Raw genomic sequence first — 57,671 nt, forward strand, 5'->3', positions numbered from 1 at the left:
GTGCGCGTTCCCCTGCCGTGGCTTCGCGCGCGAGATCGTCCATGTGACGTACGCGCAAGGTCGAATGTCCGATCAGCGCCGCCACGTTCACGGCGGCAGGCGACCGGTCGAGCGCATCGAGATAGTCGGCGAAGCTGTCGTAGGCGAAGCGCTCGGGCACGCCGAGAAGATCGAGCGGCTGGGGAACGGCGTCGGCGCGCAAGGGCGCGAGGCTGATGCCGCAATTGCCGGCGATCACCGTGGTCACGCCCTGCACGATCTTGGGCATGACGTCCGGATGCGTAAGCACGAAGGCATCATCGTGCGTGTGGCTGTCGATGAAGCCCGGCGCGACGATCTTTCCCGTGGCGTCGATGGACCGGTCCGCGCTCGCCGCCGACAGATCGCCGATTGCATCGATGCGCTCGCCGTTCACGCCGACATCGGCGCTGAAGCGCGCGCTGCCGGTGCCGTCGATGACTTCGCCGTTTCGAATGATCAATTGAAAATGCATGAGCCCTGCCCGCTTGGTGATGACTTTTTGTTTCGGTCACAATGCTCGTCGTCCAAAATAGCGGCGTCCAATGCCGGTTTCTCACGGATTCATGCGAAACAGTTATGAAAGTCGAAAACTCGGAACTCGAAGCATTTGTCGCGGTGGCGGAGCTTGGCAGCTTTCAGAAAGCCGCCGACAAGCTGCACCTCACGCAACCCGGCTTGTCCCGGCGTATTCAGAAGCTGGAGCAGGCGCTTGGCGTGGAGTTGTTTCACCGGACCACGCGGAGTGTTGCGCTGACGGGCGTCGGCCGCCAGTTCCTGCCGATGGCGCGCCAGCAAATCTCGCAGTTGGGCACGATGCTGTCGTCGATCCGGGAGATCGCCGAGAAGCGCTTCGGCAAGGTGCGGCTGGCGAGCATCCCGACGGTCGTCAGTCGCGTGCTGCCGGATGTGTTGCGGCAATATGCCCGGAAGTATCCGCACATCGGCGTGCAGATCTTCGACGGCAATCACGACTTCGTGCTTGGCCAGGTGCGGGCGGGGCTCGCGGAATTCGGCATCAGTCTCGATCCCGGCGACGACGAAGACCTCACCTTCGAGCCCTTGCTCGCGGACCGATACGTGCTGGCGGTGCATCGCGAACACGAATGGGCGTCGCGCGAGAGCGTGTCGCTGCGCGACCTGCCGAACCTGCGCGAGGCGCGCTTCGTCATTGGCGGACGTGACAGCGGGAACCGGCTCTTGCTAGAACTGCTGCTCGGACACGAGTCGATCAGCCTGCGCTGGTTCTACGAAGTCGAGCACATCTCATGCGTCGTCGCGCTCGTCGATGCAGGGCTCGGCTGCGCGATCGTGCCGTCGCTTGCGGTGTCGGCGCACTTCGCGCCGAACATTCGCGCGATCACGATCGCCAGTCCGGAAGTGCAGCGTGCCATCGGCATCGTGAAGCACCGGCATGTGTCGATGTCGTCCATCGCCGCCGATCTCTGCGGACTGCTGCAGAGGTCGCTTGGCTAGCTTGCGGGACTCACTCCGCCTCAGGCACTGATCGATGCTGCTGGAAGTTTCACGCAGAGCGGACCACATCATCAGGTTTTCCAATGGTCGTCGCGGGCCGTATTGGAGCGCCCGGCGACTTACTACACTGGGCCCATCGGAACCCGTCCGTCGGACGACCGGGGCTTCCCACCCCCTCCCTCTATCCCGATCGGTTCCGATTCAACCGACCGCGTCAACCGATGACGTGCAGGTGATCCTTGAACCTCGATGCGGGAGTCCGCCGTGAAAGACGCATGCGCTCAATTGAGCCCAGGCAGGTCCAGACTCAGCAGCAGGCGCCGCTACCCCACGTTGCCGTGCTGGCCACGGGGGGAACGATCGCCGGAACCGCGGCGACCGAAACGCAGACGACGGGCTACAAACCCGGCGAGCTCACTGCGGATGCGCTTCTCAATGGCGGTGTTTCTCGCCGCAGGCCAGTCGCTCGGCGCCAGTTCGCTCGGCGCCAGTTCGCTCGACCCCGTCGCCCAGCAAGTCGCGATGGTCGCCGCGAGCCGCGCGAACGCCGCGGATTACGGCATCGCGGTGCATGCAACGCTTGCGGCGAAACTGGGCGCATCGGCGGAAATCGTCGAGGCTCTGCGGAACGGAAGCATGATCGACGACCCCAGGCTGGAAGCAGTACGCCGCTTTGCCGCCGCCGTCGCGACGAATCGGACGCAGGTATCCGACAGTGACGTCAATGCCTTGAAAGCGGCAGGCTTCGATCGCTGCGCGATGGTCGCCATCGCGTTGGCCGCGGCAGCAAAGACACTCGTCAATACCGTGGCTCATCTGTCGCGGCCAGAAATCGACGCTGCTTTCCGGGCCGGCCAGGTTTGGTCATCTGACTCGCGGAACGACATCCCACATGCCGTTCCACGATTGCGCATTGCGAGCGGCATGATGCATGAACAGCGCCTGCTTCGAACGGGTCAAAGAGCACGCCCCTCCCCAAGGAACCTGCCCATGATCACTCCCGCCGTCTGCGTGAATACCTCGGCAAGTTCCAGATCCATCGAAGTCGGCAACCTCGGCTCTCTGGAATACATGGCCAGCGCCCCAATCAGCCCTCCCTCCGGTGTCTGCACCGGAAACGACCAGCATCCTCGATACCCGAACTTCTCCGCCAGCCAGATCCACGACTGCCAACTCGGTTCATCGAACACGTCTGCCGTGATAACCGGCTTCCCCGTTGCAACCGCCAGCCCGCAGGCAAGCGACTCCGGCGAAATCTCGAACCCGTCGACACACCGCGCATACTCGTCCGACATGCCCACGACATGTCGCAACACGCTTCCCTCCGCGACAAAAAAAGCGCATCGGCCTCGTTCGGGCGACTGATTCGACAGCGTGCGCACCAGGATGCCCAACGAGGTATCGAGTGAAGCCCCGTTCATGGCTGCCTGAAACGCGTCCTTCTGCGCCGAGAGCCAGGCCCGGCTGCGCGCGATCACGGCCTCCGCGCGAGCATGATCGCTGATGTCCATGAACGTGATGGCCACCCCGGTAATCGCGTTGGTCTCCGACACATACGGATAGATCTTGCGCACAAAGGTATGGTCGTGGCTGTCGCGAATGATCGCTTCGCGCGGTTCACTCGCGCACAGCACGGCATGAATATCCGTGTAGAAGGCAGCGTCCGGAAACTTCGTCACGAGGTCCGCGATATTGCGGCCTGTGTCGCCCGGCATCAGCGGGAACACATCCCGCATCGAAGGCGTGAACCAGCGAAGCCTCAAATCCGGATCCAGGAACATCGTCATCACGGCGCCCGAAGACAACACGCGGCTCTGCATCGCAAGCTGTTCGATGTTCTTCTGCAAAGCGACGTTTGCCACGTTGAGATCGCCGTTGCTGCGATTGAGCTGTTCGTTCGATGCCTTGAGCTCTTCATTGAGCGCCTGCAATTCCTCGCGCGATGCTTCCAGCTCGTCGCGCGAAACCCGGGCCTTGTCTTTCCAGTCGACCGACTCGGCAACATCGAGATCACCCCGCATGAGCGGCGTACCCTCCGCCTCGGATGCATCGGCCGCATCCTGCTCCCTGACGAACGACACCAGCACACGGTCGCACGCGGCACCGGCCGACGTTTGCAACGGAGTGAGCCGTACGCGCATCGGCATGTTTTCCGCGCCGTCGAGTTTCAGGCCTTCCAGCGTGATGGGTTGCTGGTCAGCCAGTATCTGTCGGATGGAGTGCCGCAGGCGCGACTCCCACTGCTTGGGCACGAGATCCGTGATCCTGAGCGAGGGTTCGCCCGCAGCAAGCCGCAGCACGTCCTTTGTGTCGCCGTACACCCGCAGGATGCTGCCATCTTCGTCGATCAACACTGACGGAACATCGAACTGTTCGTAGGCGAGCCGCAGCGCGAGCTTGGCCAGTCTTTCCTCATCCGATGCCACTCTGCGCACAACACTGCGCGGCACCTCGTGCATCGGCCCGACCTTGCGATAAATGTTCCACTTCCGGGAAACGACTTCGAAGCCCTGCTTGTCAAGAGGATAAGCCTCGCTTCGGCCAAGAAGAAGATAACCGCCCATGCGCAGTGAGCCGTGAAGCGAGAACAGTACGTCGCAGACCGTTTCCCGCTCGAGGTAGATGAAGAGGTTGCGGCAAGTGACGAGGTCGAGCCCTGAAAGCGGTGGATCCGAGATCAGATCCTGCGGAGCGAACACCAGCTTTTCACGCAGGAACCGCTTCACGCGAAAAGTGGCGTCGACCTTGTAGAAGTAACGTCCCTGACGCGCCGGCGACAAGCCGGTCAGCGACCTCGCATTGAACTGACCGAGGCTTGCGCTTGCGACCACTTCGGGAGCGGCATCGGTGGCGAAGATCTGGAAGTCGAATGGCTCGGCCGCGTCGCGTGCAAGTTCATCAAGCAGCATCGCAATGGAAAACGCTTCTTCGCCGGTCGCGCATGCAGGCGTCCAGACCCTCAGGATGCGCTCCTTCCCCGCCTCCGCAATGAGACGCTGAAGCACATCGGCTTGCAGGACCGCCCAGGCATCCGGATCGCGAAAGAATCCGGTCACGTGAATCGAGATGCCGCGCGCCAGCGCTTCCAGTTCGACAGGATCATCCCTGAGCAGCGAAGCGTAATCCTCCAGTGACCAGACCTTGCGCATATCCATGCGCTGCTGGATGCGCCATAACAAAGGCGAAGGCTTGTATCCGCCCAGGTTGAAGCCCGCACGTTGCCGGACCAGCCCGACGATATGAGCGAGCGTCTGCGACGTGATGCTGGACCAGTCGGCAGGCGGCACGGGACGTTCGTAGGCCGGATCGGCGCAGGCCATCAATTGCCGGCCGATGGCCCCCGCATGCAGGACGTGATCGTGCACATGCCGTTGGATGACCGAGTTCGGCATGGCGTCATGCAGCGCCGTCAGCGGATCCTGAACGATGACGATGCCGCCGGCCTGCCGGACGAGCGTGGCGCCCGCGGTTCCATCCATGCCGGTGCCTGAGAGTATGACCGCGACCGGTGGCGGCTCCGTGCGCAACGCAAGGCTTTCGAGAAAGCAGTCGATCGTATCGATGCCGGGACGCCGTCCGCCTCCTTCGAGCGGTCTCGTTTCGAACACGTCGTGTTCGAGCGTCAGGATGTCATCCGGCGAGGGAATGTAGATGGTTCCGGCCTTGGGACGCGCCCCGCCGATAGCGCGCTGAACCGGCATGCGCGTCCATTTCGCGATCAGGCCGGGAAGCCCGCTGGGCAGACCGGCAGGCAGGTGCTGGAGCACGACGAGCGCATAAGGCAGGTTGCCGGGAAGCCCTTCGAAGAGCCGCTGCAACGCCGTAATGCCGCCGGCCGACGCACCGACAGCAACGATCCGCACATGGGTTTGTCTTTCGTCCGCGTTCAATGATTCGGCCATGGCTGTCTTGTACGAAGGCCTCCCGGTTGGAGAGAAGACATGTGCGTACCAGCACGACCGATGAGGATGCAGACCAACCGGTTCTGCGATCGGGACTCGATGCCAACCCGGTTGCATACAAGGTCCTTGACTCCACTTCGCGTGAAGGACGGTGCGCAGCTATCGACGCCTGCCCTTCATGGTAGGTTAAATCCGCAGCAGGCGCTCACTGCATCCTGCATGGACCGCAACGAACTGGGCATGCAGCACCCGTATGGTTCAGGCACCCTTGCCGCCCGAGCAATATTCGCCGCATCGATCGGCGGGACGGGCACGCGCCGGGAACGCAAGGCGTTCCTTGATCCAATGCCAGTGGTTCCTCATGCGCGACAAGGCGCTGGCTCGTTCTGTGCTCGACGATGCAAGCTCTGCGGTGTCGGGTTGCGAATCGAAACAGGAGTGCAAGGCCGCACTGTCAGTTAAGCGCCCTTTTCGTCCCGCTTCGATCACATTCGGGGCACTCTTTTTGATCCTGCATCATTGGCAAAGCACGTGATGAACCTACAAGCAAGTTGGCCGGAGCATGCATACGACTGTAGCGGCTGGCGAGCCAGCCGCCGCATCGGGCGGCCGTGGTGTTCGCATCGGGCTATACGCGCGATGTCATCTTCCACGAAGGACGCATCGACGAAGGCATTACCTTGCTGAACAAGCCGTACAGCCGTTCCTAACTCGCGGGCGCGATCCGGCAGGCGTTGGACGCGCGGTCGGGGGCGCTGGCTGCGTCGGAGGGCAGCGACGGCGCCGCGATGACAGTCATGTTTCTGAACTCCGCTCGCCAGGAACGTCGTCAGCGCATTCGCAGCGGTCATCGGCATCAGTCTCATGGCATGATTCTGGACATCATGCCTTCAGACACCCCTTCCTCCGACGCCGCCAAGGCCACCGGCACCGCTGCCTTCTCGAAGTTCATGGCGGTCCTGCAACTCGTGGCCGATGCCGCCGATCCCCCCACGATCGCCCAGCTCGCGGCAGAGAGCGGCTATCCGCGCCCGACCGTGTATCGCATCGTCGGCGCGCTGATCGCTGAAGGGCTCGTCGTGGAAGGCGAGCGCGGCGGCTACGCGCTCGGCCCGCGCCTGATGTCGCTCGCCAGCCGCAGTTGGGAACGCTCCGACCTGCGCATCGCGGCCACCGACGCCTTGCAGGCGCTGCGCGACGCCACCCAGGAAACGGTCCACCTCGCCGTGCGCAGCGGTTCGGAAATGGTGTACGTGGAGAAGCTGGAAAGTCCGCACGCCGTGCGCATGACGTCGCGCATCGGCACGCGTGTCACGCTCTATTCGAGTTCCGTCGGCAAGGCCTATCTCTCGATGCAAACACCCGCCGAACGCGACGCGCTGCTGCACGGCATCGTCCTGCAACGCTTCACGCCGCATACGGTCACCGATCGCAACACGCTCGACGCCGAACTCAACGCCACCCGCGCACGCGGCTATGCCGAAGACCGCGAGGAAAACGAGGCGCAGATCTTCTGCTACGGCAGCGCGATCGTCGGGACGAACGGCGCCACGCTCGGCTGCGTGAGCGTCAGCATTCCGCTGTTCAGGAAGAGCGCGACGCCGCTCGAAACCTATGTCGAACCGCTCAAGGAAGCGTGCCGCGCAATCGCGCAACGCATGAGTCCGGGCACGCGCTAACGCAGCACGGAATCGCTGGTGCGCTGCGTCGCCGCTGCGCGTTTCGCGATGAGCGTCGGCAGGCGCGGCAGCATCTGCGGCCAGTGCGTCGCCTCGTGCGCGAGCCGGGTCGCCATGCTGCGGAGACTGAAGCGGTCGGCAGCGAGCCGGAGAATCACCTTGCGCGCGATGGTCCAGACATCGACATCGGGCGCAATCTCCCGCGCCACGCGCTCGATCCGTTCCGCCGACCTCGCCAGCAGCACCGCCCGCGACGCAATGCGTCCGTGCGCCGCGCTGAACATGTGCTCGGCGGGCGCCTTGCCGATGGCGCCGAACAGATGCGCAACGCCCACATTGCGCCGCGCGTGAGGCGAGGCGAAACGCTCGGCCTCGCGCCGATAGGTGGACTCGACGCGCATTTCATGATGATTCGACTGCGCGTCCGGACGGCCCTGTTCGAGATGCGCGCGCGCCGCTGCCTTGTGATCGCCCTGGATCAGCGCATGCGACACGCCCACGAGAAAATCGCGTTCGTGCGCGGCGAACAACATCATCGGGTTGTCGGCTTCCAGCACGATCTGGCCGCGCGTGCCCTCTTCGATGCTGACCCGCGCGCCCGCTGCATCGAGCCCCGCGTGATACAGCCCGATTCCCAGCGCCATCTCGAAGAACGCTTCGATCAGCGTCGCGACGACATCGGCCGGATCGAGTCCATGCGCCGCCAGTGTTGGCGTATCGTGCAACGCCGCCGTCTCGATGGCACGCGTCGTAAGCACTGCATCGTTGCAGTAGTCCCACAGCACTTCAGGCACCGCGATACGCGGGTCCTCGCGCAGACGGAAACGCAGGTAGCTTTGATCGGCGGCGCGCTGGCGCAGGTCGATCATCGCGTCGATGCTCTCCCGTGCCCGCTGCACCCACTCCACCGGATGCATGTCGCGCGCCTTCGCCGAACGCCGTTCGGCGAAGCGCGCCGCCGCGAGCGCGAGGTCGAGATCGTCGGCCAGTTCGGCGCGTGCGTCCGCGCGCAGCAGCGTGACGCGCACCGGTGTCCCGCCGAGGCGCGCCGTATGCGTCTGCTCCGCGACGCCCGAGCGCAGCGGCGCGTCCTGCAAGTCCGTCATTTCGAAGGCCAGCGTGGCGGGAAACGCCTCGGCGCAAGCCTTGCGAAAACGCGCGGCATCGTAGGGCGTGAAGAGCGCGTCCATTTCGGCCAGCGCGACGCGCACAGCCGTTTCCGCCAGCGCGGGATGGCTGGCGAGCGCATCCGACGCGTTCTCCAGCACGCGCGACAGTTGCGACAGCGCGGGCACGCCCGCCGCGAGCGGCGCCGCCCGCGCGCCATGCGTGGCGAAGAAGCGCGCGACGCGCGTCATCGCGGCGCCGTCATCGACGTGATGACTTTCCCGGACGAAAGCTCGGCCAAGGCGCCACAAGGTGGCGAGTCGTCGGACAGGCAAGTTGAGGCTCGCTGAAAGTGAGTTGAAACTGCTGTAAGACTGCGCAGCCGCCACGGATGGCAACGGCCGCGTCAATGTGTAACACGATTCGCCAGGCCGTGCACGCGGATGGTTCAATGCCGCCCTTTGCATCACGCTGTGTGATTTGTTTCGTGATCCCTAGCAAACCGCGTCTGAACGAGCTCCCGGCAGCACGCGAAAATAACGCCGTCAAGGCCATCTTCGCGCGACAAATGCGCCTGCGTTTCCGTTTGTGGATTTTTGTCGATCATCATTTCGGATTAATCTCAGTGCGGTATCTTGTAAAAGCGTCGCGGCTGGAGATCTGCCGGCCGGGCGTCGACCGCTTCGTGCTGCCACGCGCGAAGACCAATAACGATAAAGCTGAGAGCCCCCATGCCACTCCATTCCGCAGTGCCGTTGGCGAAGGTCATGTACATCCTCGGGCAGATTGGCGCGATCATCTGTCATGAACGCGGTCCGAGCCCGCAGACGAGCGTGCTGACGCGCATGGCGTCGCGGCCCGCGGAAGGCCTGGCGGACGCGCTGGCGGAGATGAATGCGCTGGGCACGCCGCGCCGCGGGCATCGTCGCGCGCTGCTGCAATGGAAGCATGGGGAGATTCGACGTCTGCGCCGCATGCTGCCCGAAGCCCTGCCGGCAGCGGCCTCGGCGCACACCCAAATGCCTTTCTGGGCGGGCTATTGCCAGTACTGGGAAGAGATCCTCAAAGCGCACGCCGAATCCGACACTGAGCGCCCCGTGCTCCGGCTCGTCGATACCTCGCGCAAGCATCCGGACGCCTGATTCTCCGCCTGTCAGCCGCGCAAAAGCACGGCTGCACTGTCGTCGCCTTGCGCGGAGAAATACGTCCGGATCACCTCGATCATGCGGTCGAGTTCCGCCGGCTTCAGGAAGTAGCCGTTGAAGCCGGTGCGCTGGGCGCGCGACCAGTCGTCCGGATTGGCGCGCCCGGTATGCGCGATCAGCAGCATCGTGATGTCGATGGCGCGAATCGCTTCCGCCGCCTCCCAGCCGTCGCCGAGCGGCATCGACAGATCGAGCAGCACCACGCCTGGCCGCCACTTGCGCGCCAGCGAAACCGCATCGAGCCCTGTGTGCACCGCGCGCACGGAGAAGTCGGCGTCCTCGAGCGCAAGCGCGATTGCGCGCGTGGCGTCGGGATCGTCGTCGGCGATCAGCACGCGCGGCTCGTCGGGAGCCGTCGCGCGCATTGGCATCTGCCAGAGCGATTGATGCGGAACAGGAACGGGTCGTTGCATCTTGATGGCCTCGGAACGAGCGAATCAGAAAGCAACCCTCGTTCCCTGCCCGAAGCGACAAGCGTTGAAGCAGACGCCATGCGCCTCGCCAACGTTACACTCCGGGAATACCCGCTGGCCGGCTCGACGCGCCGATGCACGCACTTCGTGCAGCTTTTGCATCGACCTTGCGCGCGTTCGCCGGAACCGTGCGGACGTGCGTCCCAAAACGTGAGGAGAGTCGATGTTCGTCGTCTACTGGCTCGACGGCAATCCGGATGCCGAAGGCGCGGCGCGCTTCCGGCGTTTCGATCCCGCTTCGCTCGCTGAGGCGTTGCGCTTTGCCGAAGCGCTGAGAAAGCGCCAGGCCGATGGCGATGACCTGAGCTTCATCACGCTGTGCAGCGAGAATCCGCAGTCGGTGGGCAAGCCGGGCGCCGCTGACCCACCCGCGGACTACGCCTGGAAGAAGCGCAGGCGCTAGTTCTGCGCGGTCGCGGCGGCGTCCTCTTGCCAGCCGCCGCCGAGCGACTTGTACACGGCGATGAGATTCGTCGTCACGTTCACCGTCGATTGCGCCAGTTGCTCGCGTGTCTGGGCAAGCTGGCGCTCGGCATCGAGCACGGTCACGAACGCCGTCAGCCCCTTGCGATAGCTGTCCGTCGCGAGTTGCAGGCTGATGCGGTTGGCCTCGACGGTGCGCACCAGCGCCGCGCGCCGGTCCTGCTCGGTGCGATAGTTGACCAGCGCGTTATCGACGTCCTGCAACGCGCTCAGCACCGTCTGCCGGTATTGCAGCGCCGCCGCGCCCGCTTCGGCCTTGGCGACGCGCACGTTCGCCCGCAACTGGCCGCCCTCGAAAATCGGCAGCGAGATGCTCGGCCCCACCGACCAGAACAGGCTCGACCAGTGAGCGAGGTAACTGGCCTTCGAGGCGCGCATGCCGACCTGTCCGGTCAGCGAGATATCCGGATACAACTGCGCCACCGCGACGCCCACTTCCGCCGTGGCCGCGTGCAACTGCGCCTCGGCACGGCGAATGTCCGGACGCCGCCGCGCAAGCGTCGACGGCAAGCCGACCGGCACGGTGGGCGGCACAGGCGGCACGGCTGCGCTGCCGGTGGTATCGGCGAGTTCGGCGTCGAGCGTGCCGGGCGGACTGCCGCTCAGCACGGCAAGGCCGTTCATGGCCTGCGCGATCTGCGCATCGAGCGTCGGCAGTTGCGCCTGGAGCGTGCCGACCTGCGCACTCGCGCTCTGCACGTCCTGCTGGCTCGTCAGGCCGACCCGCGCCTGCTCGCGCGTGAGATCGAGAATCTGCTGTTCGGCGTCGATCTCGGCCAGCGTGATCCGCTTGATCGCCTGCGCGCCGCGCAATTGCGCGTAAGTGCGCGCCACTTCCGATTCGAGCGACACCAGCGCGTCGTTGCGGCTCTCGATCTGCGCCTGTGTCTGGGCATCGGCGGATTCCACCGAGCGCCGCACGCGCCCGAACAAGTCCAGTTCCCACGACGCATCGAAGCCATATTGATAAAGCGTGGTGGGCTGCGTCGCCGAGTCGAGTCCCTGGCGGATCTGCGCGCCATTGCTGCCGCCGATGTTGTTGATCTGATCGTAGACGCCCTGCGATTCGAGGAAGCCTTTCACGCCGAGCTGCTCGCGCTTGACGCTCGCGTTCGCGCCGATCTGCGGCAGACCGGCCGCGCCCGCCGCAATCGACTGTTCGCGCGCTTCCGTGATGCGCAGCACCGCGGCCTGCAAGTCGAGGTTCCCGGCGACGGCGCGCTCGATCAGCGAGTCGAGCATCGGATCGTGGAACTGCTTCCACCAGCGCGGATCGGGATCCGCCGAGGTCTGCGCCACCGAAGGCGCATCCGCATGCGGCGCGCGCGGATCGTTCGGCGCGTTCTGCACGCGCTGCATGTCGTTCCAGTCGGCGGGGGTATCGGCGGTCGGGGCCTTGAAATCCGGGCCCACTGCGCATGCGCCCAGCAAGAGCGCCGGCAAGAGAGCAAGAAGACGCGGCTTCATTTCAATGTCCTCCCGCCTGACCGGACGCCTTGACCGGTGAAAAGAACAACGACAACGGAATGAACATGAACGAGAAGATGGCGCACGCGAGGAATACGTCGAGATAGGCGAGGATGGTCGCCTGCGAAACAAGGGTCTTGTACATCTGTCCGGTGGCGGCGGTCATGGCCTGCGACATCGACTGTCCCGTGTCCATCAGCGTGCGGGCGATGCGATTGACGGAGTCCGTATAAGGTTGGTTCAACGGTGTCAGGTGTTCGACCATGTGCGCCATGTTGGCCTGCGTGCGCTCGCGGATCGCCGCTGTGGCGAGCGATATGCCGATGGACCCCGCCACGTTGCGGAACATCGTGAACAGCGCGGAGGCGTCGTTGTTGAGCGACTTGGGCAGGGAGAGATAGGCGAGCGTCGTCACGGGCACGAACAGGAAGCCGATCCCTATCGACTGCGCGCTGCGCATCTTGGTCAGCGTCACATAGTCGACGTTGGGCACGAGATGATGCGAATAGAGCAGCGCGCAGCCCATCAGGAAGAAGCCGAACGCGACGAGAAAGCGCGTCTGTATCACGTTCATCAGCTTGCTTACTACTGGAATCAGGAACACGATGCAGATCGCCCCGGGCGACAGCACGAGGCCCGCGAGCGTCGCGGTATAGCCGAGCTGCTGTTGGGCAAGCTGCGGTATCAGCACGGCGCTGCCGTACAGCACCGACGCAAAGCCGAAGATCGCCGCCGAGCCCAGCGCGAAGTTGCGGTCCTTCATCACGCGCAGGTCCACCACGGGTTTCTTCGCGTACAGCAGCCAGACCGTCGCGCCGATGATGCCCACCGCCGCAAGCACCGCGAACAGCACGATGAAGTTCGACGAGAACCAGTCGTCGTCCTCACCGCGATCGAGGAACACTTGCAGACAGCCTAGACCCAGCGCGATCAGGCTGATGCCTATTACGTCGATGCCCACTTTCTTCGGGTCCTGACGCTTCTCCCACGGCGGATCCTCGACGAACTGCATGACCGCGAAAGTGGTCAGCACGCCCACCGGCACGTTGATGAGGAACACCCAGCGCCACGTGAAGTTGTCTGTGATCCAGCCGCCGAGCGTCGGCCCGAGCACCGGCGCGACGACGATCGCCACCGCCGAGATCGAAAACGCGCGGCCGCGCTGTTCGGGCGGGAAGGTGTCGAGGATGATCGACTGCTGGCTCGGCTGCAGGCCGCCGCCGAAGAAGCCTTGCAAAATGCGGAAGACGATCAGCTCGCCGAGATTGGTCGCGACGCCGCACATGAACGAGCACACCGTGAACGCGCCGATGCAGATCAGGAAGTAGCGCTTGCGCCCGAGGATCTTCGAGAAATAGGCGGACAGCGGCAGCACGATGCCGTTCGCGACGAGATAGGACGTGAGCGTCCAGGTGGATTCGTCGTAGCTCGCGGACATCGTGCCCGAGATGTGCGGCAGCGCGACGTTGACGATGGTCGTGTCGAGCACTTCCATGAACGCCGCGAGCGTGACGACGACGGCAATCAGCCATGGATTCGACCGGGGTTTCCAGCCGCTGTGGTCGTGTTCTGCGGTGGTATCGCTCATGGCGTCAATGCTTGAGCATCACGGTCGGCACCACGGACAGCCCGAGCGGCAGCGGCGCGCCCGGCTTCAGGCCATCGTCGATGACGATCTTTACCGGCACGCGCTGCACGATCTTCACGAAGTTGCCGGTGGCGTTCTCGGCGGGGAACGCGGAAAAGCGCGAGCCGCTGCCGAGCTGCACACTGTCCACGTGGCCGTGCAGCTTCATGTCCGGATAGGCGTCCACTTCGATATCGACCTTGTCGCCGGGCTGCATGCGGTCGAGCTGCGATTCCTTGAAGTTGGCCGTCACCCAGAAGCGCGTCGTGACGAGCGTGAAGATCGACGTGCCTGCCTGGAGGAAGGTGCCGTACTGCACGTTGCGCTTGGTGATCCAGCCGTCCGACGGGGCGCGCAGTTCCGTGTACGAGAGGTTCAGCTGCGCGGATTCGACCTGCGCTTCCGCCTGACGCACCTGCTGGCGTCTTTCTTCGACAGCGGCAATCACGGTCGCGATCTGCTGCGGCACGAGCGCGGCGGTACGCACTTGCGCCCGCGCCTGCGCGACGTTCGCCTGCGCGCTCTTTTGTTGCGCGGTGGCTGTGTCGATGTTCTGCTGCGACGTCGCGCGGACATCCACCGTCTTCTGACGGTCGTATGCGGCGCTGGCCTGCGCGAGATTGGCGCGCGCCGTCTGTTCCTGCGCCTGCGCCTGGGCGAGTTGCGCCGGGTACTGCACGCGCGCGACTTCGAGCTGGGTTTCCTGGGCGTGCAGTTGCGCCTGGGCGAGGCCCAGCGATGCATTGGCCTGATCGAGTTGCGCCTGATAGTCGCGCGGATCGATCTTGATGAGCAGATCGCCTTTGTGGACGAACTGGTTGTCGTTGATGTTCATTTCCACGACATAGCCCGATACCTTTGGCGCGATGGTGACGGCGTCGCCATCGGTATAGGCGTCGTCGGTGCTTTGCTGGTTGCGCGTCATGAACCACCAGATGAATGCGCCTATCGCGATCACCACCACGGCGACGCCGAGAATGATCAACGGCTTCTTGCCGGACTTCTTGCGGCCGTTCTTTTCGTCGCCGCTTTTCTCGTCGCCGTTTTTCTCGTCGCCCTTGTCATTGCCGTCATTACTCTTGCCGTTCGACTTGGCTTTCAGGCGTGGCTTGGCTTCGCCTGTGTCGTCGGCATGCGGGCCGTTGCGTGCTGGGTTCTGGGTATCGTCTGAATCTGGCATTGCCGCTCACTCGGTGTCGAAACTCGGCGCTGAATCCCGGACGAATGCCGGGCGGAACCGCTGGGTGGACCTGCGCGTGCAATCACGTCGATGGCCAGCGGGCACAGGACTACCCGCGCCAGCCCTCCGTGGCGGTGTCGTTGAGCAAGCGCCGTTCCCTTGCCGCGCGAAAGCGCGTCGATCCGGCGCGGAGCGAACGTGCGTGCGGCTTGGCACGGAATTGTTCTGCCTGTCCGGACGCACATGGGCGCGCGGCTTTTTAAGCCTGTGAGTAAAACTTTCAGCGGCCTGGCGGCATGAGCGCTCATCTCGCTCTAAGTCTCGTGGCACAGGATGGCGCCTGTACTCGACCGGAGATGCACCATGTACAAGCACATTCTCGTAGCCGTCGGCACCAGCCTCAGCGATACCGCCCTCACGGCCGCGATCCACTGCGCACGCGAATCCAACGCGCGCCTGACCGCGATGCACGTCGTCGATCAGACGCCGTGGTGGGCCGTCGTGACCGCGGATTGCAGCACGGCGGAAACCCTGGCGGTCATCGACCAGCACGCCCGCGCCGTCGCGCGGCATTGCATGCGGCGGATCAACGAGGCGGGCATCGAGGGCAGCGCGTTCACGCTCACCTTGCCGCTCAACGCGAATCTGGGCGAGACAATCGCGAAGGCGTCGACGGAACTGGGCGCGGACCTGATCGTGCTCGGCGGCGAGGCGGACATCGGCTGGAGTCATGGCGACCAGCGGCTGCGCGATGTCGTCCGTGCGCACGTGAAATGCAACGTGCTGATCGCGTCACATCTGGCGACGCACGCGGAAAGCGTGATGTAGCGTTCGCGATGCAAGCGCGTCAGAGCGTGCCGCGCAGTTGCGTTGCGAGCTGCACGATGCCGATGCAGATACGCCGCTCGCGCTTCGCATCGAGCCGGCCGATGGGCACGCTCGTCGACACGGCGATGCGTTTGCCGGCCGGCGTCATCCCGACATAGGCGGCGAAGCACGCGAGCCCTTCGGCGACTTCCTCGCGTTCGACGGCCAGACCGCTCGTGCGGATGGCGGCGAGTTCGCGGAGCAAGGCAGTACGTCGCGTGATGGTGCGCGGCGTGACGGCTTCGAGCCGTTCGGGCAGGCGCTCGATGACGGCTTCATCGGACAGTCCCGCCAGCAGCGCCTTGCCGAGCGCGCAGCAATGCGCGGGCAGCCGCGAACCGGGATCCGACACGAGCCGCACCGGCCGATGCGCATCTTCGCGCGCCACATACACGACATGGATGCCGTCGAGCACGGCGAGCTGCACGACCTCGTTATGCTGGTGGATGAACGCACCCGCGCCTTCGCGGAACGCCGCCTGCAGCGTGTCATGGCGCACGTAGGCATTGCCGAGCTCGAACAGGCCGACGCCGATCACATAGCCATCGTCGCGCTTCTCGATCCATTGCATGCGCGCGAGCGTTTCCAGCATCAGGTAGAGCGTGCTGCGCGACAGCCCCGTCCGTTCCGCGAGCGTCGCGGCGCGCACCGGCTTCGCAGCGGCCGCGAGGGCTTCGAGAATGTCGCTCGCGCGCCGCAGCGCAGGGACATCGTAGGTTTTTTCCATGCTGCGGTGTGGCCGATTCAGGGCACACAGTTTCCAACAGGTTGGATAAACAATCAACCCAATGGACACTTCAGGGTGGTGCGGGCTACGATCGGCTTTCCTTTTTCAGCCTGTCAGGCAAAGCCATGCAAACCGTCACCGTGACCTCCTGTCTGCCCGAAGATTTCGCCGATGCCGTATTGATCGGCCGCGTCTGGCGTCCCGCACCCGTGAACGGGCCGAGCGTCGTGGCGGTGCGTCAGGGCGAAGTGTTCGACATCACGCGCGCCGCGCCGACTACCGCCGATCTCTTCGATCACCCCGAGATGATCGACATTGCCCGCCATGCGGAAGGCGAGCATCTCGGCAATGTGCAAGACCTGCTGCAAGCGACGCTCGATGCCACGCCCGACAGCGTGCGGCTACTCGCCCCGTGCGATGTGCAGGCGGTGAAGGCATGCGGCGTGACCTTCGCGGTGAGTTTGCTGGAGCGCGTCATCGAGGAACACGCGGGCGGCGACGCCAGCAAGGCGCAGGAAGTGCGTGACACCATCAATACGCTGATCGGCGCCGATCTGTCGAAGATCAAGCCGGGTTCGGAAAGCGCGGCCAAGTTGAAGGCCGAACTCGAACGTCGCGGCGCGTGGTCGCAATACATGGAAGTGGGCATCGGGCCTGATGCCGAAGTGTTCTCGAAGTCGCAGCCGATGTCGTCGGTCGGTTTCGCGGCGGAAGTCGGGCTGTATCCGACATCGCAATGGAACAATCCTGAGCCGGAGATCGTGTTGGCCGTGAATGCGCGTGGTGAGATCGTCGGCGCGGCGCTCGGCAACGATGTGAATCTGCGCGACATCGAAGGCCGCAGCGCGCTGCTGCTCGGCAAGGCGAAGGACAACAATGCGTCGTGCGCGATCGGTCCGTTCGTGCGCCTGTTCGACGGACGCTTCACGCTGGATTCAGTGCGCCAGACGAGCGTGTCGCTGCGCATCGAAGGCGCGGACGACGGCTTCGTGCTGGAAGGCGTGAGCCACATGAGCGAAATCAGCCGCGATCCGGCGGATCTGGTGAAGCAGACGCATGGCGCGCACCATCAGTATCCGGACGGCTTCATGCTGTTCCTCGGCACGATGTTCTCGCCGATCAAGGACCGCGACACGCAGGGCGGCGGCTTCACGCATCATCTCGGCGATGTCGTGACCATCTCGACGCCGAGTCTCGGTGCGCTGGTGAATACGGTCAGGCTTTCGACGGAAATCGAACCGTGGACGTTCGGCGTCAGGGCGCTGTATCAGAGTCTCGCCGCGCGGGGGTTGATGGGGGCAGCGGGGGTTGAGGAAGTCTGTTGTCTTGACGGGTGTAAAAGCTGAGCTGTCGAAACGATAGTAGTAGGTGCCTCGCCCCTGCTCGTTCCGGCTGCCATGCACGGTCAGCAGCGCACTGTCTTTTCGATAGGCAATCGGCTCGGTGATATCCAGTGGCCAGTCGGACACGGTGAAGGGCAGCATCACGACCTTTCCCGTGTTCGAATCGATTGCGGCAGCCATCACGCAACCCGCGCCGCAGCCCCATTCCGCAAGGATGTGGTGACCCGCGAAGTTGAGCTTGCCTCTGGCGGCTGTGCTGATCTGCGTTGCGTAGCGGCGGCTCTGACTAGAGTTCAGTTTGGGTTTGGGTTTGATCGGTCGAGATGACGGTTCGACCACCATTGGATAGTCCGCGAAAACCGGCGCGACAGGCTCGGCGCGGCAATTGCCCGCAACGAACAGGAAGAGAACGCAAGCCGCGAGATGCTTCCGCATGGTGACAGTCTTCCCGATGAATTCATCGAAGACATTACGCGGACGCCACCACGCGCGCTACGCGACTACTCTTAAACCCCTCACGACGCCCCCAGCCGAAACCCCTTCGGCTGTCCCTTGGTCACGAGTTGCACCGGCGTCTCCATATAGGGCGAAAGATCCCGCTGCCTGCGTTTTTCCAGCAGCGCTTTCACCGCGACATCCACGCCGAATACCGCCTGCCTCGCGCCGAACTGCTCCACGGTAGCGAGCAGGCGGCCGTCCTCGAGCATCGGCTGGACGGCCTCGATGTTGTTGTAGCCCGTCACGAGCACCCGGCCCTTCTTGCCCGCGATGCGCAGTGCATCGATCGCGCCCATCGCGATGTTGTCGTTGGCGCACATCAGGCCGCGCACCATCGGATGCCCCGACAGAATCTGCAGCGCGGCGACCTTGCCGCTTGCGGCGTTCCAGTCACCGCCGTCAATGGCGCTCACCCGCATGCCCGCCGCGTTCATCGCGTCCTTGAAACCCGCCGAGCGCTGCTGCGAATTGCGGTCGTTCGAAGGGCCTTCGATGATCCCCACTTCATCGCCCGGCTTCAGCTTCGACGCGAGATACGTGCCGACGAGCTTCGCCCCGCGCCGGCTGTCCGGCCCGACGAACGGAATCACGACTTTCGCGTCGTCCTGCGCGCGTTCGTCGAAGGGATTGTCGATCGCGATCACGATGATGCCCTCCACGATGGCCTTCGCCGTCACCGGCAGCAACGCCCGGGAATCCGCCGGCGCGATGACGATGGCATTCGCCTTCGCATCGATCAGCGACTCGACGATGCGGATCTGTCCGGCGACGTCGTTGTCCGTGTCCGTGCCGCGCGTTTCCAGATTGAGTTGCGATGCGAAGTGACGCTGGTAGTTCTTTGCGCCTTCGATCATCGACATGACGAACGGGTCTTCCAGCGACTTCATCACCAGCGCGATGGTCGCCGTGTCGGTCGCGGCGAGCGCATCGCGTCCGCGCGCCAGACCGCATGCGCTGAGAGCGCAGGCGGCGAGCAGGCGGCGGCGGACAAGGCTCGTCATGAAATGAAAGAGTGAGGCCGATGGATCGCCTCATTGTAGACGCAGCCGTCCGCGCTCTGGCCAAGTCCCGCAGCGACGCGGGCCTTTCGACTCAGCGCGCCGCCGCCTCCACGAGCGCGGGCAGGCCGCTGACAGGTTGCATCAGGCCGGCATCGAGCCCATGGCGCGCGCGCAGATAGTCGGTTGCGTTCCAGGAAAGCCACGAGCCGCCCTGCGCGTCCTCCCAGGCCAGCACCTTGAGCGGCAGGTCGAGCGCGGCGGTGGGAACGGCCTGCATCAGCGGCGTGCCAGCCTGCGGATTGCCGAACACGAGCAACTGGCTGGGCGGCATCGCGAGGCCGGCGCGCGCGGCGTCGCCGCTGAAGTCGATGCGCGCGAACAGCATCAGCCCGCGTGCGCGGATCAGTGCTTCGAGCTTGTCGGCAGTGGCGAGTGCGCCGTGCGCGCTCGCCATCGTCTCGACGCCGTTTCCGGCGCTTGCATCGGGCATCGACATGAGGCCTCCGAGGTTCAAGGCGCCGCGCGGTTCTTCCAGGCCAGCGAGACAAAGGCCCTGCACAGCGCTTCCATGCCGAGCGCGTCTTCGTCGTCGAAGCGGTTGGGCACGGGACTATCCACATCCCATACGCCGATCAGCGTGCCATCGGCGGCGATCAAGGGCACGACGATCTCGGAACGCGACGCCGCATCGCAAGCAATGTGGCCGGGAAAGGCATGCACATCCGGCACGACCTGGGTCCGGCGCTGCTGCGCCGCCGTGCCGCACACGCCGCGTCCGAGCGCAATGCGCACACAAGCCGGCTTGCCCTGAAACGGACCGACGACGAGTTCCGTGCCGTCGAAGAGATAGAAGCCGGCCCAGTTCAGATCCGGCAGCGAGTGATAGAGCAGCGCCGAGAAATTCGCTGCATTGGCGATGAAGTCCGGTTCGTCGCTGACGAGTGCGCGGGCTTGCTGAAGCAGGTCGTCGTATTGGGCCGCCTTGCTGGCGTGACTGGTCGGGGAGATCGAAAACATGATGGCGACGAAGTTGGGCCGCAGCGCGGGCGCGTCCGCGACATCGAAAAAGTGTCGCCGACGATAGCACAACGGTCAGCGTCTCGCTGTCGATGCCGGAAAGCCCTTTGCAAGCAAGCTCCGCGTGCCTTGGCACCGCGCGAGACTCGCGACGCCACTGAAAGGAACGCTTAAAACCCCCTCCGGGATTTCCCTCCTTTACTTCGCTTCGCCGGCGGCATTAAATCAACCAACTTGATTTAATTAATGGCCACGCCAAGATGGCCCTCTGACGGAGACATCGAGTGAAATCCCCGAGCGGCAAAGGAAGCAACTCCGCGAACGTGCGCCGGTACAACGAGCGCCTGCTGCTGCAGGCGCTCAGGCGTACCGAACCCGCGTCGAAGGCCGACCTCGCGCGTCACGCGAACCTGACCAGCACGGCTGTCGGCAGCATCGTCGATTCGCTCCAGCAATCGGGTCTGATCGAATATTCGGGACGCCGTCTCGAAGGCCAGCGCGGCCAGCCGGCGTCGCTGCTGCGGCTCGATCCGCGCGGCGCATTCGGGATCGGCGTGCGGCTGGACCGCACGGGCATCGAGACGGTGCTCGTCAATTTCGCCGGCGACGTGCTCGCCCGCAGCGCGCTCGATTCCGTCCTGCCGCATCCCTCCACGGTGCTGAAGATCGTGCAGCGCGACGTCGGCAAGATGCTCTCGCTGCTGAGCGAGGCCGAGCGCGAGCGTCTGACGGGCATCGGCGTCGCGCAGCCGTTCAATCTCGGCAGCTGGCTGCGCGAACTCACGCTGCCCGCCGACACCTTCCGCGCCTGGGACGAAATCGACTTCGCCGACGAACTCGGCCGCGCGCTCTCCCTGCCCGTCTTCAGCGAGAACGACGGCAACGCCGCCGCCACCGCCGAACTGTTCTACGGCCACGGCCGCCGCTGCGACGATTTCGTCTATCTGTTCCTCGGCTCGGCGATCGGCGGCGGCATCGCGATTCATGGCGACTGCCTGCGCGGCGCCTCGGGCAATGCGGGCGACATCGGCGTGATTCCGGTGCCGCCGAGCCGCCTGCCGTCCGCGCCGCAGCCGGCCGGCCAGTGGGACATCCTGCTGTCGCGCGCATCGCTGAATGCGCTGGTGCGGCATCTCAGCTACTGCGGCGCGGCCGCCGACAACCGCGTCGATCTTCAATCGTGCATCGAGCGTGCTCTGCCCGCCGTCGACGAATGGATCGACGACTGCATCGAGGCGCTCGCGCCCGCATTGCGCGCCACGCTCTGCGTACTCGATGTGCCGATGGTCGTGATCGATTCCGACATCGACGGCGGCCTGCTCGACAAGCTCGTCGCGCGCCTGGCCGCGACGCTCGCCGCCAACGCGCCCGAAGCGCGCGGCACCCCGACGCTCGTGCGCGGCACCTTCGGCCCGGATGCGGGTGCGATCGGTGCGGCCACGCTGCCGCTGTTCTTCAACTTCTCACCGCGCGCGGCGATCCGCCACGCGGGCATCAAACCGCAAGAGGTGAACCATGCCGCATGACGTATCCAGCCGGCCGCCGCTTCTCGAAATGCGCGGCATCAGCAAGACTTTCCCCGGCGTCCGCGCGCTCAACGACGTGCGGCTCTCGGTCTATCCCGGCGAAGTGCATTCGCTGATGGGCGAAAACGGCGCGGGCAAGTCCACGCTGATGAAGATTCTGTCCGGCGCCTATCAGGCCGATGCGGGCGGCCAGATCCTGATCGACGGCGCACCCGTCACGATCGACGGTCCGCTCGCCGCGCGCTCGCTCGGCGTCGCGGTGATCTATCAGGAACTGAGCCTCGCGCCGAATCTCTCGGTCGCCGAGAACATCTACGCGGGGCGCGAGCTGCGGCGCGGCCGTCTGGTGGATCGCGCGGGCATGGAGCGCGGCTGCGCCGACGTGCTCACGCGGCTCGGCGCCAACTTCAGGCCGCATACGCTGGTGGGCGATCTGTCGATTGCGGAACGTCAGCTGGTCGAGATCGCGCGCGCCGTGCATGCGCAGGCGCGCATTCTCGTGATGGACGAGCCGACCACGCCGCTGTCCTCGCGCGAAACCGACCGCCTGTTCGCGCTCGTGCGCCAGTTGCGCGAGGAAGGCATCGCGATCATCTATATCAGTCACCGGATGGCGGAGATCTATGAACTCTCCGACCGCGTGTCCGTGCTGCGCGACGGCTCCTATGTCGGCACGCTGATGCGCGAGGAACTGTCCGCCGAAAGCCTCGTGAAGATGATGGTGGGACGCGACATCTCGGGCTTCTACAAGAAGGAACACGCGGCCTACGATCCCGGCAACGTGGTGCTCTCCGTGCGCGATCTCGCCGATGGCAAGCGCGTGCGCGGTTGCAGTCTCGACCTGCACGCGGGTGAGGTACTGGGCATCGCGGGGCTGGTCGGCGCGGGGCGCACCGAGTTCGCGCGTCTGATCTTCGGCGCGGAGCCGGCCGTGCGCGGCGACGTGACGATGCACGGCAAGCCGCTGAAGCTGCGCACGCCGCGCGATGCGATCGACGCCGGTCTCGTCTATCTCACCGAGGACCGCAAGCATCAGGGCCTGTTCCTCGACATGAGCGTGCGCGACAACATCAACATCACGATCGCCGGGCGCGACGCAAAGATGGGCGTGATGGACCTGCCGCGCGGCAACTCGCGCGCGAAGGACGCCATCGCCGCGCTCACGATCCGCGTGCCGAACATGCGGGTGAACGTCGGCGCGCTGTCGGGCGGCAACCAGCAGAAGGTGCTGCTGTCGCGCCTGCTGGAGACGAAACCCGACGTCCTGATCCTCGACGAGCCGACGCGCGGCGTGGACATCGGCGCCAAGTCGGAGATCTACCGGATCATCAACGATCTGGCGCGCTCGGGCGTCGGGATCATCGTGATTTCGAGTGAACTGCCGGAAGTGATCGGCGTTGCGGATCGCGTGCTCGTGATGCGCGAAGGCGAGATTGCGGGCGAACTCGGCGGCCATTCCGGCAAGCCGATTTCACAGGAAAGCATCATCGAACTGGCGACCGGCTCGAAGGCCGCGCTCGGCCAGGCGGCTTGAGCCTATCTGGACTGGAGAGAGACATGGCTAACACGACGAAACCCCACGACACCGCGCCGGCTTCCAAGGCGGACAACCCGGCAGAACGGCAGACGCGCATCGAGCACAAGGAACGCATGCAGGTGCTGATGCGCACGGCGGGCATGCTGCCGGTGCTGATCCTGCTGTGCATCGGCTTCGGCATTGTGACGGACGGCTTCTTCAGCCTCCAGAACCTGTCGATCGTCACGCAGCAGGCGTCGATCAACATCGTGCTCGCAGCCGGCATGACCTTCGTGATCCTGACGGGCGGCATCGACTTGTCCGTGGGCTCGGTGCTTTCGGCGGCCGCCGTCACCGCGTTGCTTGCCTCGAACCTGCCGGGCCTGGGCTGGCTCGGCATTCCGGCGGCGCTTGCGGTCGGACTGGGCTTCGGCGTCGTCAACGGGCTGCTGATCGCGCTGCTCAAGCTGCCGCCGTTCATCGTGACGCTCGGCTCGCTGACCGCCGTGCGCGGCATCGCGCGGCTCATCGGACACGATACGACCATCTTCAATCCGCAACTGTCGTTCGCGTTCATCGGCAACGACTCGCTGTTCGGCGTGCCCTGGCTCGTCATCATCGCGATTGCCGTGGTCATCATCTCGTGGTTCATCCTGCGGCGCACCGTGCTCGGCCTGCGCATCTATTCGGTCGGCGGCAATCCGGAAGCGGCGCGGCTCTCGGGCATCAAGGTGTGGGGCATCGAGCTGTTCGTCTACGCGATCTCCGGCTTGCTCGCGGGTCTCGGCGCGGTGATGTCGGCGGCGCGTTTGTACGCGGCGAACGGCCTGCAACTCGGCCAGTCCTATGAACTCGATGCGATCGCCGCCGTGATTCTCGGCGGCACGAGCTTCGTGGGCGGCGTCGGGTCGATTGTCGGCACGCTGGTGGGCGCGCTCATCATCGCGGTGCTGTCCAACGGTCTCGTGCTGCTCGGCGTGTCGGACATTTGGCAGTACATCATCAAGGGCCTGGTGATCATCGGCGCCGTCGCGCTCGACCGTTACCGCCAGCGCGGCTCGGCCCGCACCTGATCAACTCTCTTATCCTCCATCCGGGCGCTCGCAGGGTCCGCTTGCGCCCGACTCAAACACGAACGGACCAACCTGGAGACAACACCATGCGCAAGCACACCCCGCTGTTCGCCGGCGTCGCACTCGCCCTGGGAATCGGCCTGTCGATCTCGGCCCATGCCGCCGACAAGCAACTGAAATCGATCGGCGTCACGGTCGGTTCGCTCGGCAACCCGTACTTCGTGACGATTTCGAAAGGCGCGGAAGCGAAAGCCAAGGCCATCAATCCGGCCGCGAAGATAACAGCCGTGTCGGCGGATTACGACATGAACAAGCAGTTCACGCAGATCGACAATTTCATCTCGGCGCATGTGGACATGATCCTCATCAATGCCGTGGATCCGAAGGCGATCGAGCCAGCCGTGAAGAAGGCCAAGGCGGCGGGTATCGTCGTGGTCGCGGTGGACGTCGCGGCGGCCGGCGCCGATGCCACCGTGCAGACCAACAACGTGCAGGCCGGAGAACTCGCGTGCGACTTCCTCGCGAAGAAGCTGAACGGCAAGGGCAACGTGGTGATCGAGAACGGGCCGCAGGTATCGGCGGTGATCGACCGGGTGAACGGCTGCAAGAGCGTGTTTGCGAAGAACCCGGGCATCAAGGTCCTGTCCGACGATCAGGACGCGAAGGGCTCGCGCGAAGGCGGCATGAACGCGATGCAGGGTTATCTGACGCGCTTCCCGAAACTCGACGGCGTGTTCGCGATCAACGATCCGCAAGCCATCGGCACGGATCTGGCGGCCAAGCAATTGCATCGCAACAACATTGTGATTACGTCGGTGGACGGCGCGCCCGACATCGAATCCGCGCTCAAATCCGACACCATGATCCAGGCGTCCGCGAGCCAGGACCCGTGGTCGATGGCGCAGCAGGCGGTGAGCGTCGGCTACGACCTGATGAACGGCAAGAAGCCCAGCAGCACGATGATCCTGATGCCCTCCACGCTCATCACGCGTGAGAACGTCGGTAACTACAAGGGCTGGTCGTCGCCGCGCTGAGCGCGGTGGTTACCTGAGCGGCAGCACGCGGAGGGCGCTCGGCCGGCTGGGCGAAGTCGAGCGATCCACCGCGACCAGCCGCTTGCGCGCCACGTCCACGGCGACGCCGCGCGGCGCGTCCAGATCGTCGGCGATGACGGTGGGGCGGCCGCGCTTCGAGAAGCTGCAGACGGCGTGCGCGCCGCATTTCGTGTAGAGCGTGCCGTCGGGCGCCGCGGCCAGCAGGTCGGGCGCTTCGACGGTCGCGAAGACATCGCTGGCCGCAAGCGGCGCGTCGGCGGTGCGCGCCGCCGGCAAATCCACCCGGTAGATGCGGTTCGCGGCCTGATCGCTGATATAGAGCGTGTCGCCGGCCAGCGCGAGTCCGACCGGCTTCTTCAGGCCCGTGACGATATCCTGCTCGATCACCTGCCGTGGCGCCGCGCCGCGCGTGATGATGCTGACGCCGCCCGTCGCGGGCGCGTCGCCTTCCTTCGAGAACCAGCTCGACAGGAACGTGCCGCCATCGAGCACCAGCAGACCCAGGCGACGTCGCGCGGCATTCGTGTCGGACGCGAGGTTGACCTGACCGCTCGGTGCGACATCGAATACGGCGCTTGACGAACCAAAGCCGAAGCGCTCAACCAGCAGATGCCCGTTCGGCGCAAACGCGATCTGGCTCAGGCTCACGCGCTGACCGTCCGCCGCCGGCAGGCGCGCGTAGGGCGAAAACGCGGGCGCTTCCGCTTCGCCGATATGCTGCGTCATCTGGATGCCGTTACTGTCGTCATCGGTGACGAACACGGCGCCGTCCGAATCGCGCACGGCTACGCTGTTTGGCGTGCCCGTCAGCGGCACCTTCTGCGCCGTCGTCGTCACCGGGGCGACCGAGCCGCAGGCTGCCAGAAGCATCGTTGCGGCAAACGCCGTCATCAGTTGCCGGTTCATCGCGATGCCTCCCATCGAGTGGATGTCCATCCTTTCCTCCAGCTCAGATGATAGTGGCCCGCTTCAACATGCGCCCACTTGGCAAGCCTTCGACCCGCCTTTCAATTGTTTTGCGGATGATGCGGATCCGTGTCGTCCGTATGATGGCTGCCGGGAATGCCGCCTCCTCCGCCCCCAAGCCCTGCACCACCGCCACCGCCGCCGCCGCCTCCTCCTCCGCCGCCGCCCTTGCCTCCCTGACCCTCGCCCTGCTTGCCCTTGGCTCCGGACGGCCGCGCCGGACCCTGTGCTGGAATGCGGACCGTCATAGGCACCGCATCCAGATCGAGCGCGTCGCGGATGAAATCGCGCAGCGAGATCACGAGTTCAGCCGTATGAATCGGCCGCCCCTGCACCATCTCGGTCGCGGCATGAGCGGCCAGACGCACCTGTTCTTCCGTGCCGAGCAAGATGATGTCGGCCAGCGCGGCCTCCACCGAGTCGCGTATGCGCCGCGACCTTTCCGTTTTGCCCGGATCGTGAGCATCGCGTGCCGCACCGGAATCATCCAGCGCGGCAAGGGCGTCATCGACGGCGGGCGGCACGGCCATCGAAGCGCGCCTGAGATCCTTGAGATGGGTCGGATCGACGGCAAGATTGCCGGTGAACGATCCTCCCAGCGTCTTGTACGCGGCGATCAGCGTACGCAGCCGTTCGTTGATCTGCCGGTTGGCGCGCTCGCGCCGCTGCTGGACCGTCTGCATCAGCAGCAAGCGGACACCGACGCCGATCAGCGTGACGACGGCCAGCGTGAAGAGCGTCGAAAGAAGGGTTTGCCAGGAACTGAAGTTCAGGTCGCGCATGGGGGGACGTCAGGAAAGATGGGGATGAATGACGCGCTTTCACAACTGCACCTGATGCAGTTGAACAGACAGGCATTGCTGTCGCTGATGGCCGCTGCGGGACCGTACTGAAACGCCTACGCCCTGAGTTTCATTCGCCGCCGGGCTGCATCAGCGGCAGGCGGACGGTGAAGGTCGAGCCGAGGCCGGCGCCGTCGCTCGCGCCATCCAGCATGCCGCCGTGCAGATCGACGATCTGTCTGGCAAGCCATAGACCCAGTCCCAGCCCGCCGACGCGCCCGCTGGTGCGCGGCGCAATCTGTTCGAAGCGGTCGAAGATGCGCGGCAGGGCTTCCGGCTCGATGCCGCGCCCGGTATCGCGCACCTGGATGCTGACGTGATCGTCCAGCACCTTCATCGACACGGTGACGCTGCCGGCATCGGTGAACTTGATCGCGTTGGTCAGCAGGTTCGACACGACCTGTCCGAGGCGGTTTTCATCGGCCAGCACGACGCAGGAACCCAGTTCCGCGATATCGAGTTGCAGGCCCTTGTGCTCGGCGAGCTTGCGCATGTCCTCGACCACGATGGCGACCAGCGGACCGATATCGATGGGTTTCAGGTTTGCCGAGAGCTTGCCGGTCACGACGGCGCCGCTGTCGAGCAGGTCATCGACCATTCTCGACAACTGCCGACCGTTGCGGCGAATGGCATCGCCGGCCTTGGCGACGTGATTCGGATCCGCGACGAGTTGCAGCAACTCGGCCCACGACACGATGGCATTCAGCGGCGAGCGCAATTCGTGGCTCACCGCCGCGATGAAGCGGTCCATGGTGGCCGCCAGCGCCTCGCTCCGCTCGCGCCCCGAGCGCTCTTCGCCCGCGACGGCATGCGCCTCGATCTCCCGCTCCTTGCGCCCCGTGATGTCGAGCGTGAAGCCCACCACCGAGCGCACGGTCACGTCATCATCGAAACGCGCCATGCCGCGGACCAGCACCCAGCGACGGCCCGTCTGCCTTTCCACAAGACGCTCGAACTCGAAAGGCTGTCCGGACTGAAGCAGGCGCCAGTGGGCCGCGAACTGCTCGGTGGTGTCGCCGAGGAAAGACGCATGCATGAGTTCGTCGGCGTGAACCTGACCCAGGTCGCGGCGGCATCGTTCACTGCACTTCACCGTGCCCGCCATCAGATCGAGTTCCCAGGCGCCAACGCCCGCGAACGCCAGCGCTTCCTCGAAATGGCCGAGGTGATCCGCGAGCTGCTTCTGCGTCTCCTGCACGAGGATTTTGCGCAGACGCGCATTCGACCGCATCTGCGCCTTCTCGCGCCGTTCGCCCTCGCCGGCCAGCGTGCGGGCGGTCACGTCCTCGAAGCGCAGGACGACATGGGACGGAAGGTCCTGCGTGGCCGGCACCCGCTGCGCGAAGATCTGCCAATGACGCGCAGCCGGCGCGGTGCTCCCGGTGGTTTCATCGGTGGATCGGCCGCCATCGAGACGGAACACCGGCGAGGACCGGCGTTGCCCGGCCCGCAGACTGGCCGCGATATTGACGATCAGATGCTCGCAATTGCGGCGCTGCTCGGCCAGCAGGCCGTCCGGCGCCGCGCCTTCAGGGAACGCGAACAGCGTCCGCCATGCAGCGTTCGCGCTGACGACCGCGCCGTCGGAATCGAGGATCAGGTAAGGGTCGAGCAGCCGTTCGAAGATGCGCAGATCACCCGCCGCCGCCCAGACGTCCGAACCGTCCTTTCGCGTAGCCTGATCCATCAGGGGCTTCGCCTGTCGCGAGCGCTGCGTTCGAAGCGGTGCATCGTCAGCCACCTTCGGAAAGTCTGGCGACGGTCGCCAGGAAGTCGTCCATGCGCGCGGGCTTGCGCAAAACCGCGTTCCATAGCGCCGTGCCGGCAGACGCATCGACATGAGCCGACGTGTGCAGCACGATCGGAATATGCGTCCATTCAGGGTTTTGACGCAGCGCGCGGCTCAGTTCCTCGCCGTTCATGCCAGGCATCATCAGGTCGGTGATGACCAGGTTGGGCGGCCGGCGCTGCATCGCGAGCAATGCTTCCTGCGCGCCGTTCGCGCGTTCGACCTCGTAACCGACATGCTCCAGCGCGAAACTCCACGCTTCGAGCAAGTCCGGTTCATCATCAACGAGAAGGATACGCGTCATTTGGCGCTCATAGCGACGATGGGTGCCACCCTGGCCTTCGGCGTCCGGACCGTTTTTCCATGGTTCGGCTCGGCGTCATTCCGTTGCTCCGCGCTGGACCTGGACGTAACGCGCGACCGCTCCAATCAGGTCAGCCGGCGCGCACGGCTTGCGCAACAAGGCGGCGAACCGGTGAACCTCGTCCGGCGGGATCGCGTGCGGCACCGCGCTGCACAGGATGATGGGCATCGCCGGGCCGTCTTTCTGAAGGGCCCTCGCAAGCTCCAGGCCCGACATGACGGGCATCATGAAATCGGTCACGACGAGCGCCGGACGGACACGCGCGATCAGGCTCAGCGCCTCTTTTCCGTTGGGCGCGGCGTGAACCGTATATCCCTCGTCTTGCAGGAGAAACGTGAGGGAATCGGTAATCAGGGATTCGTCATCGACGACGACCAGAGTAGACATGCAGACCGGCGACGGCTATCGGCCGCGCGCTTTGATGTTCCCCCCCGCTGCGACGACGACGTCGCTCAGCGGCAGCGTTCCGATCACGTGTACGCCCTTGCCCGAAGTGGAGATGCCGACTTCGGCCACGGTGGTGTCGAAGAGACTGTCGCGCACCTTGAGCACGGCGATGGCCCGCTTCATGACGCCGTCGACCAGTTCATGCTGCATGCCGATCACGTTGTCCAGCTGGCTCAGGATTTCCGGCGACGGATTCTCGATCCACGGGCCCGACAGTTCCTTCACTTCCCAGGTACAGACCGTGGTGACGCCCAGACCGCGCAGTTCGTTGGTGAGCGCCGCGAAGAACTCGACCATGCGATGCGGGTCCACGGTGGCGCGCTCGAAGCCGGCCAGCCCGTCGATGAAAACACGTTTGGCGCCGCTCGCCCGCACGACGTCGAGCAGGTCGTAGGCGAGTTTATCGAGCAGGTTCTCGGTCATCGGCCGCCAGATGACCTTGAGCGCGCCCGATGAACAGCGTTGCTCCCAGTCCAGGCCGAGTGCGTGCGCTTTGGTCTCCAGGCGTTTTGGCGTTTCGTAGAAGCCGAAATGCACCGCCGGTTCCTCGGGCGTGCCGAGTTGCAGGAAATTCAGTCCGAAGGTTGTCTTGCCGCTGCCGGCCGGGCCCACGAGAACGGAGACCGAACTTGCCGGAATGCCGCCGCCGAGACGGGCGTCCAGTCCGTCGATGCCGGTGGGGATCCTGTAGGGCGGCGCAGGGTCGCTCCGGGTTGGAAGCCCCAGCGCGACTTCGAGCCGCGGATAGACGACGATGCCGCGATTGCCGATCTCGAACAGATGCAGCCCGCCCATCGCGCGGCTGCCGCGCGACTTGGCGACGCGGATCTGACGCACCGTGCGCGACGCAGCGAGGATCTCCTCGATCTGCAGCACGCCGTCGACCATCGTGTGTTCGGGGCTGGATTCGTCGATGCGCGCGCTCGTCAGGAACAGCACGGTACAGCCGGTGAAGGCCGCGTGTCCCTGGAGTTCGGCGACGAAGGTCTTGACGTCGAGATTGCTTTCGCCGCTTTCACGCGCGTTGAGCAGGCCGTCGAGCACGAGAATGCTGGCTTTCTGCCGGGCAAGCTCGGTGCGCAGCGTGGCGACCAGCGCCGAGAGTCCCTCTTCGCGCAGCGTGCGGAACAGACTGATGTACGTGATGCCGTTTCCGACGCGTTGCGCGTCGTAGAAGTCGAGCGTCGAGAGCGACTGGAACAGTCTGTCGTGCGACTCGGCCAGCAGCGTCACGTACAGCACCTTGCGGCCCTGGCGAGCCTGCGCGAACGCGATCTGATTCGCAAGAATCGTTTTGCCCGCGCCAGGGCGACCCTGAATGATGTAGGACGAGCCTGCCACGAGGCCGCCGCCACAGATTTCGTCGAGTCCGGTGACGCCGCTGCGTAAGCGCGCAAGCGTGTTGTCCATTGCCTGGGTCCATGAAAGCGAAGATGTGGAGCAACCGAATGTCACCGGCTTACTCGCGTACCCGGCAGTCTAACCGATAACCGTCTCCGTCCGATCCGTATCCGCTTGTGCGCATCAACCGGAGAGCCTTTGCGGACGCGGCTCGCAGGGCTTTCTACCGCGCGAAAAAATTGCTCGGTGACACGTTCGCGGTCGGTAAATCAGGGAGCGCGATAAAAAATATTTGCTACGCACCAGTTCGCCAACGTTTGCCATGACCGTCGACTAGTTGTCCACCGTTCAGTCCTGTCCCAACACGCCGTAAGGCCGCCTAGAAAGCTTAAGCGACCACTAAAAAAACGCCTTCGGACAACTCAAACAAGGAAGAACAACCATGTCAGGCAACCTGCGAGTCAAGACCAAACTCGCGCTCGGATTCGGCATGCTCACTGCGGCCGTGCTGATCGTAGCGGCGCTCTCGATCGAGGCGCTGCGGGAAAGCAACACGCGCTTCATGTCCTACGTGCACGGCATCAATGCGCGCGCGACGCTGGCCGAACACATCCGGACCGATGTCGACCGGCGGGCCATCGCGGCGCGCAATCTCGTGCTGGCCACCCGGCCCGAGGATATCGAACTCGAGAAAGCCGCGGTCATGCAAGCGCACGAAGACGTGCAGCGAGACTTGCGTATCTTCAAGGACAGGGTGGCCGGCGCGCAGGATGTCACGCCGGAAGTGCGGACCCGCGTGGCGGAGATCGACCGCGTCGAGGCGCTCTACGGGCCAGTGGCATTGCATATCGTCGATCTCGCGCTGAAGGGGCAACGGGAGGAAGCCATCGCGCGCATCAACGACGACTGCCGTCCGCTGCTCGCCGCGCTCGTCAAGGCGACGCAAGATTATTCGGAACTGACGCAGCGACGCGAGGAACAGCTCGTCACCGAATCCGAACGCCATTACGCCACCGCGCGCCTCCTGTTGAGCGGCGTCTGCGCGCTGGCGGCGCTGGGCGCCGTGCTGGCGGGCTTCGTCATCACGCGCGGCGTGATGCGCGCGCTGGGCGCGGAACCGGATGCGCTGAGCGCCGTCGCGCAACGCGTCGCGAGCGGCGATCTCGCGCCGGTCGCCCACGCCGATGCCGCCCCACGCGACAGCGTGCTTGCCTCGATGAGCACCATGCAGAAAAATCTCGTGCAACTCATCGGCAATGTGCGGGCATCCGCCGATCACATCGCCACGGGTTCGAGCCAGATTGCATCGGGCAATGTCGATCTTTCGACCCGCACCGAACAGCAGGCGGCATCGCTCGAAGAAACCGCATCCAGCGTCGAGGAACTCACCACGACCGTGCGCCAGAACGCCGAGCACGCGCAGCAGGCCAACGCGCTCTCGGCCAGTGCGAGCGCCGTCGCCAGCGACGGCAGCGTGGCCGTCACCCGCATGATCGAAACCATGTCCGAGATCAGCGCGCGTTCGAGCCAGATTGCGAACATCACGGGCATCATCGACAGCATTGCCTTCCAGACGAACATCCTGGCGCTCAATGCCGCCGTCGAAGCTGCACGCGCGGGCGAGGAAGGACGCGGATTCGCCGTCGTCGCCGCGGAAGTGCGCAGCCTCGCGCAGCGCTCGTCCAGTGCCGCGAAGGAAATCAAGGCGCTGATCGATACCTCGGTGGAGCGCATTGCCGAAGGCTCCTCGCTGGCGGGCAAGGCCGGCGTGACCATGACGGACGTCACGCAGGCCGTGTCCAAGGTGCGCGACATCATGGGCGAAATCGCCGCCGCGTCCAGCGAACAGAGCCGGGGCATCGAGCAATTGAGTCACGCCATCTTGCAGATGGATCAAGTCACGCAGCAAAACGCGGCGCTGGTGGAAGAGGCCGCGGCGGCGGCGCAGTCGCTCGATGACCAGGGACGCCGCCTGACGGATGCCGTGTCCACCTTCCGCGTAGCCTGATCAACGTATGAACGACGAAGACTTCCTGACTTGCGGCAACGCGGACGCGTCCAGCGAACTCGTGTATCGACGGCTCGTGCAGAGCATCACCGGCTATGCCATCTATATGCTCGACGTGGACGGCATCATCACGACCTGGAACGCGGGCGCGCAGAAGGCGAAGGGCTATGCCGCCGATGAGATCATCGGCCGCCATTACGGCTGTTTCTATTCCGTCGAGGAACGGCTGGACGACCTGCCCGGCCGCAATCTGGAAACCGCGCGCACCACCGGCAAGTACGAAGCCGAAGGCTGGCGCGTGCGCAAGGACGGCAGCCGCTTCTGGGCGCACGTGGTCATCGACGCATTGCGCGACGAACACGGCGTCCTGTTCGGCTTCGCGAAGATCACGCGCGACTGCACCGAACAACGGCGCGTCAGCGAATACGCGTTCGATCAGGAACGGCGCTTCCGCTTCCTCGTGCAAAGCGTGACCGACTATGCCATCTACATGCTCGACATCAATGGCATCGTGTCGAACTGGAATGCCGGCGCGCAACGCACGAAAGGCTATAGCGCGGATGAGATCGTCGGCCGGCATTTCAGCTGCTTCTACACGCCCGACGATCAGGCCGCGGGCCTGCCCGCCCGCAGTCTCGCGACGGCGCTCGCGCAGGGCAAGTACGAAACCGAGAGCTGGCGCGTGCGCAAGGACGGCACGCACTTCTGGGCGCATGTCGTCATCGACCCGATCTACGACGACAACGGCGAGCTGTTCGGCTTCGCCAAGGTCACGCGCGACCGCACCGAAGCCCGCGCATTGCAGAAGCAGACGCGCGATCACGAGCGCAGCTTCCGGCTCCTGATAGAAGGCGTCACCGACTACGCGATCTACATGCTCGATGCGAACGGCATCGTGTCGAACTGGAACGCCGGGGCGCAGCGCGCGAAGGGTTACAAGGCGAGCGAGATCGTCGGCAAGCATTTTTCCTGTTTCTACGATCCGCGCGACCAGGAACAAGGGCTGCCGCAACACGGACTCGACACCGCGCGCGCCCATGGCAAGTTCGAGGCACTGGGCTGGCGCTTCCGCAAGGACGGCACGAAGTTCTGGGCGCACGTGCTGATCCAGCCGATCTACGACGATCGTGGCGACCTGTTCGGCTTTGCCAAGATCACGCGCGACTGCACCGAGCAGCGCGAGACCTCGCTGGCGCTGGAAGAGACCACGCGCAATCTCGACCTCGCGCTGGAAAACATGCTGCAAGGCTTGTGTCTGTTCAACCGGCGCGGCCGTCTGGTGCTATGCAACGACCAGTTCGCGCGCATCCTCTCGATTCCCGCCGACAGCCTGCCCGCCGGCATCTCGTTGCGCACCGTGCTGCGCCGCATCTGCGACCGCAAGTCCGGCGCGCGCGACGATGCGGTCAATGCAGTCGACGAACTGCGCCGCAATCTGCTGCGCGGCTCCGCGCCGGGAACAGAGCAGACCACCATCGAATTCCAGCACCTCGGCCGCAGCATCGGGGTCGTGACGCGGCTGCTGTCGCATGGCGGCTGGGTATCGACGATCGAGGATGTCACCGAGCGCCGCGCCGCCGAACGGCGCATCTCGCATCTGGCGCATCACGATCACCTGACGGACCTGCCGAATCGCGTGAGCTTCAAGGAACGCCTGGAGCATCTTGTCGATGCCGTCACGCCCGAGCATCCGTTCGCCCTGCTCTATCTCGATCTCGACCGCTTCAAGGTGGTCAACGACACGCTGGGCCACCACGCGGGCGACGAACTGCTCAAGGCGGTGTCGCAGCGGCTGGGCTCGCTGTTGCGCGCGAGCGATCAGCTGGCGCGCCTGAGCGGCGACGAGTTCACCATCCTGCAGACGTGGGCCCGCACACCGGACGATGCCGCCGCCCTCGCGCAGCGTTGCATCGACGCGCTGGTGACGCCGTTCGAGATCGTCGGCAATGAGGTGACGGTGGGGGTGAGCATCGGCATCGTGTGCTGCACGGTAGGAAGCGTCGATGCCGACAATGTCCTGCAGCAAGCCGATCTCGCGCTCTACAAGGCCAAGCGCGAGGGCCGCAACTGCTTTCGCATCTACGAGCGCGGCATGAACGATCCGCTGCGCCTGCGTAACGAACTCGAAGACGACCTGCGCCGCACGCTGCGCGCGGACGAACTCGAAGTGCATTACCAGCCGATCGTCGATGCCCGCAGCGGCCGCACCACCGCCTGCGAAGCGCTGCTGCGCTGGCATCATCCGAAGCGCGGGCTGATCTCGCCGGCCGAATTCATTCCGATTGCGGAAGAGCGCGGCCTGATGCCGGAAATCGGCGCGTGGGTCATGCAGCGCGCGTGCCGCGATGCCGCGAAATGGCCCGCCCATGTGCGGCTCAGCATCAACGTTTCGCCGGCGCAATTGCTCTATGAAGACTTCACGCGGGTGCTGCTGCGTTCGCTCAACACGGCGGGCTTGCAGGCGCACAGGCTCGAGATCGAGATCACCGAGACCGCGCTGCTCGAAACCTCGGGCACGCCGCACCGCATTCTCAACGAGATCCGTACGCTTGGCGTGGGCGTCGCGATGGACGACTTCGGCACGGGCTATTCATCGCTGAGCATCCTGCAAAGCTTTCCGTTCACGCGGGTGAAGATCGATCGCGGCTTCGTCAACGGTCTTGGACGCAATCCGAAGTCGGCGGCGATCGTGCGCGCCATCAGCGAACTATGCCGCAGTCTCGGCCTGCCGATCACGGCGGAAGGCGTGGAGACGGCCGAGCAACGGCAAGCGCTGCTCGGCGAGCATTGCGATGAACTGCAGGGCTTTCTGCTGTCGCGCGCGCTGACGACGCGGGCCGTCGAGTCGTGGCTGATCAAGGAATCTCTCCCGCAATAGGCCGAGCGCTATTCGTTTCGCTCTCGTTGGATCTTCCAGAAAGTTACCGCATTTGACGGCGCTTGAATGCGGCTGACTGCGATTGACGCATGGCCCCGCGCGAACACTTTGTTTCAAAACGCGTTTTCTCTTTAGTGCCGCGTCTGAAGCCGCGCACGCCCAACATTCCGTAACGAATGCACGAACGAACGGCGTCGGAGCCCGTGATTTAATCCGGCCTCCGACGCGTCGACCGGTCGATCGGACGGGCTGTTCGTGCGAGGCATGCATGTCTTGCGCAACACAGGCACATCCTCAAGCTCTCTTGGAGAAACACAGTGAAGAAATCCTTATTCGCGCTGACCGTGCTCGGCACCGTCGCGGGCGCGGCGCATGCACAGAGCAGCGTGACGCTCTACGGCCTCATCGACGCGGGGCTGACCTATACGAACAACCAGGGCGGCTCGCATAACATTCAGGCGACGAGCGGCGCCGTCAACGGCAGCCGCTGGGGCCTGCGCGGCGCGGAAGATCTCGGCGGCGGGCTGAAGGCGATCTTCACCCTGGAAAACGGCTTCAACATCATGAACGGCAATCTCGGGCAGAACAGCCGCGAGTTCGGCCGGCAGGCGTTCGTCGGTTTGTCGAGCAACCAGCTGGGCGCGCTCACGCTCGGCCGGCAGTACGATTCCGTCGTCGATTATCTCGGCCCGCTCGCGCTCACCGGCACGCAATTTGGCGGAACGCAGGCCGCGCATCCGTTCGACAACGACAACCTCGACAACTCGTTCCGCGTCAGCAACTCCGTCAAGTATCAGAGCGTGAACTACGGCGGCTTCAAGTTCGGCGGCCTGTATGGTTTCTCGAACGAGGCCGGCGGCTTCGCGACGAATCGCGCTTATAGCGTCGGTGCGTCGTATGCGTTCGGGCCGTTGAACGTGGCAGCGAGCTACATGCAGTTGAACAACGCAGGCGCGACGCTGAACGCGAGCGGCGCGGTCAGCGACGACGCAACCTTCGCGGCAAGCCGTCAACGCACCTTCGGCGCCGGCGTCAGCTATGCGTTCGGCCCGGCGCAGGCAGGCTTCGTCTTCACGCAGACGCGGCTCGACGGCGCGACCGGCATCGGTGCATCGGCATCGGGCGTGACGGGCGGCATCAGGCTCGACGGCGGCAGCGCGCGCTTCACCAACTACGAAGTCAACGGCCGCTATAACCTGACGCCCGCGTGGTCGCTGTCCGGCGCCTATACCTTCACCGACAGCCATCTGCAGGGCGTCGATCCGAAGTGGAATCAGATCAGCCTGCAAACGGCGTACGCGCTCTCGAAGCGCACCGACGTCTATCTGCAAGGCGTGTATCAGCACGTGAGCGATACGGGCGACTCGGGCATCACGGCGGCGATCAACGGTCTGTCGGCGTCATCGACGAACAGCCAGGTTTCGGCGACGGTGGGCTTGCGGCATCGTTTCTGAGTACGACGGGCTTGGCGTGGGCACGGCGTTCGCGGCGGTGCTTCAATGTGCCGCGAACAGTTCCACCACGCTCTGCGGCGCGTGTTCGCCGAAGAATCGCTCGTGGTTGCGAGCGGTTCGATCGGCGAATGCGGCGCTGCGTGGGAACAGCGCGTTTTCGTAGGCCTCGAGCGCTTTTTCGATGTTGTCGCGATGTTCGCACAGCGCCAGGCCCAGTTCGGCGCCGTCCTGGATCGCAAGGTTGGCGCCTTCGCCGGCGAACGGCGACATCAGGTGCGCCGCATCGCCCACGAGGGTCACGCCTTCAGTTTCAGTGCGTGCCCAGTGATGATGGGGCGGCAGGGCGTGGATCGGGCGGATCACGAGGTCCGTCTCGCTATCCAGTATCAAGGCTCGAAGCTCGGCAGCCCATCCTTCGAATTCATGCGCGAGTCGGGCCAGCGAGGACGAGCGCTTGGCGAAGTCGATCGTGTCGAACCAGTCTTCCGGCTTCTGCAACGCGACGTACACACGCACCGTGCCATCCGCGTAGCGGTGCGCAAGGATGCCCTTCCCCGGTTCTACCGCCATCAGCGTTCCCGTTTCGATTGCAGTCGATACTGTCGAGCCGGACGGATGGCGGGTCTCCATGAAGGTCGTGCCAGTGTAGGCCGGCTTTGCAGCGGACACGAGCGGCCGAACCCGGGACCATGCGCCATCGGCACCGATCAATAACGCTGTGCGCTCGGTTACGCCGTTCTTGAATGCGATCTCGTGGTTGCCCTCTTGCAGACGGCTCACACGGGTCAGTTTGTGGCCCCAGCGGATCGTATCGGCCGGTAGCGAATCGATCAGCATGCGACGCAACGCGCCTCGGTCGACTTCAGGCCGCGTGGGTGCGGCGGAGGCGGGCTGGTCGAACAGGATGGTCGCGTGTCTGTCGACCACACGCTTGGCGTCCTCGCCTGGAAGCACGAGATCGAGAAAGCGATCGTAGAGGCCCGCGGCTTTCAGGCCTGCCTGGCCGTTGTATTCGTGGATGTCGAGCAGGCCGCCCTGTGAGCGCGCGTCGGGAGAGGGTTCGGCTTCGTAGATCGTCGAACGAAATCCGTTGATGTGCAGGACGCGAGCGAGCGTCAGGCCGCCCAGGCCAGCACCGATGATTGCAATGCGGGCCGCTGCGACGTTCGAGGAAACGAGGGGTGGGTTCATGGCGCGTTCCGATAAGTACGAGCGAATCGCGCGGAAACACGACGGCTCGTAACGGTTCCGACGGGATGTCGGAGGAAACGCTGGTCAGCCCGAACCGAGTGGTTTGAGTGACGTGTGCGCGGTCTTTCGATCAGCGGTTTAGGGCGCTTGCGCGCTCAGGCTGATTTGGACGACCGTTTTTCGCGAATGTCAGACCGGGAGTATTGCATGGAAGGGCGTTGCGAGGGGAGAAGAACCGGGCGCTGATTGGGGTCCGCGCCCGGGTCTTGAGTCGATCGTGGGTGTGTCGATGGCACGAGGCCGGCCGGAACGTGCGAGTCCGGTCGATCTCGTGCTTTCTTGGCTTGTAGTTAGCGTTCTTGTGCTGGGGTTAGTGGTTGCCGCCGCCGCCGCCACCACCGCCGCCGCCACCGCCACCACCGCCACCGCCACCACCGCCATTGCCGTGGCCGCCGCCGCCATTGCCGTGACCACCACCACCGTTGCCGTGGCCGCCACCACCGTTGCCGTGGCCGCCACCACCGTTGCCGTGGCCACCATCGCCATGGCCACCAACGCTGCCGGCTCCATGGCCGCCATCGCCGTGACCGCCGCTGCTGCCGCTGCCGCCGCCAACGCCGTGGCCACCGTCGCCATGGCCTCCATCGCCGTGACCACCGCTGCCGTTACCGCCGCCAACGCCGTGGCCGCCATCGCCATGGCCGCCGTCACCGTGACCACCGCTGCCGTTGCCGCCGCCAACGCCGTGGCCGCCAACGCCATGGCCGCCGTCACCGTGACCACCATCGCCGTGACCGCCGCTGCCATTGCCGCCGCCAACACCATGACCGCCGTCGCCATGACCGCCGTCGCCATGACCACCGCTGCCGTTGGCACCGCCGACACCGTGGCCGCCGTCGCCATGACCGCCGTCGCCGTGGCCACCATCGCCGTGACCACCATCGCCGTGACCGCCGCTGCCGTTGGCACCGCCGACACCGTGGCCGCCGTCGCCATGACCGCCGTCGCCGTGGCCACCATCGCCGTGACCGCCGCTGCTGCCGGTGCCACCGCCGACGCCGTGGCCGCCGTCGCCATGACCACCGTCACCGTGACCACCGCTGCCGTTGGCACCGCCGACACCGTGGCCGCCATCACCATGACCGCCGTCGCCGTGGCCGCCATCGCCGTGACCGCCGCTGCTGCCGGTGCCACCGCCGACGCCGTGGCCGCCGTCGCCATGACCTCCGTCACCGTGGCCACCATCGCCGTGACCGCTGCTGCCATTGCCGCCACCAACGCCGTGACCGCCATCGCCATGGCCACCATCGCCATGACCGCTGCTGCCATTGCCGCCACCAACGCCGTGACCGCCATCGCCGTGGCCGCCGTCACCGTGACCGCCATCGCCGTGACCACCGTCGCCATGACCGCCGTCGCCGTTGCCGTGGCCACCATCACCATGACCACCGTCACCATGACCGCCATCACCATGGCCACCATCGCCGTGACCGCCGTCACCATGACCACCGTCACCATGACCGCCATCACCATGGCCGCCATCACCATGACCGCCGTCACCATGGCCACCGTCACCGTGGCCACCGTCGCCATGACCACCATCACCATGGCCACCGTCGCCATGACCACCATCACCATGGCCACCATCGCCATGGCCGCCATCACCATGACCGCCGTCGCCATGACCACCATCACCATGGCCGCCATCACCATGACCGCCGTCACCATGGCCGCCGTCGCCATGGCCACCATCGCCGTGGCCACCATCGCCATGACCGCCGTCGCCATGGCCATGACCGTCACCGCCGTGACCGTGACCATGACCGTTGCCGCCGCCATCACCCGTGCTGCCCCCTCCCGTACTACCTCCGCCTGTGCTGCCTCCTCCCGTACTACCCCCTCCTGTACTACCTCCGCCTGTACTGCCCCCGCCCGTAGTGCCCCCTCCCGTGCTACCTCCGCCTGTACTACCCCCTCCCGTACTACCCCCGCTCGTGCTACCCCCTCCACCCGTCCCACCCGAACCGCCACTCGATCCACCCACACCCGAACTCGAACCGCCCCCTTGCCCACCGGCGGACACAGCGCCGCCTCCCGACGTCGCGCCGCCTCCCTGACCGGATGCCCCGTTCCCGGCGCTACCGCTGCCGCTGCCCGTACCGGTGCTGCTGCCGGCGGTGCCGGTGCCCGACGTACCGTTGCTCCGGCTACCGCTCCTCAACGCAACCGAGCGTCCCGGCAACACGGCCGCCTGCGCCACAGACTGCGTGGCCGGTACAGCCGCGGCCATGGTCTGCGTCCCGACCACACAACCCGTCGATGTCAGGTTATTGCAAGCATCCTGTGAGGAAGCTGCATGTGAAAGATTCGACACCGCCGCAGCAATGACGAGCACGCTAAGCCTGAGTGCCGTCCTCAATTCATATTTGTTCGAGTTCCTCATGTTTTCCCCGTATGAGCAGTCGCGCCGCCTCTGGTGATGCGGATAACGCGATGTGGGGCAAGAATGGCAGTCTGGAAATGTTGTTCTGTGCGCTACTCAACCGAGCGCCCGGCGGCTGCGAGCAAGCACGTGCGCGTCCGCGCAGAAAACGTTTGCAGAAGACTCAAAAGCAACTGTCGCAATTACTTGGGACGATGACCAACCAGCGCAAGCTTTACCTTGAAATGATCCCGAAGCGCGCCGTTGGCGATCCAGATACCTCGTCGATTACTACGCCATCCGAACTAAAACTCTCAGGCAAGAATCCGTACAAATTGCTTTCTTTCCGATCAACGCAGAATGGATTACGAAAGAAACTCGCTGGCGCCTGCCGATGTCATGCTGACAACCAGCACACGCAGCGCCTTTCAAGAATCGAACACCGAAACCCTGAAAAGGCAGATACACGACATTTCCCGAAGAAGATGTCATGAGCGACGATCCCGTAATATATTCAGTGATACAGCGATGTCCGGCCCAAGCCGTCTTGAGCAGCCACGCCAACCCGCGCGCAGCTTTCGATGTCCTTTCGCTCATTCCAACCAGAAGCCCTGCTCACATGCTTTCACTCAGCGAGGAAATTCGCAGCCCGCACGTGGAGATCGGTGGCGCGGTGCAAATGCCTCTCAGGCTCGATGTTCCCGCGTTGCGCGAGTTCGCCTGCACGCGCATCGAGCCGTTCGATCTGATCTGCTTTTCGACCGGCCGTTATATCCGTCCGATGGGAAGCTATCGCGGCGTCCTGTTGCGCACGCTGCTGGACGCGGCGGGCGTGCGTCGGCCGGACAATACGGATTTCAAGCGCACGGTGTTCCTCGCGCAGGCGCACGACGGCTATGCCGTCACCTTCTCATGGCATGAGCTGTTCAACACGCCGATCGGCGCGCAAGTGATCGTCGCCTACGAATGCGCGGATCGCGAACTGGGTGTCGAAGACGGCCTGCCGGTGCTCGTATCCGGCGCGGACACGGTTCATGCGCCGCGGCACATGAAACGCCTCGTGCGCGTCGATGCTCACATTCTGGGAACCTCGCACCCATGAACGATGCCACGCGCGCGTTGCTGACTCACGCCGTCGCGCCTCCTTCCGCCGATACCGTGCTGTTCGCGCGGCTGATCGGCGCGCGCATCGAAGCGGGCGATACGGCCCTGCTGGGCCTCGATCGCATCGCACTCGCCGCATTGCTCGACCGTCATTTCCCGCATGCGTCGAATGCCCCGGAAGCCCCGCGGCAGATCGTGCTGACGCCCCATCATGCGTTCGTCCGCCGTCTGCACGGCCTGCTGATGTGGCACGACCGCACCGCGACACACGCATGGCACGACGCACTGTGTCTCGCGACCATCATCTCGGCCGCGACCTTGCGTCCGAATCATCTCTGGCGCGACCTCGGTCTCGACGGCCGCGACGACGTCACCGACATGCTGCAGCGTCACTATCCCGCGCTGGTCGCGCGGAACACGGCGAATCTGCGCTGGAAGAAGTTTCTGGCTCAGGAAGTGGCCTGCGCGGAAGGCGTCGCGCCCACGTGCGCGCCGGGTTGTCCGGGCTGCGAGGATTACGCGTTCTGCTATCCGGGGCAGTCATAGCCCATCGCGCCGATGTCGTTCGTGTATTCTCTCGGGCATGGCGACGACCCTCAAATCCAAGGACAGCGCAAAGGAAGCGGACACGGCAAAGCAGCCGGCCGAAGTGCGCTTTCGCATGCGCATCACCAAAGGCGAAACCATCGCGCTCGGTCCGGGCAAGGTTGCGCTGCTCGAAGCGATCCGCGAGCAAGGTTCGATATCGGCGGCCGCACGCAGCCTTGACATGTCGTACCGGCGCGCGTGGCTGCTCGTCGACGAACTGAACCGCTCGCTCAAGTCACCCGCGACGCTCTCCGAGCAAGGCGGCCAAAGCGGCGGCGGCTGCGTGCTCACGCCGGTCGGCGAACGCATCATCAAGCTGTATCGCGATGTCGAAGCTCAGGCCGAGGCAGCCTGCGCCCGGCAGATCGCTTCTCTCACGCAATTGCTCAAACCCTGAGCCCCGAAGCTTTCCAGCTAGCCGTGACGCAGACAGAAGGCCGATGGCGGCGGTGACGCCGGGCTCACATCCCGCGCGCCCGCGCCAAGCCGCCCGACGAACTCCACGAAACTCGCCACGCTCGCCGTACGCAGCGGTGAATACGGCACGCCGTGACGCTCGCAAACACGCTTGAGCATGTTCATCGAATCGTGATCGATGCAATCGACGGGAAACAGCACCGCGTCGGCATTCGGCAGCGCCGCCGCAAGCAAGCCCTTGCGATCTTCGATGCCGCCATCGTGCACAACCAGTTCGCCGCCCGCCGCAGCCGTCAGCGACCTGAGCAGTGCATTCGAATTCGGCCTGCCGCCCACATAGACGATGCGCTTCCCTTCCAGCCATTCGACCGCGCGCCGGCGTGTCTCGGGCTCATCGCCGGCGGCGAGCGTCGCGCGTTCGAGCGCCGCGCATTCCGCCTGCACCACCTTCAACAACGCCTGCGTCTCGCCCAGGCTGTTGCGCAATGCGCGCGACTGTTCCTCTTCCTGCAGCACGCGCTGCTCGACACTTTCACGACGGCTCGTATGCAGCGCCAGGCGCCGTTCGCCGTCCTCGACCTTCTCGCGCAGACGCTCGATTTCGTCTTCGAGTTCGATGGTCGAGCGTTCCGGCTTGCGCGCGGCCAACTGCAAGGCAAGCTCATGCGCCTGCCTGACGGCGGCATCGCGTTCGGCGCTCAATTCCAGCACCCGCGCCTGCTGGCGCTCCAGCTTGTCGCCGAGTTCCTGGTTCTCGGCTTCGAGCGCGACCAGACGCCGAATGTCCGCGCGATTCGCCGCGCCGACCAGATGCGACAGCATGTGCAGTTCGCCGAACGCGTACTGCCGCACTTCGATGCTCGCGTGCGGATGCGACATCACGGCCCAGTAAGCAGGCGGAATGTCGCCGGATTTGAGCGCTTCGTTCCACAGATCGAGCAGCGCCTGGGTATCGCGCGCGCTGTCGAAGCGGCGGATCGCGCCTGAATACCGTTCGTCGAGCGCCTTGTGCAGCGCCTTCGCACCCGCGCCGCCGGCAATGGCCAGCTCGACCGCCGCGTGATGGATCTCCAGATCGCTCGCGTGATAGCGGTCGAGGTCGGTGAACTTCGGCACGAGCTTGCGCAGCTCGCCCGTCGAAAGACACGTACCGATGACCGAGCAGTGCAGATGCGAGTCCAGTTCCGCGAGGCGCGCGCGACGGCGCACCGGACGCGGAACGGCCTCGCCCGGCTGGCAGCAGGCGTCGCCATGCGCATGGGCATGCGTGCGCGCGAGTTGGAACGGCGGGGTTTGCATGATCACCTCGGGCTCGATCGGCAGGGCCAGGACGAGCGCGGATGCCGCGCGCAGACGCGAGATGGCGCCCCGGCAAGATCAGTCGAAAGCTTTTTTGCAATATACCACCGAATATAGCGACGACGAAAACGCACTGGCCGTCCGTGCCTTGCCGCGCGCGGGCTACGGACACGGCGTATCCTACGACTTCGGCGCGCGGGGCCGGCCGTGCAAGGCCGCGTCCGCAAGGCGCCGCGCCGGACGTTTCCAATCGCGAACAACGCGCTCGCTCACAAGGAGAATCTGAATGGCCAGGGTTGAAGTCAAGGTTCCGCAGCTTTCCGAATCCGTCACTGAAGCGACGATGCTGCCGTGGAAGAAAAATGCGGGCGACGCCGTGGCACAAGACGAAACGCTCGTCGAACTGGAAACTGACAAGGTTGTGCTCGAAGTGCCCGCGCCCGGCGCCGGCACGCTCGTGGAAGTGCTGAAGAAAGCAGGCGACATCGTTCACGCCGATGAAGTGCTCGCCGTGATCGATACCGAAGCGAAGGCATCGGCGGCCCCTGCGGCAGCTGAAAAGCCGGCAGCAGCCGCTGCACCCGCAACGCCTGAGAAGCCCGCAGCACCCGCGCAAGCCGCCGCACCCGCGCCCGCATCCGCCCCGGCCGGTCAGAAAGCCGATTTCGACGTCATCGTGATCGGCTCAGGGCCGGGCGGCTATATCGCCGCGATCCGCGCCGCGCAACTCGGCCGCAAGGTCGCCTGCGTCGAGGAATGGATCAATCCGGCGGGCAAGCCGAAACTCGGCGGCACCTGCCTGAACGTCGGCTGCATTCCGTCTAAAGCGTTGCTGGCATCGTCGGAGGAATTCGAGAAGGCCAGCCTTCACTTCGGCGACTTCGGCATCAAGATGGACAACCTGTCCGTCGATGTCGAGAAGATGGTCGGACGCAAGGAAGCGATCGTCGAAAAGATCACCGGCGGCGTGGAATTCCTGTTCCGCAAGAACAAGATCACCTGGCTCAAAGGTCACGGCAAGCTCGCCGGCAAGGATGGCGGCAACTTCAAGATCGAAGTGAGCGGCGACGGCAAGAGCGAAAGCCACACCGCGCAGCACGTGATCATCGCGACGGGCTCGAAGGCGCGGCATCTGCCGAACGTGCCGGTGGACAACAAGATCGTCTCCGACAACGAAGGCGCCCTCGCCTTCACCTCCGTGCCGAAGAAGCTCGCGGTGATCGGCGCGGGCGTGATCGGGCTGGAACTCGGCTCGGTGTGGCGTCGGCTCGGCGCGGAAGTGACGATTCTCGAAGCGCTGCCCGAATTCCTCGGCACCACGGATACCGCGCTGCAGAAGGAAGCCGCCAAGCTGTTCAAGAAGCAGGGCCTGGCCATTCATCTCGGCGTCAAGATTGACGGCGTGAAGACCACGGATTCGAGCGTGTCGATTTCCTACCAGGACAAGGACGGCAACGCGCAGACGCTGGACGCGGACCGGCTGATCGTGTCGATTGGCCGCGTGCCCAACACCGACAATCTCGGCCTCGATTCAATCGGTCTGGCGGCCGATGAGCGCGGCTTCATTCCCGTCGACGGTCATTGCGCGACGAAGGTACCGAACGTGTACGCGATCGGCGATGTCGTGCGCGGCCCGATGCTCGCCCACAAGGCCGAGGACGAAGGCGTGCTGGTGGCGGAGATCATCGACGGGCAGAAGCCGCATATCGACTACAACTGCATTCCGTGGGTGATCTACACGCACCCGGAGATCGCGTGGGTCGGGCAGACCGAGCAGGCGCTGAAGGCGGAGGGCCGCGAGGTCAAGGCAGGGCAGTTCCCGATGCTCGCCAATGGCCGCGCAATGGGCATCGGCGAGACCGATGGCTTCATCAAGATCATCGCCGATGCCAAGACCGACGAGATTCTCGGCGTGCATATCATTTCGGCGAACGCGTCGGATCTGATCGCGGAAGCCGTTGTCGCGATGGAGTTCAAGGCGGCGGCCGAGGATATCGGACGGATTTGCCATCCGCATCCTTCGCTTTCGGAGGTGATGCGCGAAGCGGCGCTCGCGGTGGACAAGCGGGCGTTGAATATCTAGGCCGCTAGAGATCTGACGACGGAAGGTATTGCCCGGCGTAGCGAGCAATCACATGGCCGAAAGAGGGAAGCCTTCCGTCGCCGTCGGGGCGGCTGAAGGCGTCCCGAAGTTGCGACAGGTCTTCGTCGCTGGCGGTCGACAGAAAATTGGCATCCAGCGCATTTCCGAGCACTTCGGCGCGCGCCGCTCGCAAGAACGGAATATCCAGCGATAAAAGCTCGTTCATGTATCTCGCGGGTTCGTCGGAAGGATCGGCAGGCGTAATCGTACCGAGCGCGGTGTACACGAATCGCTTTTCACAGGTCGCATCCTGCGGATCAATGATCCTGCGCTCATCAAAGCGGTTGCCTTTAGCATGCCCGCAATGTCGCGGCAAGCCGGCTCCGATGTTCTTCAGGCAGGAGGCGTGCAGGTTCTCGAAGCTCAACTGCAACGCCTCGAATTGATCCTGCGGCCGAAAATGTTCGATATGGCTATCATCCAGCGTGACCTCGCGGCCGCAATAGCAACACACCCAGCCCTGCTCTGCGAGCAAGGCCCTGTGCAGCGCCTGCTTCTCGGGGTTCTGCAACTGCGCATAGCTCGGCTCCCAGCCTTCGTCCCCGTCCGTCTTCCATTTCTCGAAAGCCTCCGGAGCAGCGCCCTTCACCACGTTCTTCATCGGCCCAAAACCTCTTTCCGCTTGATCAAGGCTTCAGCGCCTGCCAGTTCAGGAATGCCCGGTGCCAACGCCTTCAAACTGGTCAGGCGGTTACGCGCATTCGAGAGATCATTCCGCTCGATAGCCGCGAACAACTCAGACAGAGCCTGTTCGACTTCGGCTGGCCGAGGCTTTGCATCCATGATCTGTTCGAGGATGCGGCTGGAATCGAGTCCATAGCTGACTTGCGGCCGCTCGAAACCGTCTGGCTGAAGCAGAATGATTTCGCTGGGATGCAATTCGCTCAGGATCTGCGGAGAGTGGCTCGCGGTAATGAACTGCACACGCGGAAATGCTTGAGTCAAACCTCTCACGATCAGACGCTGCCACTTGGGATGAAGATGAATGTCCAGTTCGTCGATGAGAACCACTCCGGGCGTTTCCTGCGCCACGTTCTGCTTCAGTTGGGGATTGAGCAAGCACATCCGCCGGGCGATATCCGTCACCAACGCAATCGCGACGCGCTGGCCGTCGCTCAGATTGCCAAAAGCGGTAGGCGTCTTGCCGCTGAGCCACTCCATGATCAGGCTCTTTTGAGCCATCTCGTAGCGCAGACCCTTCGCATCTTCCACCACGGCCTGAAGCGCGCCATTGGCAATAGCGAGTTCATCATCGACGATGGCGTCCCAGCGAGCGCCTTGGTCCGTCACGGACTGAAGGCGCTCCAACGTCTTGGCGATGACCCATTCCTGAACTGCATCCGGATCCGCGGACGCGTCCCACCAATTCGAGTAGCCAGAGACCCTTGATTCGCGTCGGGTTACTGCGGCAAGTTCGCGCGCCTGAGCAGCAGGCCAGTGACGATAAGCGGGATAGTATGCAAGTATGGGAAGCGGATCTTGTGAAGATGTGTTGCCTGCCGAATCACCGCCGTCGAATCGCTTCCGAATGACCAAGCCAGGACTGTCATCCTGAATTGAAGTCTGAACGGCTTCACCATGCCGCTCCACAGTCCAGCCCAAGGCCTCGCCGCCTATTTGACCGTTGGCAACAAGCTTCATGGGATATTGAGGCTCGAATCGATAGCGCGAGCCAAATGCCTCAACGCTGATTCGCACTGAATCCCGATCATTCAACGGTTCGAAATAGCCGTCCGAAGCCGCTACATAATGCGTGCTCGGCGCCAGTGCATCGCGGATTCCCTTCAGGAGAGAAGTTTTCCCGCTGCCATTCACACCTGCGATGACGTTGAAACCCAGCTCGAACGAGACTGTGAAAGACGTGTAGCAACGGTAATTGTGTAGTTCAAGCGACGTCAGTCTCATCCCGGATTCTCCATCAAGCAGTTCCTCGAACTGCTTCGGTATCGACTTGCATCTTCAATGCGGAAGCGGCGCTCGAGCGCCGCGTTCAACTCAAGCACTCGATAGAATGCCCGTCCGATTCTACACGCGCCGCGCCATCCACACCCTCAACAACGAGTAAAGCCGGTCGATGTCGATCGGCTTTGCCAGATAGTCACTCGCCCCCGCCGCGAGACACTGTTCCTGATCGTCCTTCATCGCCTTCGCCGTGATCGCGATGACCGGCAGCTTCCTGAAGCGCGCATCCTCGCGGATGCGCCGCGTCGCCTCCAGTCCGTCCATGCCCGGCATCATCACATCCATCAGCACGACGTCGATGCCCGGATTCTTGTTGAGCGCCTCGATCGCCTCGAAGCCGTTGCGGCCGATCTCCACCTTCAGCCCCTGATGCTCCAGCGCGCTCGACAGCGAGAAAATGTTGCGGATGTCGTCGTCCACCAGCAGCACGCGCCGGCCATCCAGCACGCGATCCCGCGAACGCGACACATGCAGCATCGCCTGGCGGTCCGCCGACAGATCCGTTTCCACCTTGTGCAGGAACAGCGTCACTTCATCGAGCAGACGTTCCGGCGAGCGCGCGCCCTTGATGATGATCGACTGCGAATAGCGCAACAACTCCGCTTCCTCGTCATGCGTCAGGTTGCGGCCCGTGTAGACGATCACCGGCGGGAACGAATAGGCGTCGATCGCGGCCATCTGGCGCAGCAGGTCGCCGCCCTGCATGTCCGGCAGTTTCAGGTCGATGATCATGCAGTCGAAGATCGTCGTCTTCAGCATGTCGAGCGCTTCGCGTCCGTATTCGACCGGCGTGATCTCCACGTCCGCATCGCTGATCAGTTCGACGATGCTCTGGCGCTGACGCGCATCGTCTTCCACCAGCAGCACGCGCTTGATCTTCTGGCTGCTCTTTTCCTCGAGCCGCTGGAAAATCTCCAGCAACTGCTCGCGTGTGGTCGGCTTGACCGCATGGCCGATCGCCCCGAGATGCAGCGCCGCTTCGCTGCGGTCCGTCGCCGACACCACATGCACGGGAATATGCCGCGTCCGCGCATTCGCCTTCAATTCCTGCAACAGCACCAGGCCTGAGCGGTCCGGCAAGCCGATGTCGAGCAGAATGGCGCTCGGCGCGCTCTCCTGCGCGAGCCGCAACGCCTCGCCTGCCGTGCCGCTCACGATGCAGCGATAGTCCAGCTCGTGCGCGAGATCGAACAGCACCTGGGCGAAGCGCGCGTCGTCCTCGACCACCAGCACGAGGCGACGGCCAGGCGCGGGATCGTCGTGGCGATCGTCGTCGATCACGCGGGCGGGCTCGACTGCTGCCATCGGTTCCACCACTTCAACTTCATCCACGGATTCCACCGGCTCCAAAGCTTGCGGAACTTCAACAGCCGCGTCATACGCAAGCGGCATCGTCAGCGTAAAGGTGCTGCCCGTGCCCGGGACGCTGCGCACCGCAATCGTGCCGCCGAGCAAGTGCGCCAGGCTGCGTGAAATCGACAGGCCCAAGCCCGTGCCGCCGTAATGACGGCTCGTGGTGCCATCGGCTTGCTGGAACGCCTCGAAGATCGCATCGAGCTGATCCGTCGCGATGCCGATACCCGTGTCCTTTACTTCGAACTCCACCGCACGCGAGGAATCCGCGTTCCGCAGCGTCAGCGAAACGACGCCGGCATCCGTGAACTTGATCGCGTTCGACAGCAGATTCTTCAACACCTGTTCGAGCCGCCGCGCGTCGGTTTCGAGCGTCGGATAGCCGGCCATCTCGTTGCGCAGTTCGAGCGTGAGCTGCTTCTGCCGCGCGAGCGGTTCGAACGTGCGCCGCAGCGTTTCCACGATGCGTTGCAGCGGCACGTCCTCGATATGCAGATCCAGCTTGCCCGCCTCGACCTTCGAAAGATCGAGGATGTCGTTGATCAGGTTCAGCAGGTCGTTGCCCGCGGAATAGATGGTCTGCGCATACTTGATCTGATCGCCGTTCAGGTTGCCGCTCTTGTTCTCGGAAAGCAGCTTCGCGAGAATCAGCGAGCTGTTCAACGGCGTGCGCAGTTCGTGCGACATGTTCGCCAGGAACTCCGACTTGTAGCGGCTCGCGCGCTGCAACGCATCGGCGCGCGTTTCGAGTTCGCCCTGCGCCGCGTTGAGCGCCGAATTGCGCTCGTCGAGCACGCGCGCCTGCTCCGCCAGTTGATCGTTGGTCTGCTCCAGCTCGGCCTTCTGGTTCGCAAGATAAGCCTGTGCCTGGGAAAGCGCGGTCGTCTGCTGCTCCAGTTCTTCGTTGGTGGTGCGCAGTTCTTCCTGCTGCATCTGCAATTCTTCGTTCAGTTGCTGCGTTTCCTCCAGCACGCGCTGCAAGCGCTCGCGATACTGCGCCGCATCGACGAAATCGCCGATGTTCCGCGCCACCAACTCCAGGAACTGCCGGTCGCGCGGACTGAGCGCGTGCATCGCGCCGAGTTCGAGTGCGCCGTTCGCGCGCCCTTCGTTTTCGATCGGCACGATCACGAGACTCGCCGGCGCGCTCCCGCCGAGCGCCGAGGTGACCTTCCAGTAACCGGACGGCACCTCGGCGACGCTCGTCAGCTTGCGCGCATGCACCGCTTGCCCGACCAGACTCGTCACGCCCGCCAGCGATCCCGGCACCGCCGCGCTGGCCGGATCGAAGCCGAAGCTGGCGGTGCGCTTGAGCGTGCCGTCGGCTTCGCGCACATAGAACGTGCCGAGCGAAATCTTCAGGTAATCGGAGAGGAAATCGAGAATGGACTGGCACAGCTGATCCAGCGTTTGCCGTCCGATGACCGTCTCCGCAAGCTGCCGCTGGCCGTCGCGCAGCCACGCCTGCTCCTGGAGCGCTTTCGTCTGCCGTTCCTGTTCGTCGATCGCCGCGCCGAACGCGCCCGACAGGCCCATCAGCTCGCGCCGGCCGAACACCGCCAGCACGACCGAAAGCGCCAGGCTCAGGATCATGAACACGGCGACGGTAATCGTCGTCAGTTGCCTGGCGGATTCAATACGCTGCAAGCGCAGCGTCTGCTCGATGTTGAGAAAGGCGTCGAGCTCACGCCCGGATTCCGCGCGTTCCGCGGAACCGCGTCCGGCACGCACGAGCGCGGCGGAATCCTGCTGGCGGCGGCGCGCGTCGATCAGCGCGTCGGCCACCTTGTCCCATTGCGCCTGCAACGCGCGGATGCGGATCAGGCGGTCCACCTGCGGCGTGTTGTCGGACACGAGGCCCGCGAGCGTGTCGATATCCGCCGACAGCTTCGGCTTCGCCGTCTCATAGGGCGCGAGGAAGGACTCGTCGCCGGTCAGCAGGAAGCCGCGAACCGCGCTCTCCTTGTCGCTGACCAGCCGGCCGATCTCCTGCGCATTGCCGATTACGCGCTCGGAATGCTCGACCCAGTTGATGCCCGAAAGCAGATACAGCACGAGCGCCAGGAAGGCGACCGCCGTGACGATGCCCGTCGCGAGCGGCAGCGTGATGTTGCGCAGAAGAATCCGACGAAAGCTGGCCTCGTCGACACCGGACCGCAAGGGCATAAACAGCTCCGATTAAGCGTGGCGGCCGCCCGGCGAGAACCGGCTGTCTGGATGACGCCAATCGCCGCGGCCGTTTCTAAAGTTGTAATTGTGGTTCCAGCCGGTGCGCATCATAACCGCTTTGAATCCGCCGCGCGGGAGCCGCCGGACGGGTGGGCGAAGGGTACATCGTATCGGCTTCCGAAACGGACGCGGCCATCCTTGCGCCTCCCTGAATATTTGCGCGCGCCGCCTTACAATCGACGCACGGCATACAGCCGCCACGGCCACGAGGAAAGCGTCATCGGCCCGGAGAAAGTGCTTGCGAGTTGTTTCACCGGTTTTCGCGGCCCATTCCGGCCGCGCGACGTTCAACCGATCTCTCTGGAGAGGCTATGAAAGCAACGCTCGGCAGCAGACTTGCCGTTTCCCTGATGGCGGCCGTATTCGGGCTGTCGGTCGCGCCGCTCGCCAGCGCCCAGGACAGCGCCGCCACCAATGGCGCCACGCAGGCCGCGCCCACCACCAAGGCCGACCAGAAAGCGGCGCGCAAGGCCGCCCGCAAGCAGGCCCGCGCCAAGAAGAACGCCGAACTCAAGAAGCTCGAGGACGCCGGCTACAACCCGGCCGTGCGCGACGACGCCAAATATCCGCAGGACATCCAGGACGCGCAGAAGAAGGCCGGCATCGGCCGGGGCGCGAGTCAGTAAGCGGTTTTTCCGGCGCTGCCCGCGTCCTGTGACGCAGCAGCGCCCTCTTCCCGCTTGTCGGGCACGGCGGGTTCCTCATGCAGCCATTCGACCAGGCCGTCGATGGACGAGGTAATCGACCGTCCGTGCGGAACCACGATGTAGTACGCGTCGGCGGGCTTGCATGACGCCGTATGCAGCCGCACCAGTTCACCCGACGCCAGGAAGTCCGTCACGAGCCGCGCCCAGCCGAGCGACACGCCCTGCCCGCAGCGCGCCGCCAGCACGGCATCGGAATAAATGCTGCAGCGAAGCGCGTAATTCAGGCGCGCCGGGCGATGCCCCACCGACGCAAACCACGCCTCCCAGCCCATCCAGCCTTCCGAAGTCGAATCCGAGCCGATCAGCGGCATCTGCGCGAGCGCTTCGAGCGTCTCCGGCGCCTCGTGTTCGCGCAGCCAGTCGGGCGAGCACACGGGGAACACTTCTTCGTCGAACAGATAGGTCGAGGTGCCGTCCGTCCAGGAACCGTCGCCGAAACGCACCGCGACATCGACTTCGTTGTGACGCAGGTCCGCGATGAACATCGGATCGGTCAGGCGCAGTTGCAGCTTCGGTTGCAGCCGCTTCAGGCTGGCCAGACGGGGAACGAGGCGCAGCTGCGAGAAGGCGGCGGTGGACGCCAGCACGAGTTCGCGCTGCTCGAAACCAGTGGAAAGACGGTCGAACACGCCCGCGATCTTCTGCATCGACTCCGCGACCACCAGATAAAGCGACTCGCCTTCGCCCGTCAGCGAGATGGAGCGGTGCAGGCGATGGAACAGCCTCACGCCGAGCGTCTCTTCCAGCACCTTCACCTGCCGGCTGACGGCCGCCTGACTGACGCCCAGTTCGCTCGCCGCATGCGTGAAGCTGCCGAGCCGCGCGACGGCTTCGAACTCGACCAGCGCGGTCATGGAAGGAATGATCCGCCTGTAACCTTTGGGGCCTCTTGCATTCTTCATCTGACGACGGTTCCTGTCCGGTGAATACAGCGTTCGAAGACTGCGGCAGGCGCGATTCTGCCTCAATTTTCACGGCTCGATACGCATAACATAGAGTAATGCGAGACGGAGATTAAAGGACATTGACGCTCACAGGCGGCACTCCAATACTGCGCGTACGGCGGCTGGGAACGCCCGCCGGAAACACATTCCTCTGGAGCGCATCGTGTCAGCCACTCCCCACAAGACCCATCGCGAACTGCTCGACAGCCGGGAGCCCGGCTGCGGCTTTCCGGGCGAAGTATTCAGTCGGCAGGACGTGTTCGAGAACGATCTCGACGTCTTCTTCAGCAAGCTCTGGATTCTCGCCGGCGTGACAGCGGACATTCCCGAGCCGGGCGATGTCTCCACGGTCGAAGTGGGCCGGGCATCGATCATGATCGTGCGCGACGACGACGACAACATCCGCACCTATCGCAACGTCTGCCGTCATCGCGGTTCGCGGATCATGAAGGAGGCGGGCAAGGCGAGTGTCGGCATGCTGGTGTGTCCGTATCACCAATGGACCTACGATCTCGACGGCAGTCTCAAGCACGCCGCGCACATGGGCAAGGATTTCGACGCCAAGTGCAAGAGCCTGATCCCGGTCCATACGAAGGTGATCGGCAGCCATATCTACGTGTGTCTCGCCGATGATCCGCCGGAAGACGTCATGAAGCTCGATCAGGCGATGACGCCGCGCTTCGCGCCGCATCAGATGCAGCGCACGAAGATTGCGTTCGAGGCGGAGATCATCGAGAACGGCAACTGGAAGCTCGTGATCGAGAACAATCGCGAGTGCTATCACTGCGAAGGCACGCACCCCGAGCTGTCCAATTCGTTCCTGCCGGAAGACTTCGGCTACTGTCTCGACGGTCTCGGCGAGGAAGCCGTCAGGGACTACGAAGCCTATACGGCGCGCAACGAGAAAAGCCGCGAAGACTGGGAGCGGGACGGCTTCATCTGCGAGCTGGTGGAAGCCGTCGATGAAAGCGCGCAGACCAATTTCCGCACGCAGCGGCTCGTCATTGCGGGCAGCAACGAATCGCAGACGATCTCGACCCGCGTGGCCAGCACGAAACTCCTCGGCGATCTGCAACGCCGCGACCTCGGCGACGTGCATCTGTGGGGACACAATTCGTGGACCCACGTGATGAGCGATCACGCGGTTGTCGCCTTCATTCTGCCGATCGCGCCGGACAAGACCGTCGTGCGCACCAAGTGGCTGGTTCATGAGGATGCGGTGGAAGGCGTGGACTACGACGTGCCGACGCTCACGGAAGTCTGGCTCGCCACCACGCGCCAGGACGCCGATCTCGTCGCGAACACGCACAGCGGCACGCAGGATCCGGCCTATGTGCCGGGCCCGTATTCGCGCTACACCGAAACCGCGCTCGACCAGTTCTGCCGCTGGTATGACGCGCGTCTGAGCGAGCACGGCATCTGAAACTCTATTGACGTGCATGGTTCACATGCACGTTTATGCACGTTTACATTCTTGTTTGTGCACACTAGAATGCACACTCATGAATGAAGACATCCCACTCGCCCGCCGCGATGAGATCGCGGCGCGGCTCGCACAAGGCCAGCCGGTCGTCGCGGCGGCGCTCGCCACGGAATTCCATGTCTCGGAAGACGCCATCCGGCGCGATCTCCGCGCGCTGGCGGCGGAAGGCCGCTGCCGCCGGGTGTACGGCGGCGCGTTGCCGATCACGCCGGCATCGGCGCCCATGGCCAGCCGGATCGACCAGGCCCAGGAACGCAAGGCAGCGCTGGCGCGTGCGGCGGTGCCGCTGATCGAACCGGGCGAACTTCTGTTCCTCGACAGCGGCAGCACCAATCTCTCGCTGGTCGCCCTGCTTCCGGAAGACTTCGGCCTCACGGTCGCGACCAACTCCGTCGATATCGCCGCCGCCGTACTGCGCCGCGCCGACCTGCCGCTCATCATGACCGGCGGCGTCGTCGATCCGGCGGTCGGCGGGTGTGTCGATGCGCAAGCCATGCAGCAGGTCGCGCAGATGAACATCGACCGCTGTTTCATCGGCTCGTGCGCCATTTCGTCGAAGGCGGGCATCAGCGCCTTCTCGCTCGCCGACGCAAGCTTCAAACGCGCGGTGCTGGCCGCCAGCCGGCATGGCATCGTGCTCGCGCTCAACGACAAGTTCGACGCCCGCGCGCCGCATCGCATCGCCGCCGTCAAAGCGATCGGCAGCATTGTCGTCGAGCATGATCTGCCTCGTGCGGAACGTGCGGCGTTGTCGAAAGGCGGCGCGTCCGTTCTGGCGGCTGCGGAGGCTGTCGGATCATGAACGCGCGTTCCCTTCCCGAGCAGCGTGCTTCAGAAGCGGCGCATCCGGCCGCGCGTCTCGCGACACGGCTCGCCTTCCTCGTCGCGGGCTTCGGGGTCGCGTGCTGGGCGCCGCTCGTGCCGTTCGCGAAGCAGCGTCTCGGCGTCGATGACGGCGTGCTCGGCATGCTGCTGCTCTGCATCGGTCTCGGTTCCGTCTTCGCGATGATGATGACCGGCGCGCTCAGCGCCCGCTACGGCAGCAAGCCGATCATCGTGGCGGGCGGGACCGGGCTGGCCGCCATTCTGCCGCTGCTCACGGTGGCCGACACGCCCGTCGCGCTCGGCATTGCCCTGCTCGGATTCGGCGCGTGTCTCGGCTCGCTCGATGTCGCGATGAACATCCATGCAGTCGAAGTCGAGCGCGCCGCGCAGCAACCGCTGATGTCCGGTTTTCACGCGCTGTTCAGCGTCGGTGGATTCGCCGGTTCGCTGCTCATGATGTTCCTGCTGTCGATGCACATCGGCATGTTACTGAGCGCGTCGTTGTGCGCGGGGCTCATGTTCGGCGCGATGATCGTGGCGCGTCCTCGACTGATCGAAACCGCCAGCGCGAACGACGCACCCTTGTTCGCCGTGCCGCGCGGCATCGTGCTGTTGCTGGCGGCGCTGGCTGCGATCACCTTTCTCGTGGAAGGCGCGTTGCTCGACTGGAGCGCGCTGCTGCTCACCAGCACCGGAATCGTCGCGGCCGCGCAGGGCGGACTGGGCTACATGGGCTTCTCGATCGCGATGACCGCAGGCCGTTTCGGCGGCGATGCATTGACGGCCCGCATCGGCGATCGCGCGATGGTGTACTGGGGCGGGCTGCTTGCCATCGCGGGCTTCGTCGTGCTGCTGACCGCGCCGTCCGCCGTTGGCGCGATGAGCGGCTTCGTGCTGATCGGGCTCGGCGCTTCGAACGTGGTGCCGGTGTTGTTTCGACGCGCGGGCACCCAGCATGCGATGCCGTCCACGCTGGCCGTCGCGGCCATCACGATGACGGGCTATGCCGGGCATCTGCTCGGACCGGCGGGCGTAGGTTTTGTCGCGAAGGAAGTGGGCTTGTCCGGCGCGTTCTGGCTCCTGGCTGGTTTGCTTTGTTTCGTGCCCGTCTGTGCGCGGAGGGTGACCGCACGCGAGCCCAATGAGGTGCGTCAATGAACGTTGCGCACGTGGCGCTCTGGACGCGCGATCTAAAAACAGCGGCAGCATTCTGGCGCGCGCACTTCGGCGCGAAGATCGGAGAGCCGTATCGCAGCCAGCGCCGGCCAGGATTCGTGTCCTGCTTCGTCACGTTGCCTGACGGCGGCGCGCAGATCGAGCTGATGACGGCGCCGTGGCTCGCAAATGCCGACATCGCCGATCACGTGGGCTGGGATCATCTCGCGATCGCACTCGGCAGCCGCGCGGCAGTCGACACGATGGCGCAGCGCTGCGGTGCGGAGGGCTTGCTGATCGCGGCGCCCCGCATCACGGGCGACGGTTTTTACGAAGCTGTCATAGCCGCGCCGGACGGCACGCGCATTGAAATTACGGCATAGCTGCGCACGGCGTTTCGCCATTCACGCTGTTGCGCTGCCCGCCGGGTGCCCCGCTGAAAACCAACTATAGTGGGAGTTCACCCAGCGGAGGCTCCATGATCTTTTCAAAACGACAGGTGGGCGCGGGCAGCATTCTC

General features: G+C 64.6%; 48 protein-coding genes and 2 pseudogenes (2 of these 50 cut by a window edge). 27 read left to right on the plus strand and 23 right to left on the minus strand.

The window, feature by feature from the left end; translation table 11 throughout:
• A protein-coding gene (locus QCE64_RS27400) for a D-aminoacylase (RefSeq protein ID WP_309925151.1) crosses the window boundary here: on the minus strand, positions 1-493 show its 5' portion. Its footprint begins 944 nt before the window's first position; only the first 493 of its 1,437 coding nucleotides appear in the window; the start codon lies at positions 491-493; its stop codon lies off the left edge, out of view.
• Positions 494-597: 104 nt separating this feature from the next.
• Here QCE64_RS27400 and QCE64_RS27405 point away from each other — a divergent pair, with 104 nt between their 5' ends.
• Positions 598-1,494, plus strand: a complete 897-nt coding sequence (locus tag QCE64_RS27405; RefSeq protein ID WP_309925154.1) for a LysR family transcriptional regulator — start codon at positions 598-600, stop codon at positions 1,492-1,494.
• A gap of 522 nt (positions 1,495-2,016) precedes the next feature.
• Positions 2,017-2,115, plus strand: a pseudogene (locus QCE64_RS27415) (hypothetical protein); the annotation flags it as partial.
• A gap of 335 nt (positions 2,116-2,450) precedes the next feature.
• Here the strand turns inward: QCE64_RS27415 and QCE64_RS27420 are convergent.
• Positions 2,451-5,396 (minus strand): CheR family methyltransferase, encoded by a 2,946-nt coding sequence (locus QCE64_RS27420; RefSeq protein ID WP_310007272.1) that lies wholly within the window; start codon positions 5,394-5,396, stop codon positions 2,451-2,453.
• 884 nt (positions 5,397-6,280) lie between these two features.
• On the opposite strand from QCE64_RS27420, the gene QCE64_RS27425 reads away from it, so the two are divergent.
• The gene (locus QCE64_RS27425; RefSeq protein ID WP_310007273.1) at positions 6,281-7,075 is read left to right on the plus strand and encodes an IclR family transcriptional regulator; all 795 of its coding nucleotides are present in this window, start codon (positions 6,281-6,283) and stop codon (positions 7,073-7,075) included.
• Here QCE64_RS27425 and QCE64_RS27430 read toward each other — a convergent pair.
• Positions 7,072-8,433 carry an AarF/UbiB family protein gene (locus tag QCE64_RS27430; protein WP_310007275.1) on the minus strand — a complete coding sequence of 454 codons (1,362 nt, stop codon included), beginning with the start codon at positions 8,431-8,433 and terminating at the stop codon, positions 7,072-7,074. The two genes, QCE64_RS27425 and QCE64_RS27430, sit on opposite strands and share 4 nt — an antisense overlap.
• A 480-nt stretch (positions 8,434-8,913) precedes the next feature.
• Between QCE64_RS27430 and QCE64_RS27435 the strand changes: the two genes are divergently transcribed.
• A complete protein-coding gene (locus tag QCE64_RS27435; protein ID WP_309925161.1) occupies positions 8,914-9,324 on the plus strand; it encodes a hypothetical protein in 411 nt (136 codons plus the stop codon).
• An 11-nt stretch (positions 9,325-9,335) separates the two neighbouring features.
• Here QCE64_RS27435 and QCE64_RS27440 read toward each other — a convergent pair whose 3' ends face one another.
• Positions 9,336-9,800, minus strand: a complete 465-nt coding sequence (locus tag QCE64_RS27440) for a response regulator (protein WP_309934117.1) — start codon at positions 9,798-9,800, stop codon at positions 9,336-9,338.
• Positions 9,801-10,023: 223 nt separating this feature from the next.
• Here QCE64_RS27440 and QCE64_RS27445 point away from each other — a divergent pair, with 223 nt between their 5' ends.
• On the plus strand, positions 10,024-10,263 hold the full coding sequence (locus tag QCE64_RS27445; RefSeq protein WP_309925166.1) for a hypothetical protein: 240 nt from the start codon (positions 10,024-10,026) through the stop codon (positions 10,261-10,263).
• Here QCE64_RS27445 and QCE64_RS27450 read toward each other — a convergent pair.
• Genes QCE64_RS27450 through QCE64_RS27460 form a run of 3 tightly spaced genes read right to left on the minus strand, consistent with a single transcriptional unit; the run spans position 10,260 to position 14,617 of the window.
• A complete protein-coding gene (locus QCE64_RS27450; protein WP_309934118.1) occupies positions 10,260-11,810 on the minus strand; it encodes an efflux transporter outer membrane subunit in 1,551 nt (516 codons plus the stop codon). The genes QCE64_RS27445 and QCE64_RS27450 overlap by 4 nt on opposite strands.
• A gap of 1 nt (position 11,811) precedes the next feature.
• Positions 11,812-13,398, minus strand: coding sequence for a DHA2 family efflux MFS transporter permease subunit (locus tag QCE64_RS27455; protein ID WP_309925170.1), 1,587 nt, complete (start codon positions 13,396-13,398; stop codon positions 11,812-11,814).
• Between the two features lie 4 nt (positions 13,399-13,402).
• A complete protein-coding gene (locus QCE64_RS27460; RefSeq protein ID WP_309934119.1) occupies positions 13,403-14,617 on the minus strand; it encodes an HlyD family secretion protein in 1,215 nt (404 codons plus the stop codon).
• A gap of 363 nt (positions 14,618-14,980) precedes the next feature.
• Here QCE64_RS27460 and QCE64_RS27465 point away from each other — a divergent pair, with 363 nt between their 5' ends.
• Complete coding sequence (locus tag QCE64_RS27465) at positions 14,981-15,445, plus strand: universal stress protein (protein WP_309925173.1); 465 nt, start codon at positions 14,981-14,983, stop codon at positions 15,443-15,445.
• Between the two features lie 19 nt (positions 15,446-15,464).
• On the opposite strand, the gene QCE64_RS27470 is transcribed toward QCE64_RS27465, so the two are convergent.
• Entirely contained in the window at positions 15,465-16,211 is a 747-nt protein-coding gene (locus QCE64_RS27470; RefSeq protein WP_309934120.1) for an IclR family transcriptional regulator, read from the minus strand.
• A gap of 125 nt (positions 16,212-16,336) precedes the next feature.
• On the opposite strand from QCE64_RS27470, the gene QCE64_RS27475 reads away from it, so the two are divergent.
• Positions 16,337-17,557, plus strand: a complete 1,221-nt coding sequence (locus QCE64_RS27475) for a fumarylacetoacetate hydrolase family protein (RefSeq protein ID WP_310007277.1) — start codon at positions 16,337-16,339, stop codon at positions 17,555-17,557.
• Positions 17,558-18,069: 512 nt separating this feature from the next.
• Here QCE64_RS27475 and QCE64_RS27480 read toward each other — a convergent pair.
• From QCE64_RS27480 to QCE64_RS27490, 3 genes are all read right to left on the minus strand, one after another.
• Positions 18,070-19,053, minus strand: coding sequence for a substrate-binding domain-containing protein (locus QCE64_RS27480; RefSeq protein WP_310007279.1), 984 nt, complete (start codon positions 19,051-19,053; stop codon positions 18,070-18,072).
• Between the two features lie 91 nt (positions 19,054-19,144).
• Positions 19,145-19,549: a DUF302 domain-containing protein gene (locus QCE64_RS27485; RefSeq protein ID WP_309925180.1), complete on the minus strand. Its 405-nt coding sequence runs from the start codon at positions 19,547-19,549 to the stop codon at positions 19,145-19,147.
• 14 nt (positions 19,550-19,563) lie between these two features.
• Positions 19,564-20,070, minus strand: coding sequence for a GAF domain-containing protein (locus tag QCE64_RS27490; protein ID WP_309925182.1), 507 nt, complete (start codon positions 20,068-20,070; stop codon positions 19,564-19,566).
• Between the two features lie 284 nt (positions 20,071-20,354).
• Here QCE64_RS27490 and QCE64_RS27495 point away from each other — a divergent pair, with 284 nt between their 5' ends.
• The 4 genes from QCE64_RS27495 to QCE64_RS27510 all read left to right on the plus strand — a co-directional run bounded on the left by QCE64_RS27495 (position 20,355) and on the right by QCE64_RS27510 (position 25,219).
• Complete coding sequence (locus QCE64_RS27495) at positions 20,355-21,596, plus strand: ROK family transcriptional regulator (protein WP_310007281.1); 1,242 nt, start codon at positions 20,355-20,357, stop codon at positions 21,594-21,596.
• Entirely contained in the window at positions 21,586-23,130 is a 1,545-nt protein-coding gene (locus QCE64_RS27500; RefSeq protein WP_310007283.1) for a sugar ABC transporter ATP-binding protein, read from the plus strand. The genes QCE64_RS27495 and QCE64_RS27500 overlap by 11 nt, the downstream gene beginning before the upstream one ends.
• Before the next feature lie 23 nt (positions 23,131-23,153).
• Complete coding sequence (locus tag QCE64_RS27505) at positions 23,154-24,185, plus strand: ABC transporter permease subunit (protein WP_309934124.1); 1,032 nt, start codon at positions 23,154-23,156, stop codon at positions 24,183-24,185.
• 86 nt (positions 24,186-24,271) lie between these two features.
• Positions 24,272-25,219 (plus strand): ABC transporter substrate-binding protein, encoded by a 948-nt coding sequence (locus QCE64_RS27510; protein ID WP_309925188.1) that lies wholly within the window; start codon positions 24,272-24,274, stop codon positions 25,217-25,219.
• A 9-nt stretch (positions 25,220-25,228) separates the two neighbouring features.
• Here QCE64_RS27510 and QCE64_RS27515 read toward each other — a convergent pair whose 3' ends face one another.
• The 6 genes from QCE64_RS27515 to QCE64_RS27540 form a co-directional block, all read right to left on the minus strand.
• Positions 25,229-26,176: a hypothetical protein gene (locus tag QCE64_RS27515; protein WP_309925190.1), complete on the minus strand. Its 948-nt coding sequence runs from the start codon at positions 26,174-26,176 to the stop codon at positions 25,229-25,231.
• Positions 26,177-26,247: 71 nt separating this feature from the next.
• A complete protein-coding gene (locus QCE64_RS27520) occupies positions 26,248-26,988 on the minus strand; it encodes a hypothetical protein (protein ID WP_309934125.1) in 741 nt (246 codons plus the stop codon).
• Between the two features lie 130 nt (positions 26,989-27,118).
• Positions 27,119-28,735, minus strand: coding sequence for a HAMP domain-containing sensor histidine kinase (locus QCE64_RS27525; protein ID WP_310007285.1), 1,617 nt, complete (start codon positions 28,733-28,735; stop codon positions 27,119-27,121).
• 46 nt (positions 28,736-28,781) lie between these two features.
• Positions 28,782-29,141 carry a response regulator gene (locus QCE64_RS27530; RefSeq protein ID WP_309934129.1) on the minus strand — a complete coding sequence of 120 codons (360 nt, stop codon included), beginning with the start codon at positions 29,139-29,141 and terminating at the stop codon, positions 28,782-28,784.
• Positions 29,142-29,216: 75 nt separating this feature from the next.
• Positions 29,217-29,588: a response regulator gene (locus QCE64_RS27535; protein WP_309934131.1), complete on the minus strand. Its 372-nt coding sequence runs from the start codon at positions 29,586-29,588 to the stop codon at positions 29,217-29,219.
• Between the two features lie 15 nt (positions 29,589-29,603).
• On the minus strand, positions 29,604-31,058 hold the full coding sequence (locus tag QCE64_RS27540) for an ATPase domain-containing protein (RefSeq protein ID WP_309925200.1): 1,455 nt from the start codon (positions 31,056-31,058) through the stop codon (positions 29,604-29,606).
• 373 nt (positions 31,059-31,431) lie between these two features.
• Between QCE64_RS27540 and QCE64_RS27545 the strand changes: the two genes are divergently transcribed.
• The 3 genes from QCE64_RS27545 (at position 31,432) to QCE64_RS27555 (ending at position 37,329) form a co-directional block, all read left to right on the plus strand.
• Positions 31,432-32,997, plus strand: coding sequence for a methyl-accepting chemotaxis protein (locus tag QCE64_RS27545; protein WP_310007287.1), 1,566 nt, complete (start codon positions 31,432-31,434; stop codon positions 32,995-32,997).
• Positions 32,998-33,004: 7 nt separating this feature from the next.
• Positions 33,005-35,875 carry an EAL domain-containing protein gene (locus QCE64_RS27550; protein WP_309934133.1) on the plus strand — a complete coding sequence of 957 codons (2,871 nt, stop codon included), beginning with the start codon at positions 33,005-33,007 and terminating at the stop codon, positions 35,873-35,875.
• Between the two features lie 317 nt (positions 35,876-36,192).
• Positions 36,193-37,329 carry a porin gene (locus QCE64_RS27555; protein ID WP_310007289.1) on the plus strand — a complete coding sequence of 379 codons (1,137 nt, stop codon included), beginning with the start codon at positions 36,193-36,195 and terminating at the stop codon, positions 37,327-37,329.
• 42 nt (positions 37,330-37,371) lie between these two features.
• Here the strand turns inward: QCE64_RS27555 and QCE64_RS27560 are convergent, their stop codons facing one another.
• Positions 37,372-38,520, minus strand: a complete 1,149-nt coding sequence (locus QCE64_RS27560) for an NAD(P)/FAD-dependent oxidoreductase (RefSeq protein WP_310007291.1) — start codon at positions 38,518-38,520, stop codon at positions 37,372-37,374.
• 373 nt (positions 38,521-38,893) lie between these two features.
• On the opposite strand from QCE64_RS27560, the gene QCE64_RS27565 reads away from it, so the two are divergent.
• The 5 genes from QCE64_RS27565 (at position 38,894) to QCE64_RS27585 (ending at position 43,031) form a co-directional block, all read left to right on the plus strand.
• Positions 38,894-40,867, plus strand: a complete 1,974-nt coding sequence (locus QCE64_RS27565; RefSeq protein WP_310007294.1) for a hypothetical protein — start codon at positions 38,894-38,896, stop codon at positions 40,865-40,867.
• Between the two features lie 107 nt (positions 40,868-40,974).
• Positions 40,975-41,436, plus strand: a complete 462-nt coding sequence (locus QCE64_RS27570; RefSeq protein ID WP_310007296.1) for a hypothetical protein — start codon at positions 40,975-40,977, stop codon at positions 41,434-41,436.
• A 125-nt stretch (positions 41,437-41,561) separates the two neighbouring features.
• A complete protein-coding gene (locus QCE64_RS27575) occupies positions 41,562-42,044 on the plus strand; it encodes a molybdopterin-dependent oxidoreductase (protein ID WP_310007298.1) in 483 nt (160 codons plus the stop codon).
• Positions 42,041-42,592 (plus strand): nitrogen fixation protein NifQ, encoded by a 552-nt coding sequence (locus QCE64_RS27580; protein ID WP_310007300.1) that lies wholly within the window; start codon positions 42,041-42,043, stop codon positions 42,590-42,592. Before QCE64_RS27575 ends, QCE64_RS27580 begins: the two co-directional genes overlap by 4 nt.
• A gap of 37 nt (positions 42,593-42,629) precedes the next feature.
• On the plus strand, positions 42,630-43,031 hold the full coding sequence (locus QCE64_RS27585; protein ID WP_309818066.1) for a LysR family transcriptional regulator: 402 nt from the start codon (positions 42,630-42,632) through the stop codon (positions 43,029-43,031).
• Between the two features lie 17 nt (positions 43,032-43,048).
• Here QCE64_RS27585 and QCE64_RS27590 read toward each other — a convergent pair whose 3' ends face one another.
• The gene (locus QCE64_RS27590) at positions 43,049-44,350 is read right to left on the minus strand and encodes a DUF2325 domain-containing protein (RefSeq protein WP_310007302.1); all 1,302 of its coding nucleotides are present in this window, start codon (positions 44,348-44,350) and stop codon (positions 43,049-43,051) included.
• Between the two features lie 286 nt (positions 44,351-44,636).
• Between QCE64_RS27590 and QCE64_RS27595 the strand changes: the two are divergent.
• Positions 44,637-44,855 (plus strand): annotated as a pseudogene (locus QCE64_RS27595) (biotin/lipoyl-containing protein); the annotation flags it as partial.
• Positions 44,856-45,023: 168 nt separating this feature from the next.
• Positions 45,024-46,433: a dihydrolipoyl dehydrogenase gene (lpdA, locus tag QCE64_RS27600; RefSeq protein WP_310007403.1), complete on the plus strand. Its 1,410-nt coding sequence runs from the start codon at positions 45,024-45,026 to the stop codon at positions 46,431-46,433.
• Positions 46,434-46,437: 4 nt separating this feature from the next.
• Here the strand turns inward: lpdA and QCE64_RS27605 are convergent, their stop codons facing one another.
• From QCE64_RS27605 to QCE64_RS27615, 3 genes are all read right to left on the minus strand, one after another.
• Positions 46,438-47,094, minus strand: a complete 657-nt coding sequence (locus QCE64_RS27605; protein WP_310007304.1) for a retron system putative HNH endonuclease — start codon at positions 47,092-47,094, stop codon at positions 46,438-46,440.
• On the minus strand, positions 47,091-48,398 hold the full coding sequence (locus QCE64_RS27610) for an AAA family ATPase (protein ID WP_310007306.1): 1,308 nt from the start codon (positions 48,396-48,398) through the stop codon (positions 47,091-47,093). The genes QCE64_RS27605 and QCE64_RS27610 overlap by 4 nt, the downstream gene beginning before the upstream one ends.
• A 120-nt stretch (positions 48,399-48,518) precedes the next feature.
• Positions 48,519-51,974 (minus strand): response regulator, encoded by a 3,456-nt coding sequence (locus QCE64_RS27615; protein WP_310007308.1) that lies wholly within the window; start codon positions 51,972-51,974, stop codon positions 48,519-48,521.
• A gap of 374 nt (positions 51,975-52,348) precedes the next feature.
• Between QCE64_RS27615 and QCE64_RS27620 the strand changes: the two genes are divergently transcribed.
• Complete coding sequence (locus QCE64_RS27620; RefSeq protein WP_309925223.1) at positions 52,349-52,663, plus strand: hypothetical protein; 315 nt, start codon at positions 52,349-52,351, stop codon at positions 52,661-52,663.
• Here the strand turns inward: QCE64_RS27620 and QCE64_RS27625 are convergent.
• Positions 52,657-53,598, minus strand: a complete 942-nt coding sequence (locus tag QCE64_RS27625) for a LysR substrate-binding domain-containing protein (protein ID WP_309925225.1) — start codon at positions 53,596-53,598, stop codon at positions 52,657-52,659. The two genes, QCE64_RS27620 and QCE64_RS27625, sit on opposite strands and share 7 nt — an antisense overlap.
• Positions 53,599-53,851: 253 nt before the next feature.
• Between QCE64_RS27625 and QCE64_RS27630 the strand changes: the two genes are divergently transcribed.
• From QCE64_RS27630 to QCE64_RS27650, 5 genes are all read left to right on the plus strand, one after another.
• Positions 53,852-55,111: an aromatic ring-hydroxylating dioxygenase subunit alpha gene (locus QCE64_RS27630; protein ID WP_309925228.1), complete on the plus strand. Its 1,260-nt coding sequence runs from the start codon at positions 53,852-53,854 to the stop codon at positions 55,109-55,111.
• 79 nt (positions 55,112-55,190) lie between these two features.
• Positions 55,191-55,973 (plus strand): DeoR/GlpR family DNA-binding transcription regulator, encoded by a 783-nt coding sequence (locus QCE64_RS27635; RefSeq protein ID WP_310007310.1) that lies wholly within the window; start codon positions 55,191-55,193, stop codon positions 55,971-55,973.
• Positions 55,970-57,154, plus strand: coding sequence for an MFS transporter (locus QCE64_RS27640; protein WP_310007311.1), 1,185 nt, complete (start codon positions 55,970-55,972; stop codon positions 57,152-57,154). The genes QCE64_RS27635 and QCE64_RS27640 overlap by 4 nt, the downstream gene beginning before the upstream one ends.
• The gene (locus QCE64_RS27645) at positions 57,151-57,534 is read left to right on the plus strand and encodes a VOC family protein (RefSeq protein WP_310007313.1); all 384 of its coding nucleotides are present in this window, start codon (positions 57,151-57,153) and stop codon (positions 57,532-57,534) included. The genes QCE64_RS27640 and QCE64_RS27645 overlap by 4 nt, the downstream gene beginning before the upstream one ends.
• Positions 57,535-57,629: 95 nt before the next feature.
• Positions 57,630-57,671: the 5' portion of a DUF2501 domain-containing protein gene (locus QCE64_RS27650; RefSeq protein WP_309925237.1), read on the plus strand. Its footprint extends 402 nt past the window's final position; 42 of the gene's 444 nt are visible here — the first part of the coding sequence; its start codon is at positions 57,630-57,632; its stop codon lies off the right edge, out of view.

This window comes from Caballeronia sp. LZ043 (genome assembly GCF_031451075.1).
In the GTDB taxonomy this organism is placed as follows: Bacteria; Pseudomonadota; Gammaproteobacteria; order Burkholderiales; family Burkholderiaceae; genus Caballeronia.

Bases quoted from the DNA above. Each gene is read 5' to 3' on its own strand.
- QCE64_RS27625 (WP_309925225.1), bottom strand. From the start codon at position 53,598: ATGACCGCGCTGGTCGAGTTCGAAGCCGTCGCGCGGCTCGGCAGCTTC.
- QCE64_RS27580 (WP_310007300.1), top strand. From the start codon at position 42,041: ATGAACGATGCCACGCGCGCGTTGCTGACTCACGCCGTCGCGCCTCCT.
- QCE64_RS27605 (WP_310007304.1), bottom strand. From the start codon at position 47,094: ATGAAGAACGTGGTGAAGGGCGCTGCTCCGGAGGCTTTCGAGAAATGG.
- QCE64_RS27640 (WP_310007311.1), top strand. From the start codon at position 55,970: ATGAACGCGCGTTCCCTTCCCGAGCAGCGTGCTTCAGAAGCGGCGCAT.
- QCE64_RS27435 (WP_309925161.1), top strand. From the start codon at position 8,914: ATGCCACTCCATTCCGCAGTGCCGTTGGCGAAGGTCATGTACATCCTC.
- QCE64_RS27475 (WP_310007277.1), top strand. From the start codon at position 16,337: ATGCAAACCGTCACCGTGACCTCCTGTCTGCCCGAAGATTTCGCCGAT.
- QCE64_RS27455 (WP_309925170.1), bottom strand. From the start codon at position 13,398: ATGAGCGATACCACCGCAGAACACGACCACAGCGGCTGGAAACCCCGG.
- QCE64_RS27460 (WP_309934119.1), bottom strand. From the start codon at position 14,617: ATGCCAGATTCAGACGATACCCAGAACCCAGCACGCAACGGCCCGCAT.
- QCE64_RS27535 (WP_309934131.1), bottom strand. From the start codon at position 29,588: ATGTCTACTCTGGTCGTCGTCGATGACGAATCCCTGATTACCGATTCC.
- QCE64_RS27480 (WP_310007279.1), bottom strand. From the start codon at position 19,053: ATGACGAGCCTTGTCCGCCGCCGCCTGCTCGCCGCCTGCGCTCTCAGC.
- QCE64_RS27505 (WP_309934124.1), top strand. From the start codon at position 23,154: ATGGCTAACACGACGAAACCCCACGACACCGCGCCGGCTTCCAAGGCG.
- QCE64_RS27425 (WP_310007273.1), top strand. From the start codon at position 6,281: ATGCCTTCAGACACCCCTTCCTCCGACGCCGCCAAGGCCACCGGCACC.
- QCE64_RS27420 (WP_310007272.1), bottom strand. From the start codon at position 5,396: ATGGCCGAATCATTGAACGCGGACGAAAGACAAACCCATGTGCGGATC.
- QCE64_RS27620 (WP_309925223.1), top strand. From the start codon at position 52,349: ATGAAAGCAACGCTCGGCAGCAGACTTGCCGTTTCCCTGATGGCGGCC.
- QCE64_RS27525 (WP_310007285.1), bottom strand. From the start codon at position 28,735: ATGGATCAGGCTACGCGAAAGGACGGTTCGGACGTCTGGGCGGCGGCG.
- QCE64_RS27590 (WP_310007302.1), bottom strand. From the start codon at position 44,350: ATGCAAACCCCGCCGTTCCAACTCGCGCGCACGCATGCCCATGCGCAT.
- QCE64_RS27405 (WP_309925154.1), top strand. From the start codon at position 598: ATGAAAGTCGAAAACTCGGAACTCGAAGCATTTGTCGCGGTGGCGGAG.
- QCE64_RS27570 (WP_310007296.1), top strand. From the start codon at position 40,975: ATGAGCAGTCGCGCCGCCTCTGGTGATGCGGATAACGCGATGTGGGGC.
- QCE64_RS27500 (WP_310007283.1), top strand. From the start codon at position 21,586: ATGCCGCATGACGTATCCAGCCGGCCGCCGCTTCTCGAAATGCGCGGC.
- QCE64_RS27430 (WP_310007275.1), bottom strand. From the start codon at position 8,433: ATGACGCGCGTCGCGCGCTTCTTCGCCACGCATGGCGCGCGGGCGGCG.
- QCE64_RS27540 (WP_309925200.1), bottom strand. From the start codon at position 31,058: ATGGACAACACGCTTGCGCGCTTACGCAGCGGCGTCACCGGACTCGAC.
- QCE64_RS27490 (WP_309925182.1), bottom strand. From the start codon at position 20,070: ATGTTTTCGATCTCCCCGACCAGTCACGCCAGCAAGGCGGCCCAATAC.
- QCE64_RS27575 (WP_310007298.1), top strand. From the start codon at position 41,562: ATGCTTTCACTCAGCGAGGAAATTCGCAGCCCGCACGTGGAGATCGGT.
- QCE64_RS27530 (WP_309934129.1), bottom strand. From the start codon at position 29,141: ATGACGCGTATCCTTCTCGTTGATGATGAACCGGACTTGCTCGAAGCG.
- QCE64_RS27485 (WP_309925180.1), bottom strand. From the start codon at position 19,549: ATGTCGATGCCCGATGCAAGCGCCGGAAACGGCGTCGAGACGATGGCG.
- QCE64_RS27440 (WP_309934117.1), bottom strand. From the start codon at position 9,800: ATGCAACGACCCGTTCCTGTTCCGCATCAATCGCTCTGGCAGATGCCA.
- QCE64_RS27545 (WP_310007287.1), top strand. From the start codon at position 31,432: ATGTCAGGCAACCTGCGAGTCAAGACCAAACTCGCGCTCGGATTCGGC.
- QCE64_RS27635 (WP_310007310.1), top strand. From the start codon at position 55,191: ATGAATGAAGACATCCCACTCGCCCGCCGCGATGAGATCGCGGCGCGG.
- QCE64_RS27445 (WP_309925166.1), top strand. From the start codon at position 10,024: ATGTTCGTCGTCTACTGGCTCGACGGCAATCCGGATGCCGAAGGCGCG.
- QCE64_RS27585 (WP_309818066.1), top strand. From the start codon at position 42,630: ATGGCGACGACCCTCAAATCCAAGGACAGCGCAAAGGAAGCGGACACG.
- QCE64_RS27510 (WP_309925188.1), top strand. From the start codon at position 24,272: ATGCGCAAGCACACCCCGCTGTTCGCCGGCGTCGCACTCGCCCTGGGA.
- QCE64_RS27450 (WP_309934118.1), bottom strand. From the start codon at position 11,810: ATGAAGCCGCGTCTTCTTGCTCTCTTGCCGGCGCTCTTGCTGGGCGCA.
- QCE64_RS27515 (WP_309925190.1), bottom strand. From the start codon at position 26,176: ATGGACATCCACTCGATGGGAGGCATCGCGATGAACCGGCAACTGATG.
- QCE64_RS27615 (WP_310007308.1), bottom strand. From the start codon at position 51,974: ATGCCCTTGCGGTCCGGTGTCGACGAGGCCAGCTTTCGTCGGATTCTT.
- QCE64_RS27560 (WP_310007291.1), bottom strand. From the start codon at position 38,520: ATGAACCCACCCCTCGTTTCCTCGAACGTCGCAGCGGCCCGCATTGCA.
- QCE64_RS27610 (WP_310007306.1), bottom strand. From the start codon at position 48,398: ATGAGACTGACGTCGCTTGAACTACACAATTACCGTTGCTACACGTCT.
- QCE64_RS27550 (WP_309934133.1), top strand. From the start codon at position 33,005: ATGAACGACGAAGACTTCCTGACTTGCGGCAACGCGGACGCGTCCAGC.
- QCE64_RS27645 (WP_310007313.1), top strand. From the start codon at position 57,151: ATGAACGTTGCGCACGTGGCGCTCTGGACGCGCGATCTAAAAACAGCG.
- QCE64_RS27520 (WP_309934125.1), bottom strand. From the start codon at position 26,988: ATGCGCGACCTGAACTTCAGTTCCTGGCAAACCCTTCTTTCGACGCTC.
- QCE64_RS27465 (WP_309925173.1), top strand. From the start codon at position 14,981: ATGTACAAGCACATTCTCGTAGCCGTCGGCACCAGCCTCAGCGATACC.
- QCE64_RS27470 (WP_309934120.1), bottom strand. From the start codon at position 16,211: ATGGAAAAAACCTACGATGTCCCTGCGCTGCGGCGCGCGAGCGACATT.